Origin of the sequence: Bacteroides stercoris ATCC 43183 (assembly GCF_025147325.1) — a bacterium.
In the GTDB taxonomy this organism is placed as follows: Bacteria; Bacteroidota; Bacteroidia; order Bacteroidales; family Bacteroidaceae; genus Bacteroides; species Bacteroides stercoris.
This window is the reverse complement of the sequence record NZ_CP102262.1, coordinates 403,699-460,566: the sequence shown is the minus strand read 5'-3', so window position 1 is coordinate 460,566 and position 56,868 is coordinate 403,699. Positions and strand designations below refer to the sequence as shown.

The window sequence follows — 56,868 nt, the reverse complement described above, 5'->3', positions numbered from 1 at the left end:
GGTGGTCACGTAGTAGTGGAAAACGGACAGAAGGTAAAAGCCGGTGAAGTAATCGTGAAGATTCCGCGTGCCGTTGGTAAGGCGGGTGATATCACGGGTGGTCTTCCTCGTGTTACCGAATTGTTCGAGGCACGTAACCCGTCCAATCCTGCTGTGGTTTCCGAAATTGACGGTGAGGTCACAATGGGTAAGGTGAAACGTGGTAACCGCGAAATTATCGTTACCTCTAAGACCGGAGAAGTTAAGAAATATCTCGTACCACTGTCCAAACAGATACTGGTACAGGAGAACGACTACGTGCGTGCCGGTACTCCGTTGTCTGACGGTGCCATTACCCCTGCCGATATCCTTGCCATTAAAGGTCCTACGGCAGTACAGGAATATATCGTAAACGAAGTACAGGACGTTTATCGTCTGCAAGGTGTGAAGATTAACGATAAGCACTTTGAAATTATCGTTCGTCAGATGATGCGTAAGGTTGAAATCGATGAACCGGGCGATACCCGCTTCTTGGAACAACAGGTAGTGGATAAGCTCGAATTCATGGAAGAGAACGACCGTATCTGGGGCAAGAAAGTTGTAGTAGATGCCGGAGATTCTCAGAACCTGCAACCGGGACAGATTGTTACTGCCCGCAAGTTGCGCGACGAAAACTCCATGCTGAAGCGCCGTGACTTGAAACCCGTTTCAGTACGTGATGCTGTGCCTGCTACCTCTACACAGATTCTTCAAGGTATTACCCGTGCGGCTTTGCAGACTTCAAGCTTTATGTCTGCCGCTTCTTTCCAGGAAACGACGAAGGTACTCAACGAAGCTGCTATCAACGGAAAGGTAGACCGTCTGGAAGGTATGAAAGAGAATGTTATCTGCGGTCACTTGATTCCTGCCGGTACAGGTCAGCGCGAATTCGAGAAGATTATTGTCGGTTCGAAAGAAGAGTACGATCGTATGCTTGCCAACAAGAAAACGGTGCTCGATTATGCAGTTGATGATAAGGTAGAAGAGTAATTACTACGTTAATACAATCAGTAATTTTTATAGTGAAAGAAGAGGATCTCCCGGGATTCTCTTCTTTTTTTATATTTGTTGCAAACCGGCTCTCTTTTCGGTCTGATGTAAGAAGAGTGTAATGTAATAGCAAAATAAAGATTTGCATGCCCCCTTCACAACCTTTTATTCATGGATGTTTGAGGGTGAAGGGGAGGAGGGGGAAGCATGCTATTGCCTCAAATAAAACAGACCATCGGTTTGGGGTAAACGCATGGTCTGTTCAGGTAAATCAGACGATGTGTTCTATACGAACAGACCATGCAATTTCAGGACATATCAAGTGCCTTTTTTGTTCAGGTCGTACTGTTACTTTTATCTTGGAGTATTTTGTGTGTCGGAATGAAAGAAGTATATTTGTCATTCAATTATAATGATATACGATAATATGGAAAATCAGGAAAATAATAACGGACAGTTACAGATAGAGCTGAAAGAAGAAGTGGCCCAAGGCACGTATGCCAATCTTGCCATTATCACTCATTCCAGTTCGGAGTTTATCATGGATTTTATTCGGGTAATGCCGGGAATGCCCAAAGCCGGAGTTCAATCGCGTATTGTATTGGCACCCGAACACGCCAAGCGTCTGCTGCGTGCGCTTGAAGAAAATGTTGGTAAATATGAACGTGCTTTCGGCCCTATCCGCATGCCGGATGAGCAACCTATTCCGCCATTGCCTAACATTAAGGGTGAAGCATAAAATCAAAAAAAAACTTGTAGTGCATTGATTATTCAAAACTTATTAGTATCTTTGCAGCCCAAAAGTATATAGTTTTGAATTAATATAAACATAATATATAACTAAAAACAATTAAAATGCCTACAATTCAGCAATTAGTAAGAAAAGGACGCGAGGTTTTGGTAGAGAAAAGTAAGTCTCCAGCCTTGGATTCTTGTCCTCAAAGACGTGGCGTTTGCGTGAGAGTGTATACAACCACTCCGAAGAAACCGAATTCAGCTATGCGTAAAGTAGCTCGTGTACGTTTGACTAACGGTAAAGAGGTGAACTCTTACATTCCGGGAGAAGGTCACAACTTGCAGGAACACTCAATCGTATTGGTTCGCGGCGGTCGTGTAAAAGACCTTCCGGGTGTACGTTATCACATCGTTCGTGGTACTTTGGATACCGCAGGTGTTGCTAACCGTACCCAAAGACGTTCTAAATACGGTGCTAAACGTCCGAAACCGGGACAGGCTGCTCCCGCTAAGAAGAAATAATTAGGCGGCCAAACTGATAAACAGTAAAATTAAAAGTAATAACTTACGTTTTAGTTTGTTGGAAATGCTAAAGGTTGAGTAAACACTCCGGAGGGAGAGTTGAAGAAGACAGAAGTAAACAACCAAGAACGAAAAACATTATTCTTTCAGACAAATGAGAAAAGCAAAACCTAAAAAACGTATCATCCTTCCGGATCCCGTTTTTAATGATGTGAAAGTTTCCAAGTTCGTTAACCACCTGATGTACGACGGAAAGAAGAATACTTCTTATGAAATCTTCTACGCCGCTTTGGAAACAGTGAAGAACAAAATGCAGAATGAAGAGAAATCAGCTCTTGAAATCTGGAAAAAAGCTTTGGACAACGTAACTCCTCAAGTGGAAGTGAAGTCTCGCCGTGTAGGTGGTGCTACTTTCCAAGTTCCTACTGAAATTCGTCCTGACCGCAAGGAGTCAATTTCTATGAAGAATTTGATTATCTTTGCCCGCAAGCGTGGCGGTAAATCAATGGCTGACAAGCTGGCTGCTGAAATCATGGATGCTTTCAATGAACAAGGCGGTGCTTTCAAACGTAAAGAAGATATGCACAGAATGGCTGAGGCTAACCGTGCGTTTGCTCATTTCAGATTCTAATACTATAAGAGATAACCAATCAAAGATTAAAAACTTAAAGTAAAAGGAATTAGAAAATGGCAAAGAATGATTTACATTTGACACGTAATATCGGTATCATGGCCCACATCGATGCCGGAAAGACAACAACCTCTGAACGTATTTTGTTTTATACGGGTTTGACTCACAAAATCGGTGAGGTGCACGATGGTGCCGCTACAATGGACTGGATGGAGCAAGAACAGGAACGTGGTATCACTATTACTTCCGCTGCTACTACCACTCGTTGGAAATATGCCGGTAATACTTATAAAATCAACTTGATTGATACTCCGGGACACGTTGACTTTACCGCTGAGGTAGAGCGTTCTTTGCGTATTCTTGACGGCGCTGTTGCTGCTTATTGTGCAGTTGGTGGCGTTGAACCGCAATCTGAAACTGTTTGGCGTCAGGCTGATAAATATAACGTACCGCGTATCGCATACGTTAACAAAATGGACCGTTCGGGTGCCGACTTCTTTGAGGTTGTTCGTCAGATGAAGGACGTTTTGGGTGCTAATCCTTGTCCTATCGTTGTGCCTATCGGTGCTGAGGAATCTTTCAAAGGTTTGGTAGACCTTATCAAGATGAAAGCTATCTACTGGCATGACGAAACTATGGGTGCCGACTATACAGTAGAGGAAATCCCTGCTAATTTGGTAGACGAAGCTAACGAATGGAGAGATAAGATGCTCGAAAAAGTAGCTGAGTTCGACGATGCTTTGATGGAGAAATATTTCGATGATCCTTCTACTATTACGGAAGAAGAAATATTGAGAGCTCTTCGCAACGCTACAGTACAGATGGCTGTTGTTCCTATGTTGTGTGGTTCTTCATTCAAGAATAAGGGTGTACAGACTTTGCTTGACTATGTTTGTGCATTCTTGCCTTCTCCGCTGGATACAGAGAATGTGGTTGGTACAAACCCTGAAACCGGTGCTGAAGAAGACCGTAAGCCGAGCGAGGATGAAAAGACTTCTGCTTTGGCGTTCAAGATTGCAACCGACCCGTATGTAGGCCGTCTGACTTTCTTCCGTGTTTATTCAGGTAAGATTGAAGCCGGTTCTTATATTTATAACTCTCGCTCTGGTAAGAAAGAACGTGTTTCACGTCTGTTCCAGATGCACTCAAATAAACAGAATCCTGTTGAGGTGATTGGCGCCGGTGATATTGGTGCCGGTGTAGGCTTCAAGGATATCCATACCGGTGATACGCTGTGCGACGAAACCGCACCGATCGTATTGGAATCTATGGACTTCCCCGAACCGGTAATCGGTATCGCAGTTGAGCCTAAGACTCAGAAGGATATGGATAAACTGTCTAACGGTTTGGCTAAATTGGCTGAAGAAGACCCGACGTTTACGGTTAAGACTGACGAACAGACAGGTCAGACAGTTATTTCCGGTATGGGTGAGCTTCACTTGGATATTATCATCGACCGTCTGAAGCGTGAATTCAAGGTTGAGTGTAACCAGGGTAAACCTCAGGTTAACTATAAGGAGGCTATCACGAAGACTGTTAACTTGCGCGAAGTTTATAAGAAACAGTCTGGTGGTCGTGGTAAGTTTGCCGATATCATCGTGAACATCGGTCCGGTTGATGAGGACTTTACTCAAGGCGGCTTGCAGTTTGTTGACGAAGTGAAGGGCGGTAATATTCCTAAGGAATTTATCCCGTCTGTACAGAAAGGTTTCACAACTGCAATGAAGAACGGTGTATTGGCCGGTTATCCGTTGGATTCACTGAAGGTAACTTTGATCGACGGTTCTTTCCACCCGGTTGACTCTGACCAGTTGTCATTTGAAATCTGTGCTATCCAGGCATACAAGAACGCTTGCGCTAAGGCAGGTCCGGTATTGATGGAGCCTATCATGAAGCTGGAAGTTGTTACTCCGGAAGAAAACATGGGTGACGTTATCGGTGACTTGAACAAGCGTCGCGGTCAGGTAGAAGGTATGGAATCAAGCCGTTCAGGTGCTCGTATCGTGAAGGCAATGGTTCCGCTGGCAGAAATGTTCGGTTACGTAACTGCGTTGCGTACTATCACTTCTGGTCGTGCAACTTCTTCAATGGCATATTCTCACCACGCTCAGGTTTCCAACTCTATTGCCAAGGCAGTATTGGAAGAAGTAAAAGGTCGTACAGACTTAATCTAAAATAATAACTAAAGTCCGTAGGTTAGCGAATGACTCTTAACCTACGGGACTTTATCTTATATAATAACACTATTAATAACTAAGACAGTAATGAGTCAAAAAATTAGAATCAAACTGAAATCTTACGACCACAACTTGGTTGACAAGTCAGCTGAGAAGATTGTAAGAACGGTGAAGACAACAGGCGCTATCGTTAGCGGTCCAATTCCTCTCCCTACGCATAAGCGTATCTTTACCGTAAACCGTTCGACTTTCGTTAACAAGAAGTCGCGTGAACAATTCGAACTCTCTTCTTACAAGAGATTAATCGACATCTATAGCTCAACAGCTAAGACAGTAGATGCTCTGATGAAGTTGGAGTTACCGAGTGGTGTGGAAGTAGAAATCAAAGTGTAAGTATTAAAAATTAAGTGAAATGCCAGGATTATTAGGAAAAAAAATCGGAATGACATCCGTTTTCAGTGCCGAGGGTAAGAATGTACCATGCACTGTTATCGAAGCAGGTCCTTGTGTTGTTACTCAAGTGAAAACTGTAGAAAAGGACGGCTATCAAGCTGTTCAGTTGGGTTTCCAGGACAAGAAGGAAAAGCACACTACAAAGCCTCTTATGGGCCACTTTAAGAAAGCTGGAGTAACTCCCAAGAAACACTTGGCTGAGTTCAAAGAATTTGAGACAGAATTGAATCTGGGTGATACTGTTACCGTAGAATTGTTCGAAGGCGCTGATTATGTAGACGTTGTAGGTACTTCCAAAGGTAAAGGCTTCCAGGGTGTTGTGAAACGTCATGGTTTCGGTGGTGTAGGTCAGACTACTCACGGTCAGCACAACCGTGCCCGTAAACCGGGTTCTATCGGTGCTTGTTCTTACCCTGCAAAAGTATTCAAGGGAATGCGCATGGGCGGACAACTTGGTGGTGACAGAGTAACTGTTCAAAATCTGCAAGTATTAAAAGTAATCGCGGAGCACAATCTCCTTTTGATTAAGGGTTCTGTTCCTGGTTGCAAAGGTTCAATCGTAATAATTGAGAAATAATGGAAGTTAACGTATATAACATTAAAGGTGAAGACACTGGGAGAAAGATTACGTTAAACGAGTCTATCTTCGGAATTGAGCCCAACGACCACGCTATCTACTTGGACGTTAAACAGTTTATGGCTAACCAGCGTCAGGGTACACACAAGTCAAAGGAAAGAAGCGAAATCAGCGGTTCTACTCGTAAAATCGGTCGCCAGAAAGGTGGCGGTGGTGCACGTCGTGGTGACATGAACTCACCGGTACTCGTTGGTGGTGGACGTGTATTTGGTCCGAAACCGAGAGATTACTACTTCAAACTGAATAAGAAAGTAAAAGCTCTGGCACGTAAGTCAGCTTTGGCATATAAGGCTCAGAACAATGCCATCATTGTAGTAGAAGACTTCAACTTTGAAGCTCCTAAGACAAAAGATTTTGTTGCTATGACAAAAAATCTTAAAGTTTCTGACAAAAAGCTGCTTGTTGTTTTACCGGAAGCAAATAAAAACGTATATTTGTCGGCTCGTAACGTAAAGGGCGCTAATGTGCAGACTATCTCAGGGTTAAATACTTACAGAGTATTGGACGCTGGAGTTGTTGTGTTTGCTGAAAGTGCACTTTCTGCTATCGACAATATCTTAATGTAAAAAGGAGGCTTAAATAATGGGAATTATTATTAAACCGTTAGTGACAGAGAAGATGACTGCAATTACTGATAAGTCGAACAATCGTTTCGGCTTTATCGTGCGTCCTGAAGCTAATAAACTGGAAATTAAGAACGAAGTTGAAGCCCTTTACAACGTTACCGTGGTTGATGTGAATACAATTCGTTATGCCGGCAAGAACAAGAGCCGTTATACACGCGCAGGTATCATCAACGGACGTACAAACGCTTACAAAAAAGCTGTTGTTACGTTGAAAGAAGGAGATACTATTGATTTTTATAGCAATATTTAAAAGAAATGGCAGTACGTAAATTTAAGCCCACAACACCGGGGCAAAGACATAAAATTATTGGTACTTTCGAAGAAATTACTGCACGAGTACCAGAAAAGTCTCTTGTATTTGGTAAGAAATCTTCCGGCGGTCGTAACAATACAGGTAAAATGACCATGCGCTACATCGGTGGCGGTAGTAAGAAGATTATCCGTATCGTAGACTTCAAGAGAAATAAAGACGGTGTACCTGCAGTGGTTAAAACAATTGAATACGATCCGAACCGTTCGGCTCGTATCGCTCTGTTGTTTTATGCAGATGGTGAAAAAAGATATATTATTGCTCCCAATGGATTGCAAGTTGGTGCGACTTTGATGTCAGGTGAAACTGCTGCTCCGGAAATCGGAAATGCTCTTCCGCTTCAGAATATTCCGGTCGGTACTGTAATTCACAACATCGAATTACGTCCGGGTCAAGGCGCTGCTTTGGTTCGTTCAGCCGGTAACTTCGCTCAATTGACTTCAAGAGAAGGTAGATACTGCGTTATCAAGTTGCCTTCAGGCGAGGTTCGTCAGATCCTCAGCACATGTAAGGCTACTATCGGTAGCGTTGGTAACTCAGATCATGGATTGGAAAGTTCAGGTAAAGCTGGACGTTCTCGTTGGTTAGGACGTCGTCCGCGTAACCGTGGTGTTGTTATGAACCCGGTTGATCACCCGATGGGTGGTGGTGAAGGACGTGCTTCAGGAGGACACCCGAGATCTCGTAAGGGATTGTATGCTAAGGGCCTTAAGACAAGAGCTCCGAAGAAACAATCGTCTAAGTATATTATTGAGAGAAGAAAGAAGTAATCTGATTAATTGAGTAAATTATGAGTCGTTCATTAAAAAAAGGTCCGTATATTAACGTTAAGCTTGAGAAGAAAGTGCTTGCCATGAATGAATCGGGCAAGAAAGTGGTAGTTAAGACTTGGGCCAGAGCTTCAATGATTTCGCCTGATTTTGTAGGCCATACTGTTGCAGTTCACAATGGAAATAAATTTATTCCTGTTTATGTTACCGAAAACATGGTAGGACACAAGTTGGGCGAATTTGCTCCAACTCGTACATTCAGAGGACACGCTGGTAACAAGAAAAAATAAGACAGGATTTATCTGAAATAATAAAGTAATAATATAATGGGAGCAAGAAAAAAAATATCGGCTGAAAAAAGAAAAGAAGCCCTTAAGACCATGTATTTTGCGAAATTGCAAAATGTTCCTACTTCCCCCCGTAAAATGCGTCTCGTGGCTGACATGATTCGTGGGATGGAAGTGAACAGAGCACTCGGCGTTTTGAAGTTCTCCTCAAAAGAGGCTGCCGCCAGAGTGGAAAAATTGCTGCGCTCTGCAATTGCTAACTGGGAGCAGAAAAACGAACGTAAAGCTGAAAGCGGCGAGCTGTTCGTAACCAAGATTTTTGTTGATGGTGGCGCTACACTCAAAAGAATGAGACCGGCTCCGCAGGGTAGAGGTTACAGAATCCGCAAGCGTTCAAACCACGTAACGTTGTTCGTTGGTTCTAAAAGTAATAACGAAGATCAAAATTAAGGTAAATGGGACAAAAAGTTAATCCAATAAGCAACCGTTTAGGAATTATCAGAGGCTGGGATTCCAATTGGTATGGTGGAAAGAATTACGGCGACTCTTTGCTGGAAGATAGCAAGATTCGTAAATATTTGAACGCTCGTCTTGCTAAAGCAAGTGTTTCAAGAATTGTAATCGAACGTACACTGAAACTCGTGACTATTACCGTTTGTACAGCACGTCCGGGTATCATTATCGGTAAGGGTGGCCAAGAAGTTGATAAGTTGAAAGAAGAGTTGAAGAAGGTCACTGATAAAGATATCCAGATCAATATCTTCGAAGTGAAAAGACCTGAGTTGGACGCTGTTATCGTGGCTAACAACATCGCCCGTCAGGTAGAAGGTAAAATTGCCTACCGTCGCGCTATCAAAATGGCTATTGCCAACACAATGCGTATGGGTGCGGAAGGTATCAAAATTCAGATTTCAGGACGTTTGAATGGTGCAGAAATGGCCCGTTCTGAAATGTATAAAGAAGGAAGAACTCCGCTGCACACTTTCAGAGCAGACATCGACTATTGTCATGCAGAAGCATTGACTAAAGTAGGTCTTCTCGGTATTAAAGTTTGGATTTGTAGAGGTGAAGTTTATGGTAAAAGAGAGTTGGCTCCGAACTTTACGCAAAGCAAAGAAAGCGGTCGTGGAAGCAATAGCGGAAACAATGGCGGAAAGAACTTCAAAAGAAAGAAAAATAATCGCTAACGAATTTGATTTTTAGGAATTATGTTACAACCGAAAAAGACAAAATTCAGAAGACAACAAAAAGGCCGTCAAAAAGGTAATGCCCAAAGAGGAAACCAACTGGCTTTCGGTTCTTTTGGTATTAAGGCCTTGGAGACGAAGTGGATTACAGGCCGTCAGATTGAAGCTGCGCGTATTGCAGTAACAAGATATATGCAACGTCAAGGACAGATTTGGATTCGTATTTTCCCGGATAAGCCTATTACAAGAAAGCCTGCTGACGTACGTATGGGTAAAGGTAAAGGTAGCCCCGAGGGATTCGTTGCTCCTGTTACACCGGGTAGAATTATTATCGAAGCTGAAGGAGTATCTTATGAAATCGCAAAAGAAGCTTTGCGCTTAGCTGCACAGAAGCTTCCTATCACAACCAAGTTTGTGGTAAGACGTGATTATGATATCCAAAATCAAAATGCGTAAGAAGTATGAAAATTGCAGAAATTAAAGAAATGACTACCAATGACTTGGTAGAAAGAGTAGAAGCAGAAGTGGCTAACTATAGCCAAATGGTTTTAAATCATTCTATTTCTCCTTTGGATAATCCTGCTCAGATCAAACAATTACGCAGGACTATTGCGCGTATGAAAACTGAATTACGCCAGAGAGAACTTAACAATAAATGATGAGCTTGATGGAAGCAAGAAATTTAAGAAAAGAAAGAACAGGGGTTGTGCTGAGCGATAAGATGGATAAGACCATTACTGTTGCAGCTAAGTTTAAGGAAAAACACCCCATATATGGTAAGTTCGTTAGTAAGACGAAGAAGTACCATGCTCATGATGAAAAGAATGAGTGCAATATCGGCGATACTGTACGCATCATGGAAACTCGTCCTTTGAGCAAGACTAAGAGATGGAGATTGGTTGAAATAATTGAAAGAGCTAAGTAATTATGATACAAGTAGAATCCAGACTTACAGTATGTGACAACAGTGGAGCAAAAGAGGCTCTCTGTATCCGCGTTTTGGGCGGTACAGGTCGTCGCTATGCTTCAGTAGGGGACGTGATTGTTGTTTCTGTAAAAAGCGTTATCCCTTCAAGTGATATTAAAAAAGGTGCAGTGTCTAAAGCTTTGATCGTACGTACTAAGAAAGAAATCCGTCGTGCTGATGGTTCTTACATACGTTTTGATGATAATGCTTGCGTGTTGCTGAACAATGCAGGTGAAATTAGAGGTAGTCGTATTTTCGGTCCGGTAGCTCGTGAACTTCGTGCTGCTAACATGAAAGTTGTGTCACTCGCTCCTGAAGTACTTTAATTTTGTAAAAGATTTAAGTAATGAGTAAATTACATATTAAAAAAGGCGATACAGTTTACGTAAATTCTGGTGAAGACAAAGGTAAGACTGGTCGTGTATTGAAGGTTCTTGTTGATAAAAAACGTGCAATCGTTGAGGGTATCAACATGGTGTCTAAGAGCACAAAACCGAATGCAAAGAACCCGCAAGGTGGTATCGTGAAGCAAGAAGCTTCTATCCACATTTCAAACTTGAACCCGGTTGATCCAAAGACTGGCAAAGCAACGCGTGTTGGTAGAAAATTAAGTGCTGACGGCACTTTAGTGCGTTATTCTAAAAAATCAGGAGAGGAGATTAAGTAATGAGTAATACTGCTAGCCTTAAGAAAGAATATGCAGAGCGTATTGCGCCTGCATTGAAATCACAGTTCCAGTATTCTTCTTCAATGCAGGTACCCGTACTTAAGAAGATTGTTATCAATCAGGGTTTGGGTATGGCCGTTGCTGATAAGAAGATTATCGAAGTGGCAATTAATGAAATGACTGCTATTACAGGTCAGAAGGCCGTTGCAACCATTTCTCGTAAAGATATCGCTAACTTTAAGTTGCGTAAGAAAATGCCGATTGGTGTTATGGTAACTTTACGTCGCGAGAGAATGTACGAATTCCTTGAAAAATTGGTTCGTGTAGCTCTGCCGCGTATCCGTGACTTCAAGGGTATTGAAAGTAAGTTCGATGGAAAGGGTAACTATACCCTTGGTATTCAGGAACAAATTATTTTCCCTGAAATTAATATCGATAGTATTACCAGAATTCTCGGAATGAATATTACCTTTGTAACCTCTGCGCAAACAGATGAAGAAGGTTATGCCTTGTTGAAAGAATTCGGTTTACCGTTTAAGAACGCTAAAAAAGATTGATAATATGGCAAAGGAATCAATGAAAGCACGTGAAGTAAAGCGTGCCAAATTAGTAGCCAAATATGCCGAGAAGAGAGCTGCATTGAAGCAAATCGTTAGAACAGGTGATCCTGCGGAAGCTTTTGAAGCTGCACAGAAATTGCAGGACCTGCCCAAGAATTCTAATCCGATTCGTATGCACAACCGTTGCAAATTGACAGGTCGTCCTAAAGGATATATCCGTCAGTTCGGAATCTCCAGAATTCAGTTCCGTGAGATGGCATCCAATGGTCTTATTCCAGGTGTAAAGAAAGCAAGCTGGTAATTTTTGTTTTTTAAATATTGTCAGGGCAGTCCTGATTAATTTAATTTATTTTTATATGACTGATCCAATAGCAGATTATTTGACGAGGTTGCGGAACGCTATTCAAGCAAAGCACAGAGTTGTTGAAGTTCCCGCTTCAAATTTGAAAAAAGAAATCACTAAGATTCTTTTTGAAAAAGGCTACATTCTTAATTACAAGTTTGTAGAAGATGGTCCTCAAGGTACTATAAAGGTTGCCTTGAAGTATGATCCGGTTAACAAAGTTAACGCTATCAAGAAGCTGGAAAGAATTTCTTCTCCGGGTTTGCGTCAATATACCGGTTACAAAGAGATGCCGCGAGTTATTAATGGTTTGGGTATTGCTATAATATCTACTTCCAAAGGTGTAATGACCAACAAAGAAGCCGCTGAACTGAAGATTGGCGGTGAAGTTTTGTGTTATGTATATTAATAGGAGGAATCAGCAATGTCAAGAATAGGAAAATTACCCATTAGTATTCCCGCTGGAGTAACAGTTACTCTGAAGGATGATGTGGTTACCGTAAAGGGACCCAAAGGCGAAATGAGCCAATATGTAAATCCTGCTATCAATGTTGCCATCGAAGAAGGCCATGTCGTTTTGACAGAGAATGAAAATGCAATGCTGGATAATCCGAAGCAGAAGCATGCATTCCACGGTCTGTACCGTTCATTGGTTCACAACATGGTTGTTGGTGTATCTGAAGGATATAAGAAAGAGTTGGAACTTGTCGGTGTAGGTTACCGTGCTTCTAATCAAGGCAATATTATTGAATTGAACTTAGGTTATACGCACAGTATCTTTATACAGTTGCCTGCTGAGATCAAAGTAGAAACTAAGTCTGAGAGAAACAAGAATCCTCTTATCCTTTTGGAATCTTGCGACAAACAATTGCTTGGTCAAGTTTGCTCTAAAATACGTTCTTTCCGTAAGCCTGAACCGTATAAAGGTAAAGGTATTAAGTTTGTTGGCGAAGAAATTCGTAGAAAGTCTGGTAAATCAGCCGGTGCTAAATAATCATTTAAATTGATAGTATTATGACAACAAAAATAGAAAGACGTATTAAGATTAAATATAGAGTACGCAATAAGATTTCAGGTACAACTGAATGTCCGCGTATGAGTGTGTTTAGAAGCAATAAGCAAATCTACGTTCAGATTATCGACGATTTGTCCGGTAAGACTCTGGCTGCTGCATCTTCTTTGGGTATGACTGAAAAGATGCCTAAGAAGGAACAGGCTGCCAAAGTAGGTGAACTGATTGCAAAGAAGGCTCAGGAAGCAGGTATAACTACTGTTGTTTTCGACCGTAATGGTTACTTGTATCATGGGAGAGTAAAAGAAGTGGCTGATGCTGCTCGTAACGGTGGACTTAAATTTTAATCATTATGGCAGGACTTAATAATAGAGTTAAGATTACAAACGATATAGAACTGAAAGACAGATTGGTTGCTATTAATCGTGTAACCAAAGTAACCAAAGGTGGTAGAACTTTTAGTTTTTCTGCTATTGTGGTAGTAGGAAATGAAGAAGGTATCATCGGTTGGGGTCTTGGCAAAGCAGGCGAAGTAACCGCTGCTATTGCTAAGGGTGTTGAATCAGCAAAAAAGAACCTGACTAAAGTACCTGTACTGAAAGGTACGGTTCCTCACGAACAGTCTGCTAAGTTTGGCGGTGCTGAGGTATTCATTAAACCGGCTTCTCACGGTACTGGTGTAGTGGCAGGTGGTGCAATGCGTGCAGTGCTTGAAAGTGTTGGTGTAACGGATGTTTTGGCTAAGTCAAAAGGTTCTTCCAACCCACATAACTTGGTGAAAGCTACTATCTTGGCATTAAGTGAAATGCGTGATGCCCGTATGGTTGCTCAGAACAGAGGAGTTAGTATGGAAAAAGTATTTAGAGGATAAGGAGGAAGAATATGTCGACTATAAAGATTAAACAAGTTAAAAGTAGAATTGGTGCTCCTGCTGATCAGAAGAGAACTCTCGATGCACTGGGACTTCATAAGTTGAATCGTGTGGTTGAACACGAATGCACTCCTTCAATTCTTGGAATGGTGGATAAGGTTAAACACTTGGTTACCATTGTTAAGTAATTATTTGTTGAATATAAAACGAATTACAATATGAACTTAAGTAATTTAAAACCTGCAGAGGGATCTACTAAAACAAGAAAAAGAATCGGACGCGGTCCAGGTTCTGGTTTGGGAGGTACTTCTACCAGAGGTCATAAAGGAGCTAAATCAAGATCTGGATACTCTAAGAAAATCGGTTTTGAAGGTGGTCAGATGCCTCTTCAACGTCGTGTTCCTAAGTTTGGCTTTAAAAATATCAACCGTGTAGAGTATAAGGCTATCAACTTGGATACAATTCAGAAATTGGCCGAAGCTAAAAATCTGCAGACTGTAGGTATCAATGACTTCATCGCTGCCGGTTTCATTTCTTCAAGCCAGTTGGTAAAAGTATTAGGTAACGGAACTTTGACTGCTAAGTTGGATGTACAAGCACACGCATTCTCTAAGACTGCGGTTGCTGCCATCGAAGCTGCTGGTGGACAAGTAGTAAAACTCTAATTCGATGAGAAAAGCTATTGAAACATTAAAGAATATATGGAAAATTGAGGATCTGAGACAACGGATCCTCATTACCATATTGTTTGTGGCAATTTACCGTTTCGGTTCGTATGTTGTATTGCCGGGTATTAATCCGTCAATGTTGACACAGTTGCATCAACAAACAAGCGAGGGTCTTTTAGCCTTGTTAAACATGTTTTCTGGAGGAGCGTTCTCTAATGCGTCTATCTTTGCATTAGGTATCATGCCTTATATCTCCGCTTCCATTGTGATTCAGTTGCTGGGTATTGCGGTACCGTATTTCCAGAAATTGCAACGTGAAGGTGAGAGTGGTAGAAGAAAAATGAATCAGTACACCCGTTATCTGACGATTATCATTTTGCTGGTTCAGGCTCCTTCTTATTTGCTCAATCTTAAAATGCAGGCTGGTCCTTCCTTAAATGCTTCATTAGATTGGACTCTATTTATGCTTACTTCTACCATTATATTGGCGGCTGGAAGTATGTTTATTTTGTGGCTTGGTGAGAGAATTACAGACAAAGGAATAGGTAATGGTATCTCCTTGATTATTATGGTGGGTATTATTGCACGTTTACCGCAGTCTTTATTTCAGGAATTGATTTCCCGTATGACCGATAAGACCGGTGGTTTGGTTATGTTCCTGATTGAACTTGTAGTCCTGTTGCTTGTCATTGCATTTGCCATTCTTCTGGTGCAAGGTACAAGAAAGATTCCTGTACAATACGCAAAGAAGATTGTTGGTAACAAGCAATACGGTGGTGCAAGACAATACATTCCTTTGAAAGTAAATGCAGCAAACGTGATGCCTATTATTTTTGCTCAGGCAATCATGTTCATTCCTATTACTCTCGTTGGATTTTCAAATGTAAATAATGCGAGCGGTTTCATACATGCATTAACTGATCATACAAGCTTTTGGTATAATTTGATTTTTGCGGTATTGATTATACTGTTTACGTATTTCTATACTGCGATTACCATTAACCCGACTCAGATGGCTGAGGATATGAAGAGAAACAACGGTTTCATTCCGGGCATCAAACCGGGAAAGCAAACAGCAGAGTACATTGACGTGATTATGTCACGTATCACTTTGCCGGGTTCTTTCTTCTTGGCTTTGGTTGCCATTATGCCTGCATTTGCCGGTATCTTCGGTGTGAAAGCCGAGTTTGCTCAATTCTTCGGTGGTACGTCTTTGTTAATTCTTGTAGGTGTGGTTCTTGATACTCTCCAGCAGGTTGAAAGTCATTTGTTGATGAGACACTATGACGGTTTGCTGAAATCTGGACGTATTAAAGGCCGTAGCGGTACAGTGGCTGCGTATTAATCTTATTTGAAGAATGATATTTCTTAAAACTGAAGATGAGATAGAACTGCTCCGTGCGAGTAATTTGCTTGTAGGAAAAACGTTGGCTGAGATAGCTAAGGTTATAAAGCCCGGAGTTACTACAAAGGAGTTGGATAGAGTAGCGGAAGAGTTCATTAGAGATAATGGGGCTGTTCCTACTTTCAAGGGATTTCCGAACCAATATGGCGATCCGTTTCCGGCTTCGATTTGTACTTCTGTAAACGAGCAGGTGGTACATGGTATTCCGAGTGATAATGTAGTACTGAAAGAGGGTGATGTAGTTTCTGTTGATTGCGGTACTTATATGAATGGCTTTTGTGGCGACTCGGCCTATACGTTTTGTGTAGGTGAGGTTGACGAAGAAGTTCGCAAATTACTGAAGGTTACTAAGGAAGCATTATATATAGGAATACAGAATGCTGTTCAAGGCAAGCGGTTGGGTGATATAGGATATGCTATACAACAACATTGCGAGTCCAATTCTTATGGTGTGGTGCGCGAGTTTGTCGGTCATGGTATCGGTAAGGACATGCACGAAGATCCCCAGGTGCCCAACTACGGTAAGCGCGGTTACGGTACAATGTTGAAAAAGGGGTTGTGCATCGCAATCGAGCCGATGATAACTTTAGGTAACCGGCAGATAGTAATGGAACGTGATGGCTGGACGGTGAGAACCAGAGATTGCAAGTACGCCGCTCATTTTGAGCATACCATAGCAGTGAGAAGCGGTGAAGCCGATATTCTGTCATCGTTCAAATTCATTGAAGAAGTATTAGGAGATAAAGCAATTTAAGAAGTTAATATGGCAAAGCAATCTGCAATAGAACAAGATGGAGTTATAGTTGAAGCATTGTCTAATGCAATGTTTCGTGTTGAATTAGAAAACGGACATGAGATTACTGCCCATATTTCCGGTAAGATGCGGATGCACTACATCAAGATCCTGCCGGGTGATAAGGTAAGAGTCGAAATGTCTCCTTACGATTTATCGAAAGGAAGAATTGTATTTAGATATAAATAAAATTAAGATATGAAAGTAAGAGCATCCTTAAAGAAACGTACGCCAGAGTGTAAGATCGTTAGACGTAATGGCCGTTTGTATGTTATTAACAAGAAAAATCCTAAGTATAAACAACGTCAAGGATAATATTATTATTTTTGCAAAAAAAATAATTTAGTATATGGCTATAAGAATAGTTGGTGTCGATTTGCCTCAAAACAAGAGAGGTGAAGTTGCGTTGACCTATGTATATGGAATAGGTCGTAGTAGTTCAGCAAAGATTTTGGACAAAGCAGGTGTTGACAGAGACCTGAAAGTAAAAGACTGGACGGATGATCAGGCTGCCAAGATTCGTGAGATCATTGGTGCAGAGTATAAAGTAGAAGGTGATCTTCGCTCTGAAGTTCAATTGAACATCAAACGTTTAATGGATATCGGTTGCTACCGTGGTGTACGTCACCGTATCGGTCTCCCTGTAAGAGGCCAGAGTACGAAGAACAACGCCCGTACTCGTAAGGGAAGAAAGAAAACCGTTGCTAATAAGAAAAAAGCTACTAAATAATAATTGTTGATATGGCAAAAAAAACAGTTGCAGCAAAAAAGAGAAATGTAAAGGTAGATGCTAATGGACAGTTGCATGTTCATTCATCTTTCAACAACATTATTGTTTCTCTGGCTAATAGTGAAGGTCAGATTATTTCTTGGTCTTCTGCCGGAAAGATGGGATTCAGAGGTTCTAAGAAGAACACTCCTTATGCAGCACAAATGGCTGCTCAAGATTGTGCTAAAGTAGCATACGATCTTGGCTTGAGAAAGGTAAAGGCATATGTGAAGGGTCCAGGTAACGGACGTGAGTCTGCTATTAGAACTATCCACGGTGCAGGTATCGAAGTTACTGAAATCATTGATGTAACTCCGCTTCCACATAATGGTTGTCGTCCTCCGAAAAGACGTAGAGTTTAAGATTTACCTTTAATAAAAAATGAAACTTGATATTGTTATTGGATTGTAATTTCTTCTCTACAATCGCGGCTGCAACAAATTAAGTTCATGAATAACAATTAAATATTTAAAAGAAATGGCTAGATATACTGGACCAAAATCAAGAATAGCCCGTAAATTCGGTGAAGGTATCTTTGGAGCAGATAAAGTATTGTCAAAGAAGAACTATCCTCCCGGACAGCACGGTAATTCAAGAAAGAGAAAAACTTCTGAATATGGTGTTCAACTTCGTGAGAAACAGAAAGCCAAATACACCTATGGAGTTTTGGAAAAACAATTCCGCAACTTGTTTGAGAAGGCAGCTACCGCTAAAGGTATTACCGGTGAGGTGCTCCTTCAATTGTTGGAAGGTCGTCTTGACAATGTAGTATTCCGTTTGGGTATTGCTCCGACTCGTGCCGCTGCCCGTCAGTTGGTGAGCCACAAGCACATTACTGTAGATGGCGAAGTGGTAAACATTCCTTCATATGCAGTAAAACCGGGTCAGGTTATTGGCGTTCGTGAAAGATCCAAATCTTTGGAAGTTATCGCCAACTCATTGGCCGGCTTTAATCACAGCAAATATCCTTGGTTGGAATGGGATGACAATGCTAAAGTAGGTAAGCTGTTGCACGTACCTGAAAGAGCAGACATTCCTGAAAACATTAAAGAGCATTTGATTGTAGAATTGTATTCTAAATAATAATTAATTTCATGGCGATATTAGCATTTCAAAAACCTGATAAAGTATTAATGTTGGAAGCGGACTCTAAATTCGGAAAGTTCGAATTTCGTCCGTTGGAGCCCGGTTTCGGTATTACCGTGGGTAATGCACTGCGCCGCATCCTGCTTTCTTCATTGGAAGGTTTTGCTATCACTACTATCAAGATAGAAGGTGTTGAGCACGAGTTTTCCAGTGTTCCGGGAGTAAAAGAGGATGTTACTAACATTATCTTGAATCTGAAACAAGTGAGATTCAAGCAAGTAGTTGAAGAATTCGAGAGCGAAAAGGTAAGTATTACAATCGAGAATTCAAGTGAATTTAAAGCAGGTGACATAGGTAAGTATTTGACTGGATTTGAAGTGTTAAATCCTGAATTAGTTATTTGTCATTTAGATTCAAAATCAACTATGCAGATAGATATTACGATCAACAAGGGCCGTGGTTATGTTCCTGCTGACGAAAACCGCGAATATTGCACCGATGTGAACGTAATTCCTATCGATTCTATTTATACTCCGATACGTAATGTTAAGTATCAGGTAGAGAACTTCCGTGTTGAGCAGAAGACCGACTACGAAAAGCTGGTGCTTGAGATTACTACGGATGGTTCCATTCACCCGAAAGAAGCTCTGAAAGAGGCAGCAAAGATTCTGATTTATCACTTCATGCTCTTCTCCGATGAGAAGATTACGCTGGAAAGCAACGATGCTGACGGCAATGAAGAGTTTGATGAGGAAGTATTGCACATGCGTCAGTTGCTGAAGACCAAGCTTGTCGATATGGATCTCTCGGTTCGCGCCCTCAACTGTTTGAAGGCTGCCGATGTAGAGACTTTGGGCGACTTGGTACAGTTCAACAAGACCGATTTGCTGAAGTTCAGAAATTTCGGAAAGAAATCGCTTACCGAGCTTGATGATTTGCTGGAAAGTCTGAATCTGTCGTTTGGAACTGATATTTCTAAATATAAATTAGATAAAGAATAAAAAATGAGACATAATAAGAAATTCAACCATTTGGGTCGTACTGCCTCTCATAGAAACGCTATGTTGGCTAATATGGCGTGTTCTTTGATAAAGCACAAAAGAATCACTACGACCGTTGCAAAGGCTAAAGCTCTGAAGAAGTTCGTTGAGCCTTTGATTACAAAAGCCAAGGACGATACGACAAACTCTCGTCGTGTTGTATTTAGCAATTTGCAAGACAAGTATGCTGTAACTGAACTGTTCAAGGAAATCTCTGTGAAGATTGCTGACCGTCCGGGTGGTTACACTCGTATCATCAAGACTGGTAACCGTTTGGGTGACAACGCAGAAATGTGCTTCATTGAACTCGTTGACTACAACGAAAACATGGCTAAGGAAAAAGTGGCTAAGAAAGCTACCCGTACCCGTCGTTCAAAGAAGAGCGCTGCTGCCGAAGCTGCTCCCGCTGCTGAAACTGCACCGGTTGCCGAAGCTCCTGCTGCTGAAGAAGCAAAAGCAGAATAATTCAACTATTCTTTTTATATATAGAAAGCCGTCCCAGCGATTGGGGCGGCTTTTTTGTTTACGCTTTTATCATTTTTACGGTAAGCACTAACAGAAGTACCTGCTTCAAAGGTTATGGTTGTGGTGTAATTTTGCCACTGCAATATTACAACAGCTATAACCTTTCTATTTATGACGAAGCAAGATTTTTTAGAGATTCAATCAGACGTATTTGGGCAATCCTCTTTTTACATGAACAAACCTTAAAAGATGTGTGTATAAAACAAACCTGTGAAATAAACCGTTATATTTGCACACAGTTATGGGCAGATATTTGAAAATCATAGGACTCCTGGTGCTTGCGTTGGCTTTGTGGCAGACGTCGGGCGCTGTATTTACTTCCGATGGCGGGGTGAGTACAGGAGATTCTACGGATATTCAGGCGGTGACTGCCGCTCATTCTCAGGATGGCACATGCTTTACTTCACCTCAGTTGCCCTATCTGCCGGTAGCGGAGCTGGCGAGTAACAGCGGTCATCTGCACTCGCTTGCCATGTCCCGCATTCAGCGTTCCTATACCGCCGAATACATCTTTTCACTAAAGGACTGGGTGGATAAGCTTGCCCGGCGCGAAGCGGTTCTGTCTTTGCATAAAGAGAAGCTTTATGATTCCACCGCTTACTATGGTTGCAAGCCTGTGTGTGAATACTATATTTTCACACTGAGGCGGATTCTGATTTAATGTCTTATTGTATTTAGGTCTTTTTTCTGTGTATGGGCATCGGATAAATGTCCGTATAGAGAAGAGATTGTACTCCCTTATTCTCTATTACAATAATTCATTAATTTATAAAACTGTTTATAATATGGCAACTAAAACTATCGACGCAACTCTTTTTGCGTCTTCACATCCCGATATTGCAAAACGTACAAGTGTTTCCGGACTGCTCATCTCATTGGCGATGATGGTGGCGGGTCTTCTTATCTTTGTTTCTATTTTTGAAATGCACGATAAATCTTCCACCATAAGCATGGCGCTGATGGTAGTGGGCACGGCATTGATTCTGCTGGGGGTATTCCGTTTGTTCTGGAAGTCGAAGGAAATGGTGTACCTGCCTACAGGAAGCGTGACGAAGGAGCGCAGCATGTTTTTCGATTTGAAGCATATAGGTGAGCTGACCGAAATGATTGAGCGCGGCAATCCGGACTGCGAGGCGGGTATAAAGAGCGAATCGAGCGGTAATGTACGTATGGACATTATGATTTCGCAGGACAATAAATTTGCCGCATTGCAACTGTTTCAGTTTGTGCCTTACACCTATACTCCGGTGACTTCCGTACGTTACTTCACGGGTAGCGAGGCAGCGGCGGTCTCGGCTTTCCTGTCTAAGTGCAGGACAGTGTAAGTTTGTGCAGATAAAAGCGAGCGCTTTAGCTTATCGGTATAAAACGGGGATTAGTCGGTGACGGCAATCCCCATTTTTTTCATTAGGAAGCAGGCGTTCATGTTCTGCGCCACGCCCGGACGGAGACGGTAGGAGAAGGTCAGCTCATTGTCGGTGATATCCGCCTCGAAGCGGAAGTTGCGGATATTCTCCGGGAAAAGGTCGATGAGCGTACCCAGCAGCAGGTCGTGGGTGGCGATGATGCCGTCTGCCTCTAAAGCCATGAACTGCTTGATAAGTGCGAATGAACCTTTCTGCTTATCCATCGAGTTTGTTCCTTTGAGTATTTCGTCCAGAATGATAAACAGCTCTTCGCCCGCTTGCAGTTTGTCGATAATGAGTTTCAGGCGCTTGAGTTCGGCAAAGAAGTAAGACTCGTTGTCGGTCAGGGAGTCGCTGGTGCGCAGGCTGGTGACAAGGCGCGCGGGATACACTTCCATTTCCTCCGCACACACAGGCATGCCGGTACAGGCGAGCAGATAATTGACGCCTATCGTACGCAGGTACGTGCTTTTTCCTGCCATGTTGGCGCCGGTGATGATGATGAAGAAAGGGCGTTTCTCCATGTCGATGTCGTTGCGCACACAACGGTCGCGATGCATCAGGGGATGTCCCAAAGCCTTTGCACGGAGTATGAAACGGGCATTGCTGCCGGTATTTGCCGCACCGGCTTTCCTTGCATCGGAAGAGATGCCGGCTTTGGCGGCAGCCATATCAGCCTTGTCAAGCAGAGTAGGATAAGCATATGCAGGATGATTATAGGCAAAGGTTGCCAGTGAGTTAAGAGCATCCATCTGCCCGAGGGCGTCGAGCCACTGAGGCAGTTCGCCGGCATATTGCTCTTTCCATGCCTCGATGCGCATAATCTGCCGCAGTTCCCAGAAGAACAGTCCGTTGAGGATGACGTACATGAACATATTGTTGCGTTGGTCCAACTCGTTCATCAGCTTGCTCAAACGGCTGATGGAGAGGGATGCTTTCCGCTGTTCGCCGCCGATTTCCTCTTTAATGCTTTTCAGCAGGCGGCATTGCATGGGGCGGGCTTCCATAAGCCTGAGCAGCCCGGCATACGTTCCGAGAATCTGCAGTTTCTTGCCGTACACGGCTTGTATCTTGGTAATCTTTCCGGTAAAGGCAAACCCGGCAACGACAAAGAGGGTCCAGATTACTCCCCACATACTTGCCGGCAGGTAACCGGCAACGACCAAAAGCAAACATGCACCGTTGATACCCGTAACGGTTGCCGGCAGCACACGCAAGAGTCTGCTCTTGCGAAATATCCCGGGACTTGCCGCCCATGCTTTCAACTCGGTTTCATCGGCTGTCTTGCCTTTATGCAGCAGGCCGAGGATACGGAACCGCTGGCGGAATTCCAGTTCGGGAGCAAGTTCGCGTACGGCAGCCTGGCGCTCCAGTATATCCTCCTTCTTTGTAAGATGCTGCCCCAGCCAGTCGGCCAGCAGGCGTCTCCCCGGTTCGGTACAGGTACGGTTGATGTATTGGAACAGCGAATGCGTGCCGAATACGTCCAGGTCGTAAGCATACAGATGTGCAGGGTCTGCAAATTCCTCGCCGCCGTCGAAGCAGGATGTGTCATAGTCCAGCGCAGCCAGCTCCTGCCGGTTGACCTCTGCCTTCTTTTCCAGATAATCTTTGCGGTGAAACAGGCGGTTGTGGTATTTTATCAGGAGAATGAACGGCAGCAGGGTGACAAGTGCAATGCCCGTCAGCACTGCCCAACTTTCTGTCCAGAAATAGATAATCCCCGCAATTCCTGCCACGAACAGCAGCAGCCGCAGTGTGCTGATGCGATAAATCTGTTGCTGTACTTTATTCAATTCGCATCGGGCTTCATCCTCAATACGCTGGTAGACCGATTTTATATTTTCAATGCTTTCCATTTTGTTTCCATGCTTTAGAGAACGACAAAGATAACGAAATATATGTTTTTTCCCCTAAGGATATGCGGAATATCGGCTGGCGGTATTCGAAGTACCGCGGGTTGGTACGAGGCCTACCACGGTTTGGTAGGAGAGCTACCACTGCTTGGTACGGGAGCTACCAACGGTTGGTACGGCGTATACCAGCAGGAGGTACATTGTTGGTACTTGCATCTTGCTTGTAATCAGCAGCGTATCTTGCTTGTTGCGGCAAGGTGGCTTCGGGCTTCCGTACCATAGGTTTCCGTTCGCGGCGATGGCGGCATGCAAGGCCGATGATAGGTATATGCAAATGATTTTGCGGGAAATATGATGTTTTTTCTCTTCTATATTTGCTGAATATCAATAAAAAATGTACCTTTCGCCTGAGTATGCAAAGTTTCAAAAAGAAAGGATAGCGATATGAAAAGAGGTTGGGTGTTAGGGCTATTGGCATTATTGGTCTTGCCATGTTCGGCACAGCAGATAATGTATTCCAATTTGAAAGAGTTGGTGGAAGGGCGTGGAGATACGGTCACCATACTGAAAGTGGAGAAGCGTTCCAAGAATCAGATTTATCTGATGGGGGGAGCGGATTACCGTATAGAAGCGAAGGACAATTCCGGTCTTTGCAGATATTTGAAGTCTCGCTGTTATGCGGTGCGGATGGATACGTCGCTATATGTAAATTGTAAGAAAATGCGTTATAAACGCTACCGCTTTGGCGGCTGGTATGCACCTGCCATGTGGGTGAAAGGCAGGATTTATTTCTGTGCGCAACCTGTGGGGCAGGCTGCCGCAAGTACGGCAACTCCGCCCGATGCAACCAAGCTGGGCGGTGAAGTGGGAGATGCCATCAATGCCTCGGGGCTGGTCTTTGCGCGCGTGTATTATGAGTTGAATCCGGAAACGGGACGCTCGGAGTTTGTGGGCAGGGAGAAGATGCTGGAACTGCTGGCGGATTATCCGGAGCTGAAAGAGGCTTTTGAGAAAGAAACGAACGAATCGGCAGAGGTTGTCGGAAAATACCTGCGTCAGTTGGCGGGTAAGCCGGGTGTTGAATAGAGTAGGGCAAATGTGGAGTAGCTATCGGTTGGGTGGATTTGCATAAAGAGTGTCTGCTTGTGTTGCGGATAATTATTTTATTTATATATTTGCGGTTATTATATTTATTATAAATGTAAAAAAGAATGCCTATGGTATAAAGACAAATTAGGAAATAGACATATATAAGAGAGCGTTAGCTTTTATTCCTGTACTTCAGAATCTGGAAAATTCAAATACACTGAGAATATAAAGTTGTAACGCCCGCGTCTCTCTACGACGTGGGCTTAACTTTATTCAGTGTATAGGTATTCCAGAACCTTGAAGTACAATAAAGTTTGGTTCCACGTCGCTTTTGTATCCCTGTCTCAAAAGAGATTGAAAAACACATTGTTATACTTTGGAACCGGGTATATCTTAAATAAACATTTATAGATATGAAAATGAGATTATTTTGGTTACCCTGTTTGATGTTCTTGTTCGGGACGTTTTGTGCAAGTTGCGGAAGCGATGATAATGAACCTACTGATGAGCCGGGAGCTGGGGGAACGGAAGTGAAAGGGGACTATACGGCAACAACGGCAGTGAAGACGGCGGTGTTGAAATACAACTTAAAATGGAGCAGTGCCGAAATACCTGTTTACTATGAAGATTTTAATCGAAAGTATGGACTGTATCTCTCGCGTGGGTGTCTTGGTGTACTTTCTTTTATACGTCAAAGTGGGGTATGGAATAGTACGTTTTCTTCTTATAATGCCTTTGAGGTGCAATCCTATAATGGTTTATATGTAATGATAGAAGATGTAGGGAAAGTAAATAGCTTACCGGAAGTAATAAAAAAGTTGATTCTACCAGATGACAATAGATATTATGTCAAAGATTTTCCGGTGGCTCAGCCTAATCATGGTTATGCTGTAGCTTTCAAGACAGAGAATGATGAAGTGAAGTATCTTCGTATTCTGATTACAGATTATACTTTGGATCATAACGGCACTGTAGCTGCCCTCACCGTTCAATATCAACTTTATTAAAATGGTCTGTTTGTATTTCTCTGAGCTATATTAAGTTACTTTTCTTATTATGCAAAAAAAGTGGATTCATTGCCTTTGTTTATTTTTGAATAGCAGATGAGTGGACCAGACAGTATTTCAAGTAATACGATAAGGAGTCTCTATTGACTAAATGATAAAATTCCCGGTATTCTATTGCGAATATCGGGAATTATTTTTATATTGCGGCAGATACGAGCCAGTGTATTCTGACAATTTGTAACTATTCACCTTATATACTATGGAGATAACTTTAAGCAAAACACTGCCCCCTTATCCCACCTTCGTAGAAGGTATCCGGCGGGCGCCCGACCGCGGCTACACTCTTGACGCGGCACAAACCGCTACGGCATTGAAGAATGCCCTGCGCTACATCCCTACAGAACTGCACGAAACACTCGCTCCGGAGTTTATGGAAGAACTCCGTACGCGCGGACGCATTTACGGCTACCGCTACCGTCCGCAAGGCGACCTCAAGGCAAAGCCCATCGACGAATACAAAGGACGCTGCATCGAGGGCAAGGCCTTTCAGGTGATGATAGACAATAATCTTTGTTTCGACATAGCCCTTTACCCTTACGAACTTGTCACTTACGGCGAGACGGGGCAGGTGTGCCAGAACTGGATGCAGTATCGCCTGATAAAACAATACCTCGAAGTCCTTACCGATGACCAGACGCTCGTTATCGAAAGCGGGCATCCGCTGGGACTCTTCAAGTCGAAACCCGAAGCGCCGCGCGTCATTATTACGAATGCAATGATGGTAGGGCTGTATGATAATCAGCAGGACTGGCATACAGCCATGCAGATGGGTGTAGCCAATTACGGTCAGATGACTGCCGGCGGGTGGATGTATATCGGGCCGCAGGGCATTGTGCACGGCACTTTCAACACCTTTTTGAATGCCGGACGGCTGAAGCTCGGCATCCCTCAGGACGGTGACCTGCGCGGACGGCTTTTCGTCTCTTCCGGCCTGGGCGGTATGAGCGGCGCCCAGCCCAAAGCTGCCGAGATGTCCGGTGCGGCGGCTGTCATAGCCGAAGTGGATGCCTCGCGTATCGAAACCCGCCACCGTCAAGGCTGGGTGGGACACGTAACGGATTCGCTGCCGCAAGCCTTTGCGCTGGCTAAAGAGGCCATGGACAGTCACACTCCGATTTCCATCGCCTATCACGGCAATGTGGTAGACCTTTTGGAATATGCCGTAAAGGAACAGATACATATAGACCTGCTTTCCGACCAGACATCCTGCCATGCGGCATACGACGGCGGCTACTGCCCCGTGGGACTGACTTTCGAGGAGCGTACCCGGATGCTGCATGAGAATCCTGCCGAATTCCGCCGTAAGGTGGATGCCACGTTGAAGCGCCACTTCCTTGCCATAAAAGAGCTTGTCGGCCGGGGCACGTACTTCTTCGATTACGGCAACTCTTTCATGAAAGCCGTTTATGATGCCGGCGTTCCCGAAATAGCGCGCAACGGCAGCGACAAGAACGGTTTCATCTTCCCCAGCTACGTGGAAGACATTATGGGGCCGGAACTCTTCGATTACGGCTACGGGCCTTTCCGTTGGGTATGTCTTAGCGGCAAGCATGAGGACCTGGTAAAGACCGACCGTGCCGCCATGGAGTGCATCGACCCTACCCGCCGCGGACAGGATTTGGATAATTATAACTGGATACGCGATGCCGAGAAGAACAACCTGGTGGTAGGCACGCAGGCGCGCATCCTTTATCAGGATGCCGAGGGACGCATGAAGATTGCCTTGCGCTTCAACGAAATGGTGCGCCGCGGCGAAGTAGGTCCCATTATGCTGGGACGCGACCATCACGATGTCAGCGGTACGGACTCTCCTTTCCGCGAGACATCCAACATCAAGGACGGCAGCAACGTAATGGCGGACATGGCGGTGCAATGCTTTGCCGGTAACTGCGCGCGGGGCATGAGCCTTGTGGCGTTGCACAACGGTGGCGGAGTAGGTATCGGCAAGGCCGTTAACGGCGGCTTCGGCATGGTGTGCGACGGTTCCGAACGGGTGGACGAAATCTTGCGCTCTGCCATGCTTTGGGATGTGATGGGCGGTGTGGCACGCCGTTCGTGGGCACGAAATGCACATGCCATGGAAACCAGCGAAGAGTTTAACCGCACCCATGCGGAAGGCTATCACATCACGATGCCTTACGTGGCGGATGAAGAACTGATTGATAAATATATAAAATAATAGTAACAGGCTTATTTATAGAGGAGATAAGGATATAAGAGTATTCTTTTTTCAGACAGACGAACCAAAGAACATAAAGGATATTCAGAATATAAGAGAACCAAAGAACAAATGCGCAAAAAGATATAAGGTTAAGAGGATAAACTCAACTGTGATGTCCGGCAGGTATCCGCCTGCATAGTTTATGTCCTTTGGTTCTTCTGTCTGAAAAAATAATAGGTCTGTCCGGAGATAATATCAAAGAAAAATACCGTCTCCTCTGTAGTGAGCTCCAAAAACATAACCGTTATGAACCGAATCGTAGAATGTGTCCCCAATTTCAGCGAGGGACGTGACTTGCAGAAAATAGACTGTATTGTAGCCCCTTTCCGTGGCAAGCAAGGTGTGAAGTTGCTGGATTACAGTAACGATGAAGACCACAACCGGCTGGTGGTTACCGTAGTGGGCGAGCCCGAACCGCTCCGCGATGCCGTGCTCGAAGCCATCGGCGTGGCCGTACAGCTCATCGACCTGAACAAACACCAGGGGCAGCATCCCCGTATGGGCGCTGTGGACGTTGTTCCTTTTATCCCAATCAAGAATGTGACCATGGAAGAGGCCATTGCGCTCTCTAAGGAAGTGGGTGCGGAAGTGGCAAAACGTTATAACCTGCCTGTATTCCTCTACGAGAAATCCGCTTCGGCACCTCACCGCGAGAACCTTGCGGCTGTCCGTAAAGGAGAGTTCGAGGGCATGGCGGAGAAGATAAAGCTTCCCGAATGGCAACCCGATTTCGGTCCCGCCGAACGTCATCCTACCGCAGGTACGGTGGCAGTAGGAGCACGCATGCCGTTGGTAGCCTATAACATCAACCTCAATACGCCGAGTCTGGAGATTGCGCACGACATTGCCAAAAAGATACGTTTTATCGGCGGCGGGCTGCGCTACTGCAAGGCTATGGGCGTGGAACTGAAAGACCGGGGGATTACCCAAGTATCCATCAACATGACCGACTATACCCGCACGGCGCTTTACCGTGCCTTCGAACTGGTACGTATCGAAGCGCGCCGCTACGGTGTCAGCATCGTGGGCAGTGAGATTATAGGCCTCGTACCTATGGAAGCGCTGATTGATACAGCTTCCTATTACCTCGGACTGGAGAACTTCTCGATGCAGCAGGTGCTGGAAGCCCGGATAATGGAATAAGTGCAGGAATACGCAGACTGCGCGAGTAACCGGAAGAAAATGAAACAGAAACAGCTATGACAGAAAATCTGATAATCTTCAATGCCCGTGTCGTAACTCCCGTCGGCTTTTCCGCCCGCCGCGGCAGGGAAATGGAAGAACTTTGCATTATCGATGACGCTACGGTGGAAGTTACCGGAGGCGTCATCACCTACGTAGGCCCTAACCGTGGCGAGGAGCGCGACGGCTATTATCAGCGCTACTGGCATTACAACGCCCGCGGCAAGTGCCTTTTGCCCGGCTTTGTCGATTCGCATACGCACTTCGTGTTTGGCGGGGAACGTGCCGAGGAATTCTCCTGGCGGCTGAAAGGCGAGAGCTATATGTCCATTATGGAGCGTGGCGGCGGCATTGTCAGTACGGTGAAAGCTACGCGTGAGTGCAACTTTATCCAACTGCGCGCCAAGGCAGAGGGCTTCTTGAAGCAAATGAGCACTATGGGAGTTACCACCGTCGAGGGCAAGAGCGGCTACGGGCTGGACAAGGAAACCGAGTTGCTGCAACTCCGCGTGATGCGCAGTCTGAACAATGACGAGCACAAGCGTGTGGATATCGTTCCTACGTTTCTGGGCGCGCATGCAGTGCCTCAGGAATACAATGGACGCACGGACGATTACGTGGATTTCATTATCCGTGAAGTCATGCCCGCCGTTGTTCAAAACCGGCTGGCAGAGTTTTGCGATGTCTTTTGCGAGCAAGGCGTGTTCTCTATCGGACAGTCCCGCCGCTTGCTGACCGCCGCCCGTGAAATGGGACTGGCACTGAAACTCCACGCCGATGAAATCGTACCGCTGGGCGGTGCGGGGCTGGCTGCGGAACTCTCCGCCGTCTCCGCCGACCACTTGCTGCATGCTTCCGATGCCGACATCCGTGCCATGGCGGATAAAGGCGTGGTTGCCACATTGCTCCCTCTTACCGCCTTTGCCCTGAAAGAGCCGTATGCCCGCGGGCGCGAGATGATTGATGCGGGCTGTGCCGTAGCATTGGCCACCGACCTCAACCCCGGCAGTTGTTTCTCCGGTTCTATCCCGCTGACCTTTGCGCTGGCATGTATCTATATGAAGATGAGTATCGAAGAAGCCATAACCGCCCTCACACTGAACGGAGCCGCCGCCTTGAACCGGGCCGACAGCATCGGCAGTATCGAGGTGGGAAAGAAAGGAGACTTTGTGGTGCTGAACACGGACAATTACCATTTCCTGCCCTATTACGTGGGGATGAACTGTGTACACACCACGGTGAAGGAAGGTGTGCTTTATCCGGTGCTTTGAAACAGAAAACTAATACTTTATACTTTATATTTAATACTTAAATCCCATGTTAGTCGATTTAACAGTCAAAGAGTTTTTGAATAAAGTGGCGGGCAGCGATCCCGTCCCCGGCGGCGGAAGCATCGCCGCATTGAATGGAGCCGTCGCTTCGGCTTTGGCGGCAATGGTTGCCAACCTCACTATCGGCAAGAAAGGCTATGAGGAGCATGAAGAACTGATGAAACATATCTCCGAAGTGGCTTTGCAAGTGAAAGATACCTTCATCGGCGACATAGACCGCGACTCCGAGGCCTACGACAGCGTATTTGCCTGCTTCAAGATGCCGAAGGCCACCGATGAGGAAAAGGCTGCCCGCAGCGCAGCCATTCAGGAAGCTACGAAGTTTGCCGCACTTGTGCCTATGCAGGTGGCGCGCAATGCCTTCGAACTGATGACCGTCATTATGGACGTAGCCCGCCTGGGCAACCGCAATGCCGTAACCGATGCCTGCGTGGCAATGATGTCGGCCCGCTCTGCCGTGTTGGGAGCCTTGATGAATGTGCGCATTAACCTCGGTTCGCTGAAAGATAAGGAGTTCGTTGCCAAACTGCAAGCCGAAGCCGATGAACTGGAACGCCTTGCCTGCGCCAAAGAAAAAGAATTGTTGGACGAAATCAATGAGGAGCTCAAAGTATGAAGAATGTCTATTATGTCGGTTCGGGCGAGCTGACTTTCGAACTTATCGAACGCATCATTAACGAGAACCTGAAACTTGAGCTGGCTCCCGAAGCTAAGGAACGCATACAGAAATGCCGCGACTATCTGGATAAGAAAACCGTTGAATCGGCAGAGCCTTTGTATGGAATAACTACCGGGTTCGGCTCGTTGTGTAGTAAGAATATATCGCAAGACGAAGTGGGCATCTTGCAGGAGAACCTTATCAAGAGCCATGCTTGCAGCGTGGGCGAGGAGATACGTCCGGTCATCATCAAGCTGATGATGCTACTCAAGGCACATGCGCTTTCTTTGGGGCATAGCGGTGTGCAGGTGATTACCGTACAGCGCATCCTCGACTTTTTCAATAACGATGTGATGCCTATCGTCTACGACCGCGGTTCGCTCGGAGCATCGGGCGACCTTGCGCCGCTTGCCAATCTTTTCCTGCCGCTTATCGGTGTGGGCGATGTATATTATAAAGGTAAGAAGCGCGAGGCAATCAGCGTACTCGACGAGTTCGGCTGGGAGCCCGTCAAGCTGATGAGCAAGGAAGGACTTGCTTTGTTGAACGGTACGCAGTTTATGAGCGCCAACGGTGTCTTTGCCATCCTCAAAGCCTTCCGCCTCTCCAAGAAAGCCGATTTGATAGCAGCCCTTTCGTTGGAAGCCTTTGACGGCCGTATCGACCCCTTCATGGATTGTATCCAGCAAATCCGTCCCCACAAAGGACAAATCGAGACAGGCGAGAACGTCCGCAAGCTGTTGGAAGGCAGCGAACTCATCGCCCGTCCCGGCAAGCATGTGCAGGATCCGTACTCTTTCCGTTGTGTTCCGCAGGTGCACGGCGCCACGAAAGATGCCATCAGGTATGTGTCTTCGGTACTGCTGACCGAAATCAATTCCGTAACGGACAATCCTACTATCTTCCCCGATGAAGACCGCATCATTTCGGGTGGAAACTTTCACGGGCAGCCGTTGGCTATTTCGTACGACTTTCTGGGCATCGCCCTTGCCGAGTTGGGTAATATCTCCGAGCGCCGCATTGCCCAGCTCATCATGGGGTTGCGCGGACTGCCGGAGTTCCTGGTTGCCAATCCCGGTCTGAATTCGGGTTTCATGATTCCCCAATATGCCGCCGCTTCCATGGTGAGCCAGAACAAGATGTACTGTTATGCCGCCAGCAGCGATTCCATCGTATCCAGCAACGGACAGGAAGACCATGTGAGTATGGGCGCCAATGCCGCAACAAAACTGTTCCGCATCATGGACAATCTGGAACATATCCTTGCCATTGAATTGATGAATGCCGCGCAAGGTATCGACTTCCGCCGTCCGCAAAAGACTTCGCCCATTCTGGAACGTTTCCTGTGCGAATACCGCAAGGAAGTTCCCTTTGTGAAGGACGATATTGTAATGTACAAGGAAATTCATAAGACAGTGGCATTCCTCAGCCGCACCAAATTTGATTATTAGGATATTTCTCCTTGTATATCTGTTATATCCCTAATTTTTATTAACCGTTTGAGAAAAGAAAGAAAACTTAATTGCTTAATTAAGTTTTCTTTCTATATTTGCTTGTTTTTATTTTGAAAAATGGATAAAAAGAGTTTTTGAATTTTAAAAGAAAGAGAAATGAGCGAATATACCAAGCATCTTGTCCCCCGTCCGGAACTGAGAGAGCGAATAATTGATACTGCGGTGGAAGCTTTTTCTGCGCACGGTATCAAGAGTATTACAATGGATGATATTGCCACTTCACTGGGCATTTCCAAACGTACCCTTTATGAAGTCTTTTCGGATAAGGAAACTTTGTTGGAAGAGTGCATACTGAAAGGTCAGAAGGAAGGGGATGAATTTTTGAAGAATGTACTTGCCACCTCCGGAAATGTATTGGAAGTCCTGCTGAAATGCTATCAGCGCAGCATCGAACAGTTCCATGCCACCAATAAGAAATTCTTTGAAGACATCAAGAAGTATCCCAAAGCCTATGCGCTGATGACGAACCGTCATAACCAGGATTCGGAAGAAACGGTAAACTTCTTTAAGGAAGGTGTGAAGCAGGGCATTTTCCGTGATGATGTAAACTTTGCCATTATCAATCTGTTGGTAAGGGAGCAGATAGACGTGTTGATGAATACGGACATCTGCAAAGAGTATTCCTTCCTTGAAGTCTATGAGTCTATAATGTTCACTTTTCTGCGCGGAATCTCTACGGAACAGGGGGCGCACGAGCTGGAAGCGTTTATCCGGGAATACCGTAAAAAGGTTGTGCCTGCAGACAATGACACGGAAACCAAATAGAATAACAATTAATAGTTTATGAAGATGCAGAGATTTTTTGAGGGTAAAAAATGGCTGTTGCTTATTGCCATAGTCTTGGCAGGCAGCCATGCACGGGCGCAAGGGACGAGGGATACCCTGATCTTGAACCTTGACAAAGCCTTGGAGATTGCTTTGAGCGACAATCCCACCATTAAAGTGGCGGAAGAGGAGATTGCCCTCAAGAAAGTGAGTCGTAAGGAAACTTGGCAGAACTTGTTGCCCGAGGCAAGTATTACGGGAAGTATGAGCCATACCATCACGGCTCCGCAGTTCAGTATCGGCGACCAAATCGTGAAAATGGGGCAGGACAAGGCGAATACCGCTGCGGGAACATTGAATATCAGTTTGCCATTGTTTGCCCCTTCCGTCTATCGTGCCATGTCGATGACAAAGACGGATATAGAGCTGGCAGTGGAGAAGTCGCGGGCTTCCAAACTGGATTTGGTGAACCAGGTGACCAAAGCCTACTATCAGCTGATGCTGTCGCAGGACTCATACGAAGTTTTGCTGAAAAGCTATGAACTGGCGGAAGAGAACTATAATATTGTCAATGCCAAATATCAGCAGGGAGCGGTAAGCGAATTCGATAAAATCACCGCCGAGGTGCAGATGCGTAGCGTGAAGCCGAGTGTCATTTCCGCCGGAAATGCCGTTACGCTTTCCAAACTGCAACTTAAGGTGCTGATGGGCGTTACCGCCGATGTGGAGATTAAGATTGACGACAGTTTGGCGGCCTATGAAAGCATCGTGTTTGCCAATCAGTTGGAGAATGACGCTCACGAAGGTTTGGTGAACAATACTACCATGAAGCAATTGGAGTTAAATCGTCTGATGCTTCAGAAGAATATCAAGTCCTTGCGCACCAACTTTATGCCGACGATAGGATTGGGGTATTCTTATCAGTACCAGTCCATGAACAACGACAGTTGGAACATCTTCGATTACCATTACAGCGGCAGCTCTTCGCTGGTATTCAATCTGACTATTCCTTTATATAAGGCAAGCAACTTTACGAAACTGAAATCCAACCGCATCCAGATGCGCCAGTTGGACCAGAACCGTATCGATACGGAACGTAAGCTGAACATGCAGATTACAAGCTACCAGGATAATATGGCAGCCAGCTCGGAGCAGGTATCCAGTAACAAGGAGAATGTGATGCAGGCCGAAAAGGCGGTGCAGATTGCCGGCAAGCGTTATGAAGTGGGCAAGGGTACGGTACTCGAACTGAATACTTCGCAGGTTCAGCTCACCGAGGCGGAGCTTACTTACAACCAATCCATATATGACTACCTGGTGGCTAAGGCCGACCTTGACCAGGTATTGGGAAGAGACTATATCATCAGTAATCAGAAATAAAACAAGAACAACGATATGAAGAAACGTTTTCAATTGATTGCCCTGCTTGCAGTAGCACTGTTGGGCGCTTGCAGCGGTGGAAAAGATAAAGTTGCCGTTGAGCAGGTGGACGAGAAGCCGAGAGTGAAGCTGGCGGATGTAAAAGCACGTCCGGTAGAGCAGATTCATGAGTACACAGCTACCGTAGAAGCAGAGGTAAAGAACAACATAGCTCCTTCCTCTCCGGTACGCATCGACAGGATATTGGTGGAAGTGGGCGACCGCGTGTCCAAAGGTCAGAAGCTGGTCAGCATGGATGAGGCGAACCTGAAACAGACAAAGTTCCAGTTGGACAATCAGGAGATTGAGTTCAAGCGTATGGACGAACTGTATAAAGTGGGCGGTGCATCCAAATCGGAGTGGGATGCAGCCAAGATGGCGCTGGATATAAAAGAAACGGCCTACCGCAATCTGCTGGAGAATACTGCGTTGCTCAGCCCGATAAACGGGGTTGTAACTGCCCGAAACTATGACAGCGGCGATATGTACAGCGGCGGCGAACCCGTGCTGGTGGTAGAGCAGATTATGCCGGTGAAGCTGCTTATCAATGTTTCCGAAACTTACTTCACCCAAGTGAAGAAAGGCGCTCCGGTAGCCGTGAAGCTGGATGTTTACGGAGACGAACCCTTTGAAGGCTATATCAGTCTGGTGTATCCTACAGTAGACCCGAACACCCGTACTTTTCCGGTAGAGATTAAACTCGCCAATAAAGACCGGAGGGTACGTCCCGGAATGTTTGCCCGCGCCACGCTTAACTTCGGAACCAAAAACAATGTGGTTGTACCCGATTTGGCCATCGTGAAGCAATCCGGTTCCGGCGACCGTTATGTATATGTGTACAAGGACGGCAAGGTTACCTATAATAAGGTAGAGCTCGGACGTCGCATGGGGGCCGAATACGAGCTGATTTCCGGTGTGCCCGACAACTCCCGGGTGGTTATAGCCGGACAAACCAAACTGGTGAACGGAATGGAAGTAGAAATAGCGGTTAGCGATTAGTGATTAGTGATTAGTGGTTTGCCGGTAAATAAGTTGCTAATCTCTAAACACTAAACGTTAATCACTAATCCCTAATCATTAAACGCTAATCCCTAATCCCTAATAATATGAGTTTATATGAAGGTGCGGTTAAGAAACCGATTATGACTTCGCTCTGCTTCCTGGCAGTGGTGATATTTGGTCTGTTCTCGTTGTCCAAGTTGCCTATTGATTTGTATCCGGACATTGATACGAATACGATTATGGTGATGACAGCCTATCCGGGAGCAAGTGCTTCGGATATCGAGAACAACGTGACCCGTCCGTTGGAGAATGTTTTGAACTCAGTCAGCGATTTGAAGCACATCACTTCCCGTTCTTCGGAGAATATGTCGCTGATTACGCTGGAGTTTGAGTTCGGTAATGATATTGACGTGCTGACAAACGATGTACGCGACAAGTTGGATATGGTTAGTTCCGAACTGCCCGATGATGTGGAGAATCCTATCATCTTCAAGTTCAGTACGGATATGATTCCTATCGTGCTGCTGTCCGTACAGGCAAACGAAAGCCAGTCGGCACTTTACAAAATACTGGACGACCGTGTGGTAAACCCTCTGGCGCGTATTCCCGGTGTGGGTACGGTGTCTATCAGCGGTGCGCCGCAGCGTGAAATCCAGGTGTACTGCGACCCCTATAAGCTGGAGGCGTACAACTTGAGTATCGAAACAATCAGTTCCATTATCGGTGCGGAGAACAAGAACATACCGGGCGGTAATTTCGACATCGGCAATGAGACTTATTCCTTGCGTGTGGAGGGTGAGTTTGACGACTCCCGTGAACTGGCGGATGTGGTGGTGGGCACCTATAACGGTGCTACCGTTTACCTGCGCGACGTAGCCCGGATTGTGGATACCGTGGAGGAACGTGCGCAGGAAACCTATAACAACGGTGTGCAGGGTGCGATGATTGTGGTTCAGAAACAGTCGGGCGCCAATTCGGTGGAGATTTCCAGGAAAGTACAGGAGGCGTTGCCCCGTCTGCAGAAGAACCTGCCGAGCGATGTGAAGTTGGGCGTCATTGTGGATACGTCCGAAAACATCCTGAACACTATCGACAGTTTGACGGAGACGGTGATGTACGCCCTGCTGTTCGTCGTGATTGTGGTATTCCTGTTTCTGGGACGCTGGCGGGCTACATTGATTATCTGTATTACGATTCCGCTTTCTCTGATTGCTTCGTTCATATACCTGGCAATATCGGGGAATACGATTAATATCATTTCGCTTTCGTCACTCTCCATAGCCATCGGTATGGTGGTGGACGATGCTATTGTGGTGTTGGAGAATGTCACGACACACATCGAGCGCGGTTCCGACCCGAAGCAGGCAGCGGTTCACGGAACGAACGAGGTGGCTATTTCCGTAGTGGCTTCTACGCTGACGATGATTGCCGTATTCTTCCCACTGACCATGGTAACCGGTATGTCCGGCGTGCTGTTCAAGCAGTTGGGCTGGATGATGTGCGCCATTATGTTTGTATCCACCGTTTCGGCTTTGACGCTGACGCCGATGCTCTGTTCGCAACTGCTCCGCTTGCAGCGTAAACAGTCCAAGATGTTCCGAATATTCTTCGGGCCGATAGAGCACACATTGGACGGTTTGGACAACTGGTATGCACGTATGCTCAACTGGGCGGTGCGTCATCGTATGGTCGTGCTTGTCGGTTGTGTGATATTCTTTATTCTGAGCCTGTTCTGTGCAAAGACCATTGGTACGGAGTTCTTCCCGGCGCAGGACAATGCCCGTATTGCCGTACAGTTGGAGTTGCCTATCGGTACGCGTAAAGAAGTGGCGCAGGAGGTTTCGCAGAAACTTACCAATCAGTGGCTGCAGAAGTATAAGGGCGTCATGAAGATATGCAACTATACCGTAGGGCAGGCCGATTCGGATAATACCTGGGCTTCCATGCAGGACAACGGTTCGCACATCATTTCCTTCAATATCAGTTTGGTAGATCCGGCAGACCGTGATGTTACGCTGGAGACTGTCTGCGAGGAAATGCGCGAAGACCTGAAGGCTTATCCCGAATTCAGTAAGGCACAGGTTATTTTCGGCGGTAGTAATACGGGTATGTCGGCCCAGGCATCCGCCGATTTCGAGGTATATGGCTACAGTATGGAAGAAACCGACAGCGTTGCCGCCCGCCTGAAGCGCGAACTGCTGAACGTAAAAGGCGTGTCCGAAGTCAACGTCAGCCGCAGCGATTACCAGCCCGAATACCAGGTGGACTTCGACCGTGAGAAGCTGGCGCTTCACGGACTGAACCTCTCTACTGCCGCCACCTATCTGCGCAACCGTATCAATGGCGCTACGGCTTCCAAGTATCGTGAAGACGGCGATGAGTATGATATCAAGGTGCGCTACGCCCCCGAATACCGTACCAGTCTTGAAAGTATCGAGAACATATTGGTATACAATGCCAAAGGCGAGGGCGTCCGTATCAAGGATTTGGGAAAAGTGGTGGAACGTTTTGCTCCGCCTACTATCGAGCGTAAGGACCGTGAACGTATCGTAACGGTGTCTGCCGTCATCTCCGGCGCTCCGTTGGGTGACGTGGTGGCTGCGGGCAATGCCATTATCGATAGAATGGAGAAACCGTCCGACATAACCATTCAGGTGGCGGGTTCCTTTGAAGACCAGCAGGATTCGTTCCGCGATTTGGGAACACTCGGCGTATTGATTATCATCCTCGTGTTTATCGTAATGGCAGCCCAGTTCGAGTCGCTTACCTATCCGTTTATTCTGATTCTCTCCGTGCCGTTTGCCATGAGCGGCGTGCTGATGGCGCTGTTCATAACCAATACGACGCTGAGTGTGATGAGTCTGCTGGGCAGTATCATGCTGATCGGTATCGTGGTGAAGAACGGTATCGTACTCATCGACTACACCATTCTCTGCCGCGAACGCGGGCAGTCGGTGCTGAATGCCGTGGTTACGGCAGGCAAGAGTCGTCTCCGTCCGGTGTTGATGACGACCATGACTACCATTCTCGGTATGATTCCGATGGCCATCAGCAGCGGTCAGGGTTCTGAGATGTGGAGTCCTATGGCGATTGCCGTAATCGGCGGTCTGGCGGTTTCCACCATTCTGACTTTGATTTACGTTCCTACGATGTATTGTATCTTCGGTGGTGTCGGCATCAAACGCCAGCGTCGCAAGATGCGCAAGCAATTGGATGCTTACTTTGAGGAACAGGCTAATAATTAATAGTTGATATTTAATAATTGAATAATGAAATCAGTATTAATCACATTCGATCAGGCATATTACGAGCGTATCATTGCTACACTCGACCGGCTCAATTGCCGGGGCTTCACTTATTGGGAGCAGGTTCGCGGACGCGGTTCCAAGACCGGTGAGCCTCATTACGGCAGTCACGCCTGGCCTTCCATGTGCTCCGCCATTCTTACAATGGTGGAGGACGAGCGGGTAGAGCCCCTGCTGGAGGTCCTTCACAACATGGACAAGCAGACCGAGCAATTGGGGCTCCGGGCATTTGTCTGGAACATAGAGCGGACTGTTTAAAGTTTCTGCCATACAAACAGCAGTCAAGACTGTGTTAAAATGAACCTGACGATTTCTTTTTAGGAAGGACGATATTTATTTTCATCCGATTCTTTATCTTTGCGTCCGGATTAGTTATGGAAAAGAACGTTTTAAAACATACAGGTTGGCTGATGCTTATTGTGCTGGCGGTACTTCTGCTGCTGAACTTGCTGCCGGGGGGCACGATAGGGGGCCATGTGTTGAGGCGGGTAGACATACTTGGCGATGTGCGTCCCGTGCCGGAAGTCGTGAGCGAACCGGACAGTCTGTTGCCGCCGCCCCCGAAAGTGAAGCCCGCCTTTGTGGATACCTGTCGCAGCGGCATGACCTGCATTGAGGATTACAGCGACTCCACCCTGCGCGGCATGACACCTTTCTATCGCGCGCTGGATGAGCTGGCGGCAAAGCCCCGTCCGGTGCGTATCGCCTATTTCGGAGATTCTTTCATTGAGGCGGATATCCTGACGGCCGACCTGCGTGCGATGTTGCAGGAACGTTATGGCGGCTGCGGGGTAGGCTTCGTGACGATTACTTCTCCGGTCAACGGCTATCGGCCTACGGTGCGGCACAGCTTTGGCGGCTGGCAGAGCCATTCCGTTACGGACTCCGTATTCTTCGACCGTGGCAAACAAGGTGTTTCGGGCCATTATTTTATTCCGACTCCCGGAGCGTACGTAGAACTTGGCGGACAGAGGAAGTATGCTTCCCGGCTCGATACTTGCGAACGTGCTTCTATCTTCTTTTATAATAAAGGCGAAGCCCGCCTTTCGGCATCCGTAAACAAGGGCGAACCGCAGACCGGAACATTCCCGCCTGCCGACGGACTTCGTGAAATGGATGTAACAGGACGTATCGGCTCTGTGTGTTGGAAAGTGGAGAGCGCCGATTCTACCTTATTCTACGGAGTGGCTATGGACGGCACGCAAGGGATTGCCGTCGATAATTTTTCGCTTCGGGGCAGTTCTGGTCTGTCTTTGCGTTCCATACCTGTCCGGACTATGCGCGAATTTAACGAACTGCGTCCGTACGATTTGATAGTCCTTCAGTACGGACTGAACGTAGCTACGGAACGCGGGCGTAATTACGACCGCTATCGCGACGGTATGCTGACGACCATTGCCCATTTGAAGCAAGCCTTCCCCCAAGCCGGAATTCTCATTGTCGGTGTGGGCGACCGTGAGTATAAAACCGAAGAGGGCAGCCTGCAGACCATGCCCGGCATTAAAAACCTTATCCGTTACCAGCAGAATCTGGCGGCCGACAGCGGGGTGGCTTTCTGGAATATGTTCGAAGCCATGGGCGGTGAAGGCAGTATGGCGGATATGGTGCATGCCAAGCCTTCTTTAGCCAATTACGATTATACGCATATCAACTTCCGTGGCGGCAAGCATCTGGCGGAACTGCTTTATGAGGCTCTGGTTTATGGCAAAGAACAATACGACAGGAGGCGTGCCTATGAAGCGGAGCCATAAAAGGAGCCGGTACTTGGCCGATTTACGGTTTGCCGTTTGCTGCGCGGTATTGGCGTTGCTCTTCCTGCCGGTGCAACGGAACTATGCCCAAGATGTGCTTCCGGGTTGTCCCCGGCTTCAGAAAACGGCATTTGATTGCGACACGCTTAAAATCTACGGACAGCGTACGGATACGCTGCCCATTCCTCTCATCACCCTGTCCGCAGCCTTTCGGCAATTGGGCGGGAACGAGCTGATAGACAGCGTCGGCATCCTGAAGCCCTTTTGGGAGAAACTGCGCATGCTCCGCCTGGGCATCGCTGTCGATACGGTACGCATCGTGCATGTGGGCGACAGCCATATCCGTGGCCATATCTTTCCCGAAACCACGGGCGGGTTGCTTCAAAGAACATTCGGAGCACTGTCTTATACGGACATGGGGATAAACGGTGCGTTTTGTACAACCTTTACCCGTCCGGACCGTGTGGCGGATATTGCTGCGTTGCATCCCGATCTTGTCATTCTCTCTTTCGGAACGAACGAGAGCCACAACCGGCGTTATAACTCCATACTGCACTACCGGCAGATGGAAGAACTGGTGTGCATGCTTCGCAAGAGTCTGCCCGATGTTCCGATGCTGATGACTACTCCGCCCGGTTCATACGATAGTTTCCGTCAGCGCCGTCGCCGGCGTACCTATAAGATTAATCCCCGTACTGCTGTTGCCGCACAGACCATCCGTCGTTTTGCCGATGCCAACGGACTGGCGGTGTGGGATATGTACGAGACTTTCGGCGGTGTTCGCCGGGCTTGTCTCAACTGGCAGGAAGCGCGTCTGATGCGTCCCGACCATGTGCACTATCTTCCGGAAGGATATGCATTGCAGGGCGAGATGTTCTATCGCGCTCTGCTGAAAGCGTATAATGACTATTGTAGTCAGTGAATGTAGTTAACTCATTTAGCCGTAAACCGACCGATGTGGAATATTAGCGAACTTTTGAACCAACTGAATATAGACCTTACCCGCCTGCACGACCTGCTGGTGTACAATCCGCATGCACCGATGATATTCAGCAGCGGCATTTTCCTGTGGCTGTTTGCAGCCTTTATCCTGTTCTACCTGCTCTTGCAGCGCCGCACCACCGCCCGCCTGATGTTCGTCACCCTGTTTTCTTACTACTTCTATTATAAAAGCAGCGGTGCTTATTTCTTTCTGCTGGCTATCGTTACGGTGAGCGATTTTTTCATAGCCCGCCTTATGGCGCGTGCCACCGTGCAGTGGCAACGCAAAATGTGGGTTGCAGCCAGTCTGGCGATAAACCTGGGACTGCTGTGCTATTTTAAATATACGAACTTTCTCTGCGATTTCTTTGCTTCGCTCACGGGCGGCACGTTTACCGCAATGGACATCTTCCTGCCTGTGGGTATATCCTTCTTTACGTTCCAGTCGCTGAGCTATACAATCGATGTGTACCGCAAGGAGATAACGCCTCTCACCAACTTGTTGGACTATGCATTCTATGTATCATTCTTCCCGCAGTTGGTGGCGGGTCCCATTGTGCGTGCACGCGACTTTATTCCGCAAATCCGCCGTCCGTTGTTTGTTTCCAGAGAGATGTTCGGCAGGGGGATTTTCCTTATTGTGAGCGGACTGTTCAAGAAGGCGGTTATCTCGGACTATATCAGTATCAACTTTGTGGAGCGCATCTTCGATAATCCTACCTTGTATTCGGGTGTGGAAAACCTTATGGGTGTTTACGGCTATGCACTGCAAATCTATTGCGACTTCTCCGGATATAGCGATATGGCTATCGGCATTGCCTTGTTATTGGGCTTTCACTTCAACATAAACTTCGACTCGCCTTATAAGTCGGCATCCATTACGGAGTTCTGGCGTCGTTGGCATATCTCGCTTTCCAGTTGGCTGCGCGATTATCTCTATATATCCCTGGGCGGCAACCGTAAGGGCAAGATACGCCAGTATGCCAACCTTATCATTACCATGTTCCTGGGCGGTTTGTGGCATGGGGCTTCCTGGAATTTTGTGTTTTGGGGCATGTTGCATGGCGTTGCTTTGGCTGTCCATAAGTTCTGGATGGGCGTTACCGGACGGAAGAAGGGCGAACGCAGTCGTGGCATCCGCCGCTTCTTCGGTATCGTCATTACGTTCCACTTCGTCTGCTTCTGCTGGATATTCTTCCGTAATGCCGATTTCTCCGCTTCGCTGGATATGTTGAGGCAGATATTCACGACTTTCCGTCCCGGGCTTTTCCCGCAACTGATAGTGGGCTATTGGGAAGTGTTTGCCTTGATGGCGCTCGGCTTTTTCCTGCATTTCGTGCCTGACAGTTGGGAGCACGCTTGCAGCAAGGCGGTCGTTCGCCTTCCGTTGATAGGGAAGGCATTGCTGCTGGTTGCCATAGTCTATCTGGTTATTCAGATGAAGAGTTCGGAGATACAACCGTTCATTTACTTCCAGTTCTAAGGGTGGTACTGCCGGTACCGGCTGCTGGTATTCCCTGTACCGCTCTTTGGTAGCTCATGTACCAAAGGGTGGTAGGTCTCGTACCTTAGTAAGGTACTGCTCGTACCACAGTGTGGTACGGCGTGTACCACGGCGTGAAATATCTTGGTACACGTATCCCTTTCATTATTAGCATGCTGCCGGTATTATTCTTTCCTACCGGATTAATATGTGTAAATAGTATGTGTCATGATACATACAGTAAACTTTATGAAACATTTGGCACAATGGTATATCGGGTAACCCTGTATCTTTGTACGGTAAATAAATCTGATTACTATCATTAAAACAGCAACAACCATGAAACGGAAACTTATCTGTTGGTTGCCTCTTCTATTGCTGATAGGGTGCAGCCAACCTACGTACAGAACAACCTCTTTGACTCCGGATAAGCGGGCGGAACTTTTATTGAAAGAACTTACTTTGGAAGAAAAAGTAGCATTGATGATGGACACTTCCCAACCGGTGGAGCGCTTGGGTATCAAACCCTATAACTGGTGGAACGAGGCGCTGCACGGTGTGGCACGTGCCGGATTGGCTACGGTTTTTCCGCAACCGATAGGTATGGCGGCCTCTTTTTCGCCTCAAACAGTATATGAAGTATTCAATGCCGTATCGGATGAGGCGCGTGCAAAAAATACATATTACGCATCGCAGGGCAGTTACGAGCGTTATCAGGGACTTACCATGTGGACGCCTACGGTGAATATTTACCGTGATCCGCGTTGGGGACGGGGTATTGAGACCTACGGTGAAGACCCTTATCTCACCAGTCGCATGGGTGTCATGGTAGTGAAAGGTCTGCAAGGAACCAATGACGGAAGATACGATAAGTTGCATGCTTGTGCCAAACACTTTGCCGTACATTCCGGTCCGGAATGGAACCGTCATTCTTTCAACGTGGAGAACCTTAGCACACGTGATTTGTATGAAACCTATCTACCTCCTTTTGAGGCGTTAGTGAAGGAAGCCGGTGTAAAGGAGGTGATGTGTGCCTATAACAGTTTCGAGGGAGAGCCTTGTTGCGGCAGCAACCGTTTGCTGATGCAAATTCTCCGTAACGATTGGGGGTTCGATGGTATTGTCCTTTCCGATTGTGGTGCTATTGCCGATTTTTATAATGAATACGGGCATAAGGCATATTCCGATGCAAAGTCTGCTTCAGCAGCCGCAGTGCTGAACGGAACGGACTTGGAGTGTGGCTCCAGTTATAAGGCATTGGTAAAGGCAGCTCAGGAAGGCAAGATTGATGAGAAAGACATAGACAAGGCTGTGCTCCGCCTGTTGGAAGCCCGTTTTGCTTTGGGAGAAATGGACGCTCCGGAAGATGTGTCTTGGACGAAGATTCCTTTCTCCGTAGTAGCTTCGGCTGCACACGACTCATTGGTGTTGGATATGGCCCGCAAGTCCATGACATTACTGCAAAACAAGGACAATATCCTTCCCTTGAAACGTGGCGGTCTGACTGTAGCTGTCATGGGACCTAATGCTAATGACTCCGTAATGCAATGGGGCAATTATAACGGTATGCCGTCACATACAGTCACCATTCTGGATGGAATACGGAACGCGTTGGGAGCGGACGATAAGCTGATTTATGAACAGGGTTGCAGTTGGGTGGAAAGAACACTGATTCAAAGTGTGTTCAACCAGTGTAAGTCGGCAGACGGACAGGGGTTTACGGCACGTTATTGGAACAATGTAAAGCATGAGGGCACCCCGGTGACTACTACACAAGTAACCACCCCTTTCCGCTTCTGTACCTCGGGAGCTACGGTTTTTGCACCGGGCGTAAACCTGACAGACTTCTCTGCAACTTACAACAGCGTGCTCACCCCTCTACAATCGGGCGAAGTGGTATTCGAAATTTATACATACGGTTCCGGTTGCCTGCGTATCAATGGCGAAGAAGTAAAGCGTTTCCACAATACGCATGGTGGCAGGTCACTGGACTATACGCTACAGGTAAAAGCGGGTGTTCCTTACGACATCGAGCTTGACTTTGAATATTTCAGAAGCGATGCGCAACTGAATTTCGATATCGGCTTCAAGCAAAAGGTAAATATCGATGCATCTGTAGCTTGTGTGAAAGATGCCGATGTTGTAGTTTTTGCCGGTGGTATATCTCCTCTTTTGGAAGGAGAGGAGATGGGAGTGAACCTTCCCGGTTTCAGGGGCGGAGACCGTACGGACATTGAATTGCCGGCTGTTCAGCGTGAATTGATTCACGCATTGCATCGTGCCGGAAAGAAGATAATTTTGGTGAATTGTTCCGGTTCACCCATCGCTTTGGAGCCTGAAACGAAGAATTGTGAAGCTATCCTACAGGCTTGGTATCCGGGACAGGCGGGCGGCACTGCCGTGGCAGATGTACTGTTCGGTGACTATAATCCGGGTGGACGCTTGCCTGTAACTTTTTATCGCAATATGTCTCAGCTTCCCGATTTTGAGGACTATAATATGACAGGACGTACCTATCGTTATATGACTCAACAACCATTGTTCCCGTTTGGTTACGGCTTGAGCTACACTACCTTTGAATATGGCAACTTATCCTTGGCCAAGGAACAGATTAAGGTGGGAGAACCTTTGAAGTTGACCGTTAACGTTACGAATAACGGTCAGCGTGACGGTGAAGAGGTGGTGCAGGTTTACCTCAAGAAGCAAGATGACGCAGAAGGACCGGGCAAGACTTTGCGTGCTTTTAAACGTGTCCGCATTCCTGCCGGAAAGAGTGTTGAGGTAGTGTTCGATTTGAACGGCAAGGAATTGGAATGGTGGGATGCTCAAAGTAATACGATGCGGGTTTGTGCAGGCAGGTACGATGTGATGGTGGGGAAAAGCTCGCAGGATCGGGATTTGCAACGTAGGAGTTTCGTGATTGAATAAATGTTTTAGATGCACTTTCGCAGAAAATATCATCCTGTCATTCGGAGGAATCTAATATCCAAGAATGACAGGATGATAGTTGTTGTATATGTTACCGTTTTTGATAAGTTGCCTTATTCCACTTCAATCTCATCGATAAACAGGAAAGGTGTTCCTCCTTCTCCCGGATGTCCTTTGGGCAGGGCGGGGGTACGCTTGATTAATACTTTAACATAGCGTGCTTTCACCGGTTCGAAAGTAACTTCATAGTTTGCCACAGCTTTTTTACGGCTGTCCATTTCAACGGGAAATTCTTTGGCTGCCACCTCACGGAAGCTTTTGTTATCGTTAGACACTGATACTGTCAGGCCTGTACATCCAGCAACCCAGGCGCCCATGTCTATTACGGCATGAGTAGAGACATGCTTTATCTCCGGTAATTCGGCAACTGTCTCGCCTGCGGCATTGCCGTTTGACGCACCGAGGTCGATAACAGCCGTTACGTCTCCATCCAAAAAGCCAATCCACTCGCCGGTTGCATAATTGTCAATTCCGCTCATTCCGTCTACTAAAGCGGTAGCGCCTTTAAAGGCGTATTTCGGAGTGGGCTGTGTACCTGTCAGCTCAATCGGGCAGAAAGTGGCTTTGTTGATGTAGAAGCTTTTTTCTGTTACCTTGCTTTTTCCTTCAGGGCGGATAGCAACAGCACGCAAGTCGGCGGACTGGCGGATAACGATGCCGGTTCCGTTATACTGTTCGGAGGCTGTAGTGGGTTCAGTACCGTCTAAGGTATAGTAAATGGGAGCATTGTCAATGGTGCGAAGCGTGGCTACTATAGCTCCGCTACCGCTTCCGTCCTCTTCTTGGGTAGTGGTATATTCCGCTTGGATATCGAATATGTGTTTGGCATAATTCATGCTATCCCGTTGGTAGAACTTGATGAGGCGCGGCAGGCGTTGGGTGAAGTCCGCGTAATCTTTCTTTTCAGGCTGTGTCCATTGCACTTCGGCAAGGGCAGCCATGCGTGGGAGTATCATATACTCTGCATGTTCGGTAGTGGCGATATACTCTGTCCATAAGTTGGCTTGTGCACCGAGGATATGTTTGGCCTGTTCTTCGGTAAGCGCAGCGGTAGGGTCGAGACTGTATACTTTCTCTACCGGTACGTATCCGCCTATGCCGAGAGGTTCGTCTTTACTGTCCGCAGTTTGGAGATAGTCAAAATAGCAGTAAAGATTGGGTGTCATAATTACGTCATGTCCCATTTGTGCAGCCTTGATACCGCCGGATGTGCCACGCCAGGACATAACGGTGGCATTTGGTGCCACGTCGCCTTCCAGTATTTCGTCCCAACCGATAATCTGCCTTCCTTTGCTGTTGAGGAACTTTTCGATGCGTGTCATGCAATAGCTTTGCAGACGGTCCTCGGCTGTATGTTGTTTGTCTGTTTTCAAGCCTTCCGCTTTGATGCGTGCCTGACATTTGGGGCACTTGGCCCAGCGGGTACGGGGAGCTTCGTCTCCACCGATGTGTACAAACTTAGAAGGGAATATCTCGGTGATTTCTGCCATTACATCTTCAAGAAACTGCATGCTCTGTTCGTTGCCGATGCACAATACATCTTCAAAGATACCCCAGTCGGGAGATACTTTGTACGGTCCTCCGGTGCATCCCATATCAGGATAGGCGGCCAAAGCGGCAAGCATGTGTCCCGGCAGGTCTACTTCGGGAATTACGGTGATGTAACGTTCTTGTGCATACTTCACGATCTCTTTGGCTTGTTCCTGCGTGTAGAAGCCGCCATACGGAATGTTGTCATATTTTCCGCTTCTTGCCTTGCCGACAACGGTGCAGTTGCGTTTTGAACCGACTTCCGTCAGCTTCGGATATTTCTTTATTTCGATGCGCCATCCCTGGTCATCTGTCAGATGCCAATGGAAAGTATTCATATTGTGTAGCGCCAGTAAGTCGATATATTCTTTTATGAACTCCAGCGGAAAGAAATGTCGGCATACATCAAGATGCATACCGCGATATGTAAAGCGGGGTTCGTCTTTGATACTGCCTGCCGGTAGCAGAATATCAGCTCCCTGAGCCTCGGCGGGGATTGATTTCCGTAATGTCTGGCAACCGTAGAACACACCGTTCTCTGTCTGCCCGTTGATTTGAATACCTTCCGAAGTTGTCGTCAGCACATAACCTTCTTTATTGGCTATATCCGCATCTAAACCTAAATTGATTGCATGCTTTGCCGCTTCTCCGTCCTTCAAGCCTTTTACAGGAGGAGTATACCCTATGGCTTGCCGGATGTATCCGGATAAGAATTCAGCGTTGCGCTTTAGCAGGAGGTTGCCTTCTGGATAGGTAATGGAAACATTTTTGTTTAATAGAAACGGCTTTTCTTGTGTCAGAACAACCTCTTGGGGGAGAGGTATTATTTGGTAATCGGCCTTTTTTTCTGTTTGGCACGAAGAACATGCCAAAGCTACAACACCTGCAAGGAGTACGTGGTTAAGTTTCGTAAGCATAGATTTGATTGGTTTTTAATAAGTTTCTCGCAAATATACGAAAAAAAATTATGTACAGAGGAGCGCTGCATATTTCTTTATCATATTCCATAAAAAAAGGCTATCTCTCCCAGACAGCCAATCTTTTTGTTAACCTTAAATCTAATACTATGAAAAACACATTGCAAAGTTATTCTATTCCTGGTATTATCCAATATTTTTTCTGGAAATCTATTGTTTGGTAACACGGTTTATGAGACAGTTGCTTCTGTTAACATTTAATACAACGTGCGTCTTCCTTTAACAGGTTTGTTGGGTTGTGGCTTGCTTCGTGTTTTCCGGGCTGTCAGCCGCCTTTCTCCTTTTTTCTGTGTCTTCTGTTCTTTTACTGTGTCGTTGTTTTTTTGTATCTTTTTCTCTGCCGTCTTTCTTTCTGTCTTTCTTTTCGTTGCATGTTTCTGTATTGTTTCCTTCCTGTGTCATTTCTCCCGTTAGCCTTTATCTTGTGTCCGACACCCGGGTGTCGTGCATACCGAGACCCGGATGTCGAACATGCCGAGACCCGGATGTCGAACATGTCAAGACCCGGGTGTCATGCAATGCCCTTCCGTATCTCCGTGTTTTCTTTCCCCCTTCCGCTGTTTCCTTTTCGCGCGCATGCGCATATATTATAATGTGTCCCTTTTGCCAGGCTTTCCATCCTCCTTAAAAAATATGTTCTTCAACACATTTGTCAATCAGCGTTTTATAAAAATGTTCAAGAGAAACTCGAAAAAATCCCCTTATATATTTGGCTTGTATGCTATAAAGTCCTACTTTTGCACCCGCTTTCGAGAACGGAAGCAGCGATGTTTTGACATTCTGACAGGAACGGCGTAGGAACTCTTACATATTTCTTTTGCTTGGGGCTTGTTTCTTTCTGGAATTCCCCCTTTGAAAAAGCAGAATGAAAAAAAACTTCCGAAAACATTTGGAAGATATGAAATAAAGTTCTTACCTTTGCACCCGCTTTCAAAAAGTAAGCAGCGTTGGTTGACACACTTTTTCTTGAATCCGGGTCGGTAAAACAATCTTTCTTTTGTTCTCCCTTTCGCAAGAGAGATGACGGGAAAAAGGAAAGATGAAAAAAACTTCCGAAAATATTTGGAAGATATACTTAAAAGTTTTTACCTTTGCATCCGCTTTCCTGAAAAGAAAGCCGACATAAAAGAAGCGATCTTTGAAGAGATTTACATAAACAATACAAGTAGTACAAGAGCAAGACTTGTTTCTGAAAAAGAAACGGTCTTGGGTAAAATAAAAAGAACCGTCATTACTTATTAAATAGGTAATAGATACTTTTTAAATTCGAGCGTCCTGAACAGAGCAACAACCATTCCTATATGGAATGATTAACAATACTTTTACAATGAAGAGTTTGATCCTGGCTCAGGATGAACGCTAGCTACAGGCTTAACACATGCAAGTCGAGGGGCAGCATCATCAAAGCTTGCTTTGATGGATGGCGACCGGCGCACGGGTGAGTAACACGTATCCAACCTGCCGACAACACTGGGATAGCCTTTCGAAAGAAAGATTAATACCGGATGGCATAGTTTTCCCGCATGGGTTGACTATTAAAGAATTTCGGTTGTCGATGGGGATGCGTTCCATTAGGCAGTTGGCGGGGTAACGGCCCACCAAACCTACGATGGATAGGGGTTCTGAGAGGAAGGTCCCCCACATTGGAACTGAGACACGGTCCAAACTCCTACGGGAGGCAGCAGTGAGGAATATTGGTCAATGGACGAGAGTCTGAACCAGCCAAGTAGCGTGAAGGATGACTGCCCTATGGGTTGTAAACTTCTTTTATACGGGAATAAAGTGAGCCACGTGTGGCTTTTTGTATGTACCGTATGAATAAGGATCGGCTAACTCCGTGCCAGCAGCCGCGGTAATACGGAGGATCCGAGCGTTATCCGGATTTATTGGGTTTAAAGGGAGCGTAGGCGGGTTGTTAAGTCAGTTGTGAAAGTTTGCGGCTCAACCGTAAAATTGCAGTTGATACTGGCGACCTTGAGTGCAACAGAGGTAGGCGGAATTCGTGGTGTAGCGGTGAAATGCTTAGATATCACGAAGAACTCCGATTGCGAAGGCAGCTTACTGGATTGTAACTGACGCTGATGCTCGAAAGTGTGGGTATCAAACAGGATTAGATACCCTGGTAGTCCACACAGTAAACGATGAATACTCGCTGTTGGCGATATACAGTCAGCGGCCAAGCGAAAGCATTAAGTATTCCACCTGGGGAGTACGCCGGCAACGGTGAAACTCAAAGGAATTGACGGGGGCCCGCACAAGCGGAGGAACATGTGGTTTAATTCGATGATACGCGAGGAACCTTACCCGGGCTTAAATTGCAACTGACTGAATCGGAAACGGTTCTTTCTTCGGACAGTTGTGAAGGTGCTGCATGGTTGTCGTCAGCTCGTGCCGTGAGGTGTCGGCTTAAGTGCCATAACGAGCGCAACCCTTACGGGTAGTTACCATCAGGTTATGCTGGGGACTCTACCCGGACTGCCGTCGTAAGATGTGAGGAAGGTGGGGATGACGTCAAATCAGCACGGCCCTTACGTCCGGGGCTACACACGTGTTACAATGGGGGGTACAGAAGGCAGCTACACGGCGACGTGGTGCTAATCCCGAAAGCCTCTCTCAGTTCGGATTGGAGTCTGCAACCCGACTCCATGAAGCTGGATTCGCTAGTAATCGCGCATCAGCCACGGCGCGGTGAATACGTTCCCGGGCCTTGTACACACCGCCCGTCAAGCCATGAAAGCCGGGGGTACCTGAAGTACGTAACCGCGAGGAGCGTCCTAGGGTAAAACTGGTGATTGGGGCTAAGTCGTAACAAGGTAGCCGTACCGGAAGGTGCGGCTGGAACACCTCCTTTCTGGAGCGACGCTCAGAAAAAGACGAAAAGTTGGTTCTAAAGAGATTACCTCCATAAGAACCTCTTGTACTGCGAAGATTGTTTATTAATAATATAAAGAGAAAGTAGAAGCCGAGCCTTCGGGCTAGGGTTTGACTGACAGTCCTATAGCTCAGTTGGTTAGAGCGCTACACTGATAATGTAGAGGTCGGCAGTTCAACTCTGCCTGGGACTACGACATAGTCTTGGTGAGAGACACGGACGATTTTAATTACTAATTCTAATTACTAATTACCAATCACTGACCGTCTATTACTAACCACTATCTCGGGGGATTAGCTCAGCTGGCTAGAGCACCTGCTTTGCACGCAGGGGGTCAACGGTTCGAATCCGTTATTCTCCACTCTTGAGATTCCGTTAAATCGGAATATTCTCAAACGATCTTTGACATGATGTAACAGAAAAAAGTAAAGTTAAAGCTGAAAGTATATATCGACCATACGTTGTCGGTAAGACTAAAAGTAAGCAAGGGCGCATGGCGGATGCCTTGGCTCTCGGAGGCGATGAAGGACGTGATAAGCTGCGATAAGCTTCGGGTAGGTGCAAATAACCTTTGATCCGGAGATTTCCGAATGGGACAACCCGATTGGTTGAAGACCAATCATCCAACCAAGTTGGAGGCTAACGCAGGGAACTGAAACATCTTAGTACCTGCAGGAAAAGAAAATAAATAATGATTCCCCTAGTAGTGGCGAGCGAACGGGGACCAGCCCAAACCACCTATGTTACGGCATATGTGGGGTTGTAGGACCACGTTGTGGCAAGAAAACTGGTGAGTAGAATGTTCTGGAAAGTTCAACCATAGAGCATGATAGTTGCGTATACGAAGCCAGTCGAAGCCTAGTGGTATCCTGAGTAGCGCGGAGCACGAGGAATTCTGCGTGAATCAGCCGGGACCATCCGGTAAGGCTAAATACTCCCGAGAGACCGATAGTGAACCAGTACTGTGAAGGAAAGGTGAAAAGCACTTCGAACAGAAGAGTGAAATAGTTCCTGAAACCATGCGCCTACAAGCGGTCGGAGCTCTTACGAGTGACGGCGTGCCTTTTGCATAATGAACCTACGAGTTACTTTTTCCGGCAAGGTTAAGGGTCTTGAGACCTGCAGCCGAAGCGAAAGCGAGTCTTAACAGGGCGTTCAGTCGGAAGGAGTAGACGCGAAACCAAGTGATCTACCCTTGGGCAGGTTGAAGGATGGGTAACACCATCTGGAGGACCGAACCAATAAGCGTTGAAAAGCTTCTGGATGACCTGAGGGTGGGGGTGAAAGGCTAATCAAACTTGGAGATAGCTCGTACTCCCCGAAATGCATTTAGGTGCAGCCTTGACTTATACTGGCATGAGGTAGAGCGACTGATAAGATGCGAGGGCTTCACCGCCTATCAAGTCTTGACAAACTCCGAATGCGTGTCAGTTCTATGTCAGGAGTGAGGGCATGGGTGCTAAGGTCCATGTCCTAAAGGAGAACAATCCGGACCAACAGCTAAGGTCCCTAAATGAATACTAAGTTGAACTAACGAAGTCAGATTGCTAAGACAGCTAGGATGTTGGCTTGGAAGCAGCCATTCATTTAAAGAGTGCGTAACAGCTCACTAGTCGAGGAGTTTGGCGTGGATAATAATCGGGCATCAAGTATTCTACCGAAGCTTTGGGATGTGTAAACATCGGTAGGGGAGCATTCCACTCAGCGTTGAAGGTGAGGCGTGAGCCTTGCTGGAGCGTGTGGAAAAGCAAATGTAGGTATAAGTAACGATAAAGGGGGTGAGAAACCCCCTCGCCGAAAGACTAAGGTTTCCTGATCAACGCTAATCGGATCAGGGTTAGTCGGGTCCTAAGGCTCAGCCGAACGGCGAGGCCGATGGCAGAACCGGTTAATATTCCGGTACTACCTCAAGGAGTGACGTGGAGACGGAGCAGTGACAGTGCCGCGGACTGACGGAATAGTCCGTTAAAGGGTGTAGATGTTGATTCCTGCAGGCAAATCCGCAGGAAGAGTCGAACCTGATAGTATGGAGCGTCCTTCGGGACAATCCAATAGTGCATGTAAGCATACTCCCGAGAAAATCCGCTAAACTTAATCCTTGTGGTACCCGTACCGCAAACGGACACACGTAGTCGGGTTGAATATACTAAGGCGCTTGAGTGATTCACGGTTAAGGAACTAGGCAAACTGACCCTGTAACTTCGGGATAAAGGGTCCTCAGGGTGACTTGAGGCGCAGAGAATCGGTCCAGGCAACTGTTTAACAAAAACACAGGGCTGTGCAAAATAGAAATATGAAGTATACAGCCTGACACCTGCCCGGTGCTGGAAGGTTAAGAGGAGATGTCATCGCAAGAGAAGCATTGAATTGAAGCCCCAGTAAACGGCGGCCGTAACTATAACGGTCCTAAGGTAGCGAAATTCCTTGTCGGGTAAGTTCCGACCTGCACGAATGGTGTAATGATCTGGACGCTGTCTCAACCGTGAGCTCAGTGAAATTGTAGTATCGGTGAAGATGCCGATTACCCGCGATGGGACGAAAAGACCCCGTGAACCTTTACTATAGCTTAACATTGAATTTGGGTAATTGATGTGTAGGATAGGCCGGAGGCTTCGAAGCAGGTACGCCAGTATTTGTGGAGCCGCTGTTGAAATACGGCCCTTTGATTATTTGAGTTCTAACCCGCGGTTGCGGGGACACTGTTTGGTGGGTAGTTTGACTGGGGTGGTCGCCTCCAAAAGCGTAACGGAGGCTTCTAAAGGTGCCCTCACGACGATTGGTAACCGTCGGCAGAGTGTAATGGCATAAGGGCGCTTGACTGGGAGACTAACAAGTCGATCAGGTAGGAAACTAGAGCATAGTGATCCGGTGTTTCTGTATGGAAAGGACATCGCTCAAAGGATAAAAGGTACTCCGGGGATAACAGGCTGATCCCTCCCAAGAGCTCATATCGACGGAGGGGTTTGGCACCTCGATGTCGGCTCGTCACATCCTGGGGCTGGAGAAGGTCCCAAGGGTTGGGCTGTTCGCCCATTAAAGTGGCACGCGAGCTGGGTTCAGAACGTCGTGAGACAGTTCGGTCTCTATCTATCGTGGGCGTATGAAATTTGCGTGGCTCTGACACTAGTACGAGAGGACCGTGTTGGACTGACCTCTGGTTTACCGGTTGTGCCGCCAGGTGCATTGCCGGGTATCTAAGTCGGGATTGGATAAGTGCTGAAAGCATCTAAGTACGAAGCCAGCCACAAGATTAGATTTCTTAGGGTCGTCACAGACGATGACGTTGATAGGATGCAGGTGTACAGGCAGCGATGTCATAGCCGAGCATTACTAATTGCCCGTTCACTTTTGGTTTTTCCGTGTATGGGTGGTATATACGTTCAGTTTACCGGTTTCATTACCGGTTGTTCTTTACTTTTTACATCATGTCTGCCTTATTCAGGTGACTATAGCACTGAGGTTCCACCTCTTCCCATTCCGAACAGAGAAGTTAAGCTCAGTCACGCCGATGGTACTGCGTAACAGTGGGAGAGTAGGTAGTCGCCATTTTTTTAGAGAGAGAAGCCCCTGTATCGGAAGATGCAGGGGCTTTCTTGTTTTTGGGCTATTTTGTCTGCCTTGCCTTATACTTGCCTTGTTTTGCTTGCTTTTCTTTTCTTTGTTTTGCTTGCTTTCTTGGGGTCAGCAGATTTTTAGTGGGGATTATTCTTATACTTGTGAAGTATTTCTCTTTCTTTGCTTTTAGGATATTATATCGTATCACATCATACCCATATCACATCACATATCTGGCAAGCATCTCCTCTTATATCCTTCTGTTCTTATCTCTGAAAGTTACTCTGCTGTGCGCGTGACGGTAAATATAGAGGTTAATCCCCGTACGCCAATAGAGTAAGTCAAAAACTCAGATGAATGGCGTGTGTTTTGTTCCGCTATATGTCAGCGTTAAACGGTGCATTGCTCTTGTTACCGCCACATATAACATACTCCGGTCGATCTCAGAATGATAATTTTTATCATCTACTTGTGGGATAATTACCTCATCAAATTCCAAACCCTTTGCCATGTGTGCAGAGGTGATAACGATACCTTGTACAAAAGCCGAACTTTGATTCGATAGGAAATGGATATTGTAGATACTAATTGAAAAGTGCGCTGTATTCTAATTGAAAAGAGCTCCATCCATAACTTGTTACAAAATTACTATAAGTTTAAAATATTCATTTATCTTGTCTCATTTTTTGTGTTTCCTTAAGCCTATAAGACAGTCCGGTCATATTAACCAGATAAGCTTTATGTGTAAGCCTGTCAACCATTGCCGCCACAAGCACCTTGTCCTTTATGATTTCATTCCATCTGTTAAAAGCCAAATTAGTAGTAATGATTGTAGCCTTTTTCCCGGCTCTTAACGACAGGTGGTTAAAAAGCAGTTCTCCTCCTTCCTTGTCACAACTGACATATCCGAACTCATCACAGATGACCAGATCGTATTTTTCAAACCTTAATTGTAGCGTCCTCAGTGTCTTTGCTGATTTAGCCTCCCTTATCTGGGTAAGCAGGACCGGCACTGAAGTAAACAATACGGTAAAGTCCTGTTGGCAGGCCTTTATTCCTAAAGCCGTAGCAATATGCGTCTTTCCCGTTCCCGGATTTCCATACAGGACCAGGTTTCTTCCCTGTCTGATGAAGTCCAGTGTCTCCAATTCAGGTAATATTACCTGTGCCTCTTTGGGCATGTCTTCCATAACAAGCTCATGCAGATACTTCATTTGTGGAAATCCCGCAGATCTTGTCCTTGATCTTCTTCTACACTCCCTTCTCCTGGCGCTTTCCTTTCCAAGCAATTCCGTCAAGAACTGCAGATGGTTCCAGTTTTCTTCAGCTGCCAATGAAAGGGTGCATTCCAGTTCCTCTTTAAAGGACAGAAGCTTCAGTTCTGCAGCATAGTCATAAATGGTTTCTTTTTCTGATTTCATATATTATAAACTTAAATGGTTGGTATTATATCATGCACTTCATTGTATCCTGTCATGAGCGCCGTGATGCCTTCAAGCATATCCACAGCTTCTCTTTCTATATTCTCCTGTTGTGCCGGGAGAACAGGCGGTTCCATGGTTTCTTCTGTTTCTCCCTGTACGCTACCATGCAGCATGGCCTTTACCTGGTCCGGAGATATCTTTCTGACACCACGTCCGGTCAGCTCCTTGCATGCCGTGACAATGTCCGTTCCGGAAAATCCATTTTTTCGGGCATAGTCCAGCAACAGAACAAACGTCCTGTTGTCCTCCTTGAAATGGATGTCATACAGCCTTCTCAGTTCTTCCGGTGCTCTTTGCCAAACCACAGAGTGGGGCAATGCCCCCGGTTTACGGGAAAGTGTACGCAAATAGTGCTCCAGCTTGATGCACCAGTCTCCACCGCA

At 46.3% G+C, this 56,868-nt stretch carries 60 protein-coding genes, 2 tRNA genes, 3 rRNA genes and 1 pseudogene (2 of these 66 cut by a window edge); 59 read left to right on the top strand and 7 right to left on the bottom strand.

Annotated features, from left to right (window positions below):
* The 37 genes from rpoC to NQ565_RS01690 form a co-directional block, all read left to right on the top strand.
* Positions 1–1,008 carry the 3' end of a DNA-directed RNA polymerase subunit beta' gene (gene rpoC, locus NQ565_RS01870; protein ID WP_005656561.1) on the top strand. 3,288 nt of this gene lie to the left of the window's left edge, so the window shows 1,008 of its 4,296 coding nt (coding positions 3,289–4,296); its start codon lies beyond the left edge, outside the window; its stop codon occupies positions 1,006–1,008.
* A gap of 427 nt (positions 1,009–1,435) precedes the next feature.
* Positions 1,436–1,747: a DUF3467 domain-containing protein gene (locus NQ565_RS01865; protein WP_016660791.1), complete on the top strand. Its 312-nt coding sequence runs from the start codon at positions 1,436–1,438 to the stop codon at positions 1,745–1,747.
* Positions 1,748–1,863: 116 nt separating this feature from the next.
* The gene (gene rpsL / locus NQ565_RS01860) at positions 1,864–2,265 is read left to right on the top strand and encodes a 30S ribosomal protein S12 (RefSeq protein WP_004291249.1); all 402 of its coding nucleotides are present in this window, start codon (positions 1,864–1,866) and stop codon (positions 2,263–2,265) included.
* A gap of 154 nt (positions 2,266–2,419) precedes the next feature.
* Entirely contained in the window at positions 2,420–2,896 is a 477-nt protein-coding gene (gene rpsG / locus NQ565_RS01855; protein WP_005656559.1) for a 30S ribosomal protein S7, read from the top strand.
* Between the two features lie 56 nt (positions 2,897–2,952).
* Positions 2,953–5,070, top strand: coding sequence for an elongation factor G (gene fusA, locus NQ565_RS01850; protein WP_005656558.1), 2,118 nt, complete (start codon positions 2,953–2,955; stop codon positions 5,068–5,070).
* Between the two features lie 90 nt (positions 5,071–5,160).
* Positions 5,161–5,466: a 30S ribosomal protein S10 gene (gene rpsJ, locus NQ565_RS01845; protein ID WP_004291244.1), complete on the top strand. Its 306-nt coding sequence runs from the start codon at positions 5,161–5,163 to the stop codon at positions 5,464–5,466.
* Positions 5,467–5,485: 19 nt separating this feature from the next.
* Positions 5,486–6,103 (top strand): 50S ribosomal protein L3, encoded by a 618-nt coding sequence (gene rplC / locus NQ565_RS01840; RefSeq protein ID WP_005656556.1) that lies wholly within the window; start codon positions 5,486–5,488, stop codon positions 6,101–6,103.
* A complete protein-coding gene (gene rplD / locus NQ565_RS01835) occupies positions 6,103–6,729 on the top strand; it encodes a 50S ribosomal protein L4 (RefSeq protein ID WP_005656554.1) in 627 nt (208 codons plus the stop codon). The genes rplC and rplD overlap by 1 nt, the downstream gene beginning before the upstream one ends.
* 16 nt (positions 6,730–6,745) lie before the next feature.
* A complete protein-coding gene (gene rplW, locus NQ565_RS01830; protein ID WP_005656548.1) occupies positions 6,746–7,039 on the top strand; it encodes a 50S ribosomal protein L23 in 294 nt (97 codons plus the stop codon).
* A 5-nt stretch (positions 7,040–7,044) separates the two neighbouring features.
* Positions 7,045–7,869: a 50S ribosomal protein L2 gene (gene rplB, locus NQ565_RS01825; protein WP_005656545.1), complete on the top strand. Its 825-nt coding sequence runs from the start codon at positions 7,045–7,047 to the stop codon at positions 7,867–7,869.
* 20 nt (positions 7,870–7,889) lie between these two features.
* Positions 7,890–8,159 carry a 30S ribosomal protein S19 gene (rpsS, locus tag NQ565_RS01820; RefSeq protein ID WP_002558070.1) on the top strand — a complete coding sequence of 90 codons (270 nt, stop codon included), beginning with the start codon at positions 7,890–7,892 and terminating at the stop codon, positions 8,157–8,159.
* A 36-nt stretch (positions 8,160–8,195) separates the two neighbouring features.
* Positions 8,196–8,606, top strand: coding sequence for a 50S ribosomal protein L22 (rplV, locus tag NQ565_RS01815; protein ID WP_004291236.1), 411 nt, complete (start codon positions 8,196–8,198; stop codon positions 8,604–8,606).
* Between the two features lie 5 nt (positions 8,607–8,611).
* The gene (rpsC, locus tag NQ565_RS01810; RefSeq protein WP_005656540.1) at positions 8,612–9,343 is read left to right on the top strand and encodes a 30S ribosomal protein S3; all 732 of its coding nucleotides are present in this window, start codon (positions 8,612–8,614) and stop codon (positions 9,341–9,343) included.
* A 21-nt stretch (positions 9,344–9,364) separates the two neighbouring features.
* Positions 9,365–9,799, top strand: a complete 435-nt coding sequence (gene rplP, locus NQ565_RS01805) for a 50S ribosomal protein L16 (RefSeq protein ID WP_005656538.1) — start codon at positions 9,365–9,367, stop codon at positions 9,797–9,799.
* A 5-nt stretch (positions 9,800–9,804) separates the two neighbouring features.
* Positions 9,805–10,002, top strand: a complete 198-nt coding sequence (gene rpmC, locus NQ565_RS01800; RefSeq protein WP_005656537.1) for a 50S ribosomal protein L29 — start codon at positions 9,805–9,807, stop codon at positions 10,000–10,002.
* Positions 9,999–10,268: a 30S ribosomal protein S17 gene (rpsQ, locus tag NQ565_RS01795; RefSeq protein WP_005656533.1), complete on the top strand. Its 270-nt coding sequence runs from the start codon at positions 9,999–10,001 to the stop codon at positions 10,266–10,268. The genes rpmC and rpsQ overlap by 4 nt, the downstream gene beginning before the upstream one ends.
* 2 nt (positions 10,269–10,270) lie before the next feature.
* Positions 10,271–10,636 (top strand): 50S ribosomal protein L14, encoded by a 366-nt coding sequence (gene rplN / locus NQ565_RS01790; protein WP_005656528.1) that lies wholly within the window; start codon positions 10,271–10,273, stop codon positions 10,634–10,636.
* Between the two features lie 20 nt (positions 10,637–10,656).
* Positions 10,657–10,977 (top strand): 50S ribosomal protein L24, encoded by a 321-nt coding sequence (gene rplX, locus NQ565_RS01785; RefSeq protein ID WP_005656526.1) that lies wholly within the window; start codon positions 10,657–10,659, stop codon positions 10,975–10,977.
* A complete protein-coding gene (gene rplE / locus NQ565_RS01780) occupies positions 10,977–11,534 on the top strand; it encodes a 50S ribosomal protein L5 (protein WP_004294559.1) in 558 nt (185 codons plus the stop codon). Before rplX ends, rplE begins: the two co-directional genes overlap by 1 nt.
* 4 nt (positions 11,535–11,538) lie before the next feature.
* Positions 11,539–11,838 carry a 30S ribosomal protein S14 gene (gene rpsN / locus NQ565_RS01775; RefSeq protein WP_005656523.1) on the top strand — a complete coding sequence of 100 codons (300 nt, stop codon included), beginning with the start codon at positions 11,539–11,541 and terminating at the stop codon, positions 11,836–11,838.
* Between the two features lie 55 nt (positions 11,839–11,893).
* Positions 11,894–12,289 carry a 30S ribosomal protein S8 gene (rpsH, locus tag NQ565_RS01770; RefSeq protein WP_005656522.1) on the top strand — a complete coding sequence of 132 codons (396 nt, stop codon included), beginning with the start codon at positions 11,894–11,896 and terminating at the stop codon, positions 12,287–12,289.
* Positions 12,290–12,304: 15 nt separating this feature from the next.
* Complete coding sequence (gene rplF / locus NQ565_RS01765; RefSeq protein WP_005656520.1) at positions 12,305–12,874, top strand: 50S ribosomal protein L6; 570 nt, start codon at positions 12,305–12,307, stop codon at positions 12,872–12,874.
* A gap of 20 nt (positions 12,875–12,894) precedes the next feature.
* Complete coding sequence (gene rplR / locus NQ565_RS01760; RefSeq protein ID WP_005656518.1) at positions 12,895–13,239, top strand: 50S ribosomal protein L18; 345 nt, start codon at positions 12,895–12,897, stop codon at positions 13,237–13,239.
* 5 nt (positions 13,240–13,244) lie between these two features.
* Positions 13,245–13,763, top strand: coding sequence for a 30S ribosomal protein S5 (rpsE, locus tag NQ565_RS01755; protein WP_005656517.1), 519 nt, complete (start codon positions 13,245–13,247; stop codon positions 13,761–13,763).
* Between the two features lie 11 nt (positions 13,764–13,774).
* Complete coding sequence (rpmD, locus tag NQ565_RS01750; RefSeq protein ID WP_004291222.1) at positions 13,775–13,951, top strand: 50S ribosomal protein L30; 177 nt, start codon at positions 13,775–13,777, stop codon at positions 13,949–13,951.
* 30 nt (positions 13,952–13,981) lie between these two features.
* Positions 13,982–14,428 carry a 50S ribosomal protein L15 gene (gene rplO, locus NQ565_RS01745; protein ID WP_004291221.1) on the top strand — a complete coding sequence of 149 codons (447 nt, stop codon included), beginning with the start codon at positions 13,982–13,984 and terminating at the stop codon, positions 14,426–14,428.
* Between the two features lie 4 nt (positions 14,429–14,432).
* Complete coding sequence (gene secY, locus NQ565_RS01740; RefSeq protein ID WP_005656513.1) at positions 14,433–15,776, top strand: preprotein translocase subunit SecY; 1,344 nt, start codon at positions 14,433–14,435, stop codon at positions 15,774–15,776.
* 13 nt (positions 15,777–15,789) lie between these two features.
* Positions 15,790–16,590, top strand: a complete 801-nt coding sequence (map, locus tag NQ565_RS01735) for a type I methionyl aminopeptidase (RefSeq protein WP_005656511.1) — start codon at positions 15,790–15,792, stop codon at positions 16,588–16,590.
* A 9-nt stretch (positions 16,591–16,599) separates the two neighbouring features.
* Positions 16,600–16,818 carry a translation initiation factor IF-1 gene (gene infA, locus NQ565_RS01730; protein ID WP_002558052.1) on the top strand — a complete coding sequence of 73 codons (219 nt, stop codon included), beginning with the start codon at positions 16,600–16,602 and terminating at the stop codon, positions 16,816–16,818.
* Positions 16,819–16,827: 9 nt separating this feature from the next.
* On the top strand, positions 16,828–16,944 hold the full coding sequence (ykgO, locus tag NQ565_RS01725) for a type B 50S ribosomal protein L36 (protein WP_002558051.1): 117 nt from the start codon (positions 16,828–16,830) through the stop codon (positions 16,942–16,944).
* A 34-nt stretch (positions 16,945–16,978) separates the two neighbouring features.
* Positions 16,979–17,359 (top strand): 30S ribosomal protein S13, encoded by a 381-nt coding sequence (gene rpsM / locus NQ565_RS01720; RefSeq protein ID WP_004291218.1) that lies wholly within the window; start codon positions 16,979–16,981, stop codon positions 17,357–17,359.
* A gap of 11 nt (positions 17,360–17,370) precedes the next feature.
* A complete protein-coding gene (rpsK, locus tag NQ565_RS01715) occupies positions 17,371–17,760 on the top strand; it encodes a 30S ribosomal protein S11 (RefSeq protein ID WP_005656474.1) in 390 nt (129 codons plus the stop codon).
* A gap of 115 nt (positions 17,761–17,875) precedes the next feature.
* Positions 17,876–18,481 carry a 30S ribosomal protein S4 gene (gene rpsD / locus NQ565_RS01710; protein ID WP_005656470.1) on the top strand — a complete coding sequence of 202 codons (606 nt, stop codon included), beginning with the start codon at positions 17,876–17,878 and terminating at the stop codon, positions 18,479–18,481.
* Positions 18,482–18,492: 11 nt separating this feature from the next.
* Positions 18,493–19,485 carry a DNA-directed RNA polymerase subunit alpha gene (locus NQ565_RS01705; RefSeq protein ID WP_005656468.1) on the top strand — a complete coding sequence of 331 codons (993 nt, stop codon included), beginning with the start codon at positions 18,493–18,495 and terminating at the stop codon, positions 19,483–19,485.
* 3 nt (positions 19,486–19,488) lie between these two features.
* On the top strand, positions 19,489–19,989 hold the full coding sequence (gene rplQ / locus NQ565_RS01700) for a 50S ribosomal protein L17 (RefSeq protein WP_005656466.1): 501 nt from the start codon (positions 19,489–19,491) through the stop codon (positions 19,987–19,989).
* Positions 19,990–20,290: 301 nt separating this feature from the next.
* Positions 20,291–20,710, top strand: coding sequence for a hypothetical protein (locus tag NQ565_RS01695; RefSeq protein ID WP_005656463.1), 420 nt, complete (start codon positions 20,291–20,293; stop codon positions 20,708–20,710).
* 124 nt (positions 20,711–20,834) lie between these two features.
* Positions 20,835–21,374 (top strand): hypothetical protein, encoded by a 540-nt coding sequence (locus NQ565_RS01690; RefSeq protein ID WP_005656461.1) that lies wholly within the window; start codon positions 20,835–20,837, stop codon positions 21,372–21,374.
* A gap of 50 nt (positions 21,375–21,424) precedes the next feature.
* Here the strand turns inward: NQ565_RS01690 and NQ565_RS01685 are convergent, their stop codons facing one another.
* On the bottom strand, positions 21,425–23,314 hold the full coding sequence (locus NQ565_RS01685) for a MutS family DNA mismatch repair protein (RefSeq protein ID WP_005656458.1): 1,890 nt from the start codon (positions 23,312–23,314) through the stop codon (positions 21,425–21,427).
* Between the two features lie 157 nt (positions 23,315–23,471).
* Entirely contained in the window at positions 23,472–23,645 is a 174-nt protein-coding gene (locus tag NQ565_RS01680) for a hypothetical protein (protein WP_153881333.1), read from the bottom strand.
* Positions 23,646–23,755: 110 nt separating this feature from the next.
* On the opposite strand from NQ565_RS01680, the gene NQ565_RS01675 reads away from it, so the two are divergent.
* The 16 genes from NQ565_RS01675 (at position 23,756) to xyl3A (ending at position 46,007) form a co-directional block, all read left to right on the top strand.
* Positions 23,756–24,397 carry a DUF6563 family protein gene (locus tag NQ565_RS01675; RefSeq protein WP_005656456.1) on the top strand — a complete coding sequence of 214 codons (642 nt, stop codon included), beginning with the start codon at positions 23,756–23,758 and terminating at the stop codon, positions 24,395–24,397.
* 416 nt (positions 24,398–24,813) lie between these two features.
* Positions 24,814–25,407: a hypothetical protein gene (locus tag NQ565_RS01670; protein ID WP_040316098.1), complete on the top strand. Its 594-nt coding sequence runs from the start codon at positions 24,814–24,816 to the stop codon at positions 25,405–25,407.
* 259 nt (positions 25,408–25,666) lie between these two features.
* Positions 25,667–27,646 (top strand): urocanate hydratase, encoded by a 1,980-nt coding sequence (locus tag NQ565_RS01665; protein WP_005656450.1) that lies wholly within the window; start codon positions 25,667–25,669, stop codon positions 27,644–27,646.
* A 288-nt stretch (positions 27,647–27,934) separates the two neighbouring features.
* Positions 27,935–28,831, top strand: a complete 897-nt coding sequence (gene ftcD / locus NQ565_RS01660; RefSeq protein WP_005656448.1) for a glutamate formimidoyltransferase — start codon at positions 27,935–27,937, stop codon at positions 28,829–28,831.
* Between the two features lie 56 nt (positions 28,832–28,887).
* On the top strand, positions 28,888–30,141 hold the full coding sequence (hutI, locus tag NQ565_RS01655) for an imidazolonepropionase (protein ID WP_005656444.1): 1,254 nt from the start codon (positions 28,888–28,890) through the stop codon (positions 30,139–30,141).
* Positions 30,142–30,187: 46 nt separating this feature from the next.
* Complete coding sequence (locus NQ565_RS01650; RefSeq protein ID WP_005656442.1) at positions 30,188–30,817, top strand: cyclodeaminase/cyclohydrolase family protein; 630 nt, start codon at positions 30,188–30,190, stop codon at positions 30,815–30,817.
* Positions 30,814–32,310 carry a histidine ammonia-lyase gene (gene hutH, locus NQ565_RS01645; protein WP_005656440.1) on the top strand — a complete coding sequence of 499 codons (1,497 nt, stop codon included), beginning with the start codon at positions 30,814–30,816 and terminating at the stop codon, positions 32,308–32,310. Before NQ565_RS01650 ends, hutH begins: the two co-directional genes overlap by 4 nt.
* Before the next feature lie 159 nt (positions 32,311–32,469).
* Positions 32,470–33,138, top strand: a complete 669-nt coding sequence (locus tag NQ565_RS01640; RefSeq protein WP_005656438.1) for a TetR/AcrR family transcriptional regulator — start codon at positions 32,470–32,472, stop codon at positions 33,136–33,138.
* Positions 33,139–33,156: 18 nt separating this feature from the next.
* Entirely contained in the window at positions 33,157–34,518 is a 1,362-nt protein-coding gene (locus NQ565_RS01635; protein ID WP_005656436.1) for a TolC family protein, read from the top strand.
* 15 nt (positions 34,519–34,533) lie between these two features.
* Positions 34,534–35,556: an efflux RND transporter periplasmic adaptor subunit gene (locus NQ565_RS01630; RefSeq protein WP_005656434.1), complete on the top strand. Its 1,023-nt coding sequence runs from the start codon at positions 34,534–34,536 to the stop codon at positions 35,554–35,556.
* Positions 35,557–35,663: 107 nt separating this feature from the next.
* Positions 35,664–38,804, top strand: a complete 3,141-nt coding sequence (locus tag NQ565_RS01625; protein WP_005656432.1) for an efflux RND transporter permease subunit — start codon at positions 35,664–35,666, stop codon at positions 38,802–38,804.
* Between the two features lie 24 nt (positions 38,805–38,828).
* Positions 38,829–39,122: a PG0541 family transporter-associated protein gene (locus NQ565_RS01620; protein ID WP_005656430.1), complete on the top strand. Its 294-nt coding sequence runs from the start codon at positions 38,829–38,831 to the stop codon at positions 39,120–39,122.
* 116 nt (positions 39,123–39,238) lie between these two features.
* Positions 39,239–40,615 carry an SGNH/GDSL hydrolase family protein gene (locus tag NQ565_RS01615; RefSeq protein WP_005656429.1) on the top strand — a complete coding sequence of 459 codons (1,377 nt, stop codon included), beginning with the start codon at positions 39,239–39,241 and terminating at the stop codon, positions 40,613–40,615.
* Positions 40,599–41,537, top strand: a complete 939-nt coding sequence (locus NQ565_RS01610) for an SGNH/GDSL hydrolase family protein (RefSeq protein WP_005656427.1) — start codon at positions 40,599–40,601, stop codon at positions 41,535–41,537. Before NQ565_RS01615 ends, NQ565_RS01610 begins: the two co-directional genes overlap by 17 nt.
* Before the next feature lie 33 nt (positions 41,538–41,570).
* A complete protein-coding gene (locus tag NQ565_RS01605) occupies positions 41,571–43,079 on the top strand; it encodes an MBOAT family O-acyltransferase (protein WP_040316095.1) in 1,509 nt (502 codons plus the stop codon).
* A 339-nt stretch (positions 43,080–43,418) separates the two neighbouring features.
* Complete coding sequence (gene xyl3A / locus NQ565_RS01600) at positions 43,419–46,007, top strand: xylan 1,4-beta-xylosidase (protein ID WP_005656422.1); 2,589 nt, start codon at positions 43,419–43,421, stop codon at positions 46,005–46,007.
* 113 nt (positions 46,008–46,120) lie between these two features.
* Here the strand turns inward: xyl3A and NQ565_RS01595 are convergent, their stop codons facing one another.
* Complete coding sequence (locus tag NQ565_RS01595) at positions 46,121–48,514, bottom strand: glycoside hydrolase family 20 protein (protein ID WP_005656419.1); 2,394 nt, start codon at positions 48,512–48,514, stop codon at positions 46,121–46,123.
* Between the two features lie 279 nt (positions 48,515–48,793).
* Entirely contained in the window at positions 48,794–48,976 is a 183-nt protein-coding gene (locus tag NQ565_RS01590; protein ID WP_005656416.1) for a hypothetical protein, read from the bottom strand.
* Positions 48,977–49,594: 618 nt separating this feature from the next.
* Here NQ565_RS01590 and NQ565_RS01585 point away from each other — a divergent pair.
* From NQ565_RS01585 to rrf, 6 genes are all read left to right on the top strand, one after another.
* Positions 49,595–49,816: a hypothetical protein gene (locus tag NQ565_RS01585; RefSeq protein WP_005653013.1), complete on the top strand. Its 222-nt coding sequence runs from the start codon at positions 49,595–49,597 to the stop codon at positions 49,814–49,816.
* Between the two features lie 82 nt (positions 49,817–49,898).
* Positions 49,899–51,425, top strand: a 16S ribosomal RNA gene (locus NQ565_RS01580).
* Positions 51,426–51,565: 140 nt separating this feature from the next.
* A tRNA-Ile gene (locus NQ565_RS01575) sits at positions 51,566–51,639 on the top strand.
* Between the two features lie 94 nt (positions 51,640–51,733).
* Positions 51,734–51,807 (top strand) — tRNA-Ala (locus NQ565_RS01570).
* Between the two features lie 112 nt (positions 51,808–51,919).
* Positions 51,920–54,800 (top strand): 23S ribosomal RNA (locus tag NQ565_RS01565).
* A gap of 84 nt (positions 54,801–54,884) precedes the next feature.
* Positions 54,885–54,995, top strand: a 5S ribosomal RNA gene (gene rrf, locus NQ565_RS01560).
* The 16S, 23S and 5S rRNA genes sit together here with 2 tRNA genes alongside, the layout of an rRNA operon.
* A 355-nt stretch (positions 54,996–55,350) precedes the next feature.
* Here the strand turns inward: rrf and NQ565_RS01555 are convergent.
* From NQ565_RS01555 to istA, 3 genes and pseudogenes are all read right to left on the bottom strand, one after another.
* A pseudogene (locus NQ565_RS01555) lies at positions 55,351–55,578 on the bottom strand (3'-5' exonuclease); the annotation flags it as partial.
* A gap of 88 nt (positions 55,579–55,666) precedes the next feature.
* Positions 55,667–56,422: an IS21-like element helper ATPase IstB gene (istB, locus tag NQ565_RS01550; protein ID WP_005652219.1), complete on the bottom strand. Its 756-nt coding sequence runs from the start codon at positions 56,420–56,422 to the stop codon at positions 55,667–55,669.
* 11 nt (positions 56,423–56,433) lie between these two features.
* Positions 56,434–56,868, bottom strand: the 3' portion of a protein-coding gene (gene istA, locus NQ565_RS01545; RefSeq protein WP_005652217.1) for an IS21 family transposase. 1,164 nt of this gene lie beyond the right edge of the window; 435 of the gene's 1,599 nt are visible here — the last part of the coding sequence; the start codon falls outside the window, past its right edge; its stop codon occupies positions 56,434–56,436.

Bases quoted from the DNA above. Each gene is read 5' to 3' on its own strand.
- NQ565_RS01865 (WP_016660791.1), top strand. From the start codon at position 1,436: ATGGAAAATCAGGAAAATAATAACGGACAGTTACAGATAGAGCTGAAA.
- rpsL (WP_004291249.1), top strand. From the start codon at position 1,864: ATGCCTACAATTCAGCAATTAGTAAGAAAAGGACGCGAGGTTTTGGTA.
- rpsG (WP_005656559.1), top strand. From the start codon at position 2,420: ATGAGAAAAGCAAAACCTAAAAAACGTATCATCCTTCCGGATCCCGTT.
- fusA (WP_005656558.1), top strand. From the start codon at position 2,953: ATGGCAAAGAATGATTTACATTTGACACGTAATATCGGTATCATGGCC.
- rpsJ (WP_004291244.1), top strand. From the start codon at position 5,161: ATGAGTCAAAAAATTAGAATCAAACTGAAATCTTACGACCACAACTTG.
- rplC (WP_005656556.1), top strand. From the start codon at position 5,486: ATGCCAGGATTATTAGGAAAAAAAATCGGAATGACATCCGTTTTCAGT.
- rplD (WP_005656554.1), top strand. From the start codon at position 6,103: ATGGAAGTTAACGTATATAACATTAAAGGTGAAGACACTGGGAGAAAG.
- rplW (WP_005656548.1), top strand. From the start codon at position 6,746: ATGGGAATTATTATTAAACCGTTAGTGACAGAGAAGATGACTGCAATT.
- rplB (WP_005656545.1), top strand. From the start codon at position 7,045: ATGGCAGTACGTAAATTTAAGCCCACAACACCGGGGCAAAGACATAAA.
- rpsS (WP_002558070.1), top strand. From the start codon at position 7,890: ATGAGTCGTTCATTAAAAAAAGGTCCGTATATTAACGTTAAGCTTGAG.
- rplV (WP_004291236.1), top strand. From the start codon at position 8,196: ATGGGAGCAAGAAAAAAAATATCGGCTGAAAAAAGAAAAGAAGCCCTT.
- rpsC (WP_005656540.1), top strand. From the start codon at position 8,612: ATGGGACAAAAAGTTAATCCAATAAGCAACCGTTTAGGAATTATCAGA.
- rplP (WP_005656538.1), top strand. From the start codon at position 9,365: ATGTTACAACCGAAAAAGACAAAATTCAGAAGACAACAAAAAGGCCGT.
- rpmC (WP_005656537.1), top strand. From the start codon at position 9,805: ATGAAAATTGCAGAAATTAAAGAAATGACTACCAATGACTTGGTAGAA.
- rpsQ (WP_005656533.1), top strand. From the start codon at position 9,999: ATGATGAGCTTGATGGAAGCAAGAAATTTAAGAAAAGAAAGAACAGGG.
- rplN (WP_005656528.1), top strand. From the start codon at position 10,271: ATGATACAAGTAGAATCCAGACTTACAGTATGTGACAACAGTGGAGCA.
- rplX (WP_005656526.1), top strand. From the start codon at position 10,657: ATGAGTAAATTACATATTAAAAAAGGCGATACAGTTTACGTAAATTCT.
- rplE (WP_004294559.1), top strand. From the start codon at position 10,977: ATGAGTAATACTGCTAGCCTTAAGAAAGAATATGCAGAGCGTATTGCG.
- rpsN (WP_005656523.1), top strand. From the start codon at position 11,539: ATGGCAAAGGAATCAATGAAAGCACGTGAAGTAAAGCGTGCCAAATTA.
- rpsH (WP_005656522.1), top strand. From the start codon at position 11,894: ATGACTGATCCAATAGCAGATTATTTGACGAGGTTGCGGAACGCTATT.
- rplF (WP_005656520.1), top strand. From the start codon at position 12,305: ATGTCAAGAATAGGAAAATTACCCATTAGTATTCCCGCTGGAGTAACA.
- rplR (WP_005656518.1), top strand. From the start codon at position 12,895: ATGACAACAAAAATAGAAAGACGTATTAAGATTAAATATAGAGTACGC.
- rpsE (WP_005656517.1), top strand. From the start codon at position 13,245: ATGGCAGGACTTAATAATAGAGTTAAGATTACAAACGATATAGAACTG.
- rpmD (WP_004291222.1), top strand. From the start codon at position 13,775: ATGTCGACTATAAAGATTAAACAAGTTAAAAGTAGAATTGGTGCTCCT.
- rplO (WP_004291221.1), top strand. From the start codon at position 13,982: ATGAACTTAAGTAATTTAAAACCTGCAGAGGGATCTACTAAAACAAGA.
- secY (WP_005656513.1), top strand. From the start codon at position 14,433: ATGAGAAAAGCTATTGAAACATTAAAGAATATATGGAAAATTGAGGAT.
- map (WP_005656511.1), top strand. From the start codon at position 15,790: ATGATATTTCTTAAAACTGAAGATGAGATAGAACTGCTCCGTGCGAGT.
- infA (WP_002558052.1), top strand. From the start codon at position 16,600: ATGGCAAAGCAATCTGCAATAGAACAAGATGGAGTTATAGTTGAAGCA.
- ykgO (WP_002558051.1), top strand. From the start codon at position 16,828: ATGAAAGTAAGAGCATCCTTAAAGAAACGTACGCCAGAGTGTAAGATC.
- rpsM (WP_004291218.1), top strand. From the start codon at position 16,979: ATGGCTATAAGAATAGTTGGTGTCGATTTGCCTCAAAACAAGAGAGGT.
- rpsK (WP_005656474.1), top strand. From the start codon at position 17,371: ATGGCAAAAAAAACAGTTGCAGCAAAAAAGAGAAATGTAAAGGTAGAT.
- rpsD (WP_005656470.1), top strand. From the start codon at position 17,876: ATGGCTAGATATACTGGACCAAAATCAAGAATAGCCCGTAAATTCGGT.
- NQ565_RS01705 (WP_005656468.1), top strand. From the start codon at position 18,493: ATGGCGATATTAGCATTTCAAAAACCTGATAAAGTATTAATGTTGGAA.
- rplQ (WP_005656466.1), top strand. From the start codon at position 19,489: ATGAGACATAATAAGAAATTCAACCATTTGGGTCGTACTGCCTCTCAT.
- NQ565_RS01695 (WP_005656463.1), top strand. From the start codon at position 20,291: ATGGGCAGATATTTGAAAATCATAGGACTCCTGGTGCTTGCGTTGGCT.
- NQ565_RS01690 (WP_005656461.1), top strand. From the start codon at position 20,835: ATGGCAACTAAAACTATCGACGCAACTCTTTTTGCGTCTTCACATCCC.
- NQ565_RS01685 (WP_005656458.1), bottom strand. From the start codon at position 23,314: ATGGAAAGCATTGAAAATATAAAATCGGTCTACCAGCGTATTGAGGAT.
- NQ565_RS01675 (WP_005656456.1), top strand. From the start codon at position 23,756: ATGAAAAGAGGTTGGGTGTTAGGGCTATTGGCATTATTGGTCTTGCCA.
- NQ565_RS01670 (WP_040316098.1), top strand. From the start codon at position 24,814: ATGAAAATGAGATTATTTTGGTTACCCTGTTTGATGTTCTTGTTCGGG.
- NQ565_RS01665 (WP_005656450.1), top strand. From the start codon at position 25,667: ATGGAGATAACTTTAAGCAAAACACTGCCCCCTTATCCCACCTTCGTA.
- ftcD (WP_005656448.1), top strand. From the start codon at position 27,935: ATGAACCGAATCGTAGAATGTGTCCCCAATTTCAGCGAGGGACGTGAC.
- hutI (WP_005656444.1), top strand. From the start codon at position 28,888: ATGACAGAAAATCTGATAATCTTCAATGCCCGTGTCGTAACTCCCGTC.
- NQ565_RS01650 (WP_005656442.1), top strand. From the start codon at position 30,188: ATGTTAGTCGATTTAACAGTCAAAGAGTTTTTGAATAAAGTGGCGGGC.
- hutH (WP_005656440.1), top strand. From the start codon at position 30,814: ATGAAGAATGTCTATTATGTCGGTTCGGGCGAGCTGACTTTCGAACTT.
- NQ565_RS01640 (WP_005656438.1), top strand. From the start codon at position 32,470: ATGAGCGAATATACCAAGCATCTTGTCCCCCGTCCGGAACTGAGAGAG.
- NQ565_RS01635 (WP_005656436.1), top strand. From the start codon at position 33,157: ATGAAGATGCAGAGATTTTTTGAGGGTAAAAAATGGCTGTTGCTTATT.
- NQ565_RS01630 (WP_005656434.1), top strand. From the start codon at position 34,534: ATGAAGAAACGTTTTCAATTGATTGCCCTGCTTGCAGTAGCACTGTTG.
- NQ565_RS01625 (WP_005656432.1), top strand. From the start codon at position 35,664: ATGAGTTTATATGAAGGTGCGGTTAAGAAACCGATTATGACTTCGCTC.
- NQ565_RS01620 (WP_005656430.1), top strand. From the start codon at position 38,829: ATGAAATCAGTATTAATCACATTCGATCAGGCATATTACGAGCGTATC.
- NQ565_RS01615 (WP_005656429.1), top strand. From the start codon at position 39,239: ATGGAAAAGAACGTTTTAAAACATACAGGTTGGCTGATGCTTATTGTG.
- NQ565_RS01610 (WP_005656427.1), top strand. From the start codon at position 40,599: ATGAAGCGGAGCCATAAAAGGAGCCGGTACTTGGCCGATTTACGGTTT.
- NQ565_RS01605 (WP_040316095.1), top strand. From the start codon at position 41,571: ATGTGGAATATTAGCGAACTTTTGAACCAACTGAATATAGACCTTACC.
- xyl3A (WP_005656422.1), top strand. From the start codon at position 43,419: ATGAAACGGAAACTTATCTGTTGGTTGCCTCTTCTATTGCTGATAGGG.
- NQ565_RS01595 (WP_005656419.1), bottom strand. From the start codon at position 48,514: ATGCTTACGAAACTTAACCACGTACTCCTTGCAGGTGTTGTAGCTTTG.
- NQ565_RS01590 (WP_005656416.1), bottom strand. From the start codon at position 48,976: ATGACACAGGAAGGAAACAATACAGAAACATGCAACGAAAAGAAAGAC.
- NQ565_RS01585 (WP_005653013.1), top strand. From the start codon at position 49,595: ATGACGGGAAAAAGGAAAGATGAAAAAAACTTCCGAAAATATTTGGAA.
- istB (WP_005652219.1), bottom strand. From the start codon at position 56,422: ATGAAATCAGAAAAAGAAACCATTTATGACTATGCTGCAGAACTGAAG.